Origin of the sequence: Azospirillum sp. TSH64 (assembly GCF_003116035.1) — a bacterium.
Taxonomy (GTDB): Bacteria; Pseudomonadota; Alphaproteobacteria; order Azospirillales; family Azospirillaceae; genus Azospirillum.
Map to the genome: position 1 here is coordinate 3,738,762 of NZ_LGQW01000015.1, position 56,225 is coordinate 3,794,986.

Below are 56,225 nucleotides of genomic sequence, written 5' to 3' on the forward strand. Positions count from 1 at the left end.
GCCCATGGCGAGGCCGGGCTGGGCCGGGTGTCGATCGCGCACATCCTGCAACGCATTCAGACCGATCCGAGTTTTCTGTTCAGCCAGGAGTTCCGCCAGGGTGCCGGGCAATGCCCGTTCCATGCCGGCAAGACTGAGGGCGCTGCCGAAGGAACGGCCCCGATCCCGCAGGACGATGCCGACAAGGTGGCCGTCAACAGCCTGCTGGCCCTATTGTTCAACCGGCTGCGCGACCACATCGCAGGCAAGCTGCCTTTCGATGAGGACGGACGGCCAATGCTCCCCATCCCGCCGCGTTCGCCGCACGGGCTCGACCCGGCCGACCGCGACGCCATGGCCGCGGCGGCACCGGACGTGCTCTGCTCCGTCCTGCGCGACGCCACCTGCCATCTGCTGGATGGGCTGATCACCGGCTGGGCCGTCGATCTGGTACGGGAGGAGGAGTATTTCCGCTCCCAGGGCTCCGGCGAGATCTCGCTGGAGGCGGCGGCGACCTTCGTCCTGCGCACGGTGCTGGAACATTCGCCGCTCTACCAGCGCGCCGGCTACGACATGCTGTCGATCACCAAGACCGGCAGCCACACCGCCATCCACATCTGCTGGGCGATGGTGGAAGCCGCACCGCTGCTGGTGCCGGGACGGGACGCGGCCTTCTACGACGACCTCGTCCACCGCAGCCTGAAGCAGATCGTGCCGCTGTCGATGTCCAGCCTGGGCATGCTGGTCCATTACATGGAGGAAAGCGGGATCGAACCGCCCGACGGCCTTGCGGTGCACCGGCTGCCCAAGGACCAGAAGGCCTTCATCCTGGACGCCAACGGGCTGATCCGGCTGAATGCCGATCCCATCGTCACCTTCACCAAGCCGGGCGAGCGCTATTACACCGGCTGCCCAGCCTTCTACACCACCAACCTGATCAAGCTGTATCTCGACATCGTCGCCGGGCTGGCGCTCGACTACTCCGTCTACGACCGCCTGCAGGAGGGCTGAGCCCGATGGCCCGCACCAATGACTTTGCCCTGACTTATGCCGGCGCGCATGAGGATGCCGGGATGACCCGGATCAACCTCGCGCCGATCCTGCACCGCATCGCCGAAGACCCGAACTATCTGCTCAGCGAGGAATTGCTGACGCTGGCCGGCCACTGCCCGGCCCATGCCGACACCCGCAAGGAGGATTTCGAGAAGGTCGCGATCAACACGCTGCTGGGATTCCTCTATTCCGACCTGCGGGAGCACATCATCGCCCGCATGCCGCTGGACGATAACGGGCATCTGCTGCTGGCAACCCCGCCGGAGTCGCCGCACGGGCTGGATTTCGCCGATCCCGATGGCATGGCCGCTGCCGATCCCGACCGCATGGTCGGCTTCCTTCGCGATTCCATCTGCCATCTGCTGGACGCCATCATCAAGGATTGGGCGATCAAGGTGATGGTGGAGGAGGACCGCTGCCGGACGGAGGGGACCATCACCGACATGGCCGCCGCCGGCTATGTGCTGGGGCGCGAGTTGCAGAAGTCGGTGCTGCACGGCCCGTCCGGCTACGACATGCTGTCGATCACCAAGACCGGCAGCCACACCGCACTGCATGTCTGCTGGAATCTGGTGGAAGCGGCGCCGCTGCTGCGGCCGGGGCTGGAGGCCGCGGCTTATGACGACCTCGCCCGCCGCAGCCTGAAGCAGGTGCTGCCGCTCGCCATGGGCAGCCTGGGCATGCTGTGCCAATTCATGGCGGCGGGAAAGATCGAGGCCGACGACCATCAGGCCATCCATCCGCTGCGCACCGACCAGTCGGCTTTCCTCTACGATCCGGACAAGGACCTGATCGTGCTCAACACCGACCTGATCGAGCCGACCGCGATGGCGGGGGAACGCCATTACACCGGTTGCCCGGCTTTCTACGCCAACGGCCTGATCAACCTGTACATGGAAATCGTGCTGACGCTGGCCGCCCAATACGGCATGTATGTGCGGATGCAGGACAGGGTGGCCTGACCCTTTTACGCGATGGTGGTTCTTGACGGAACGGCGACCATGCCTATGTTGGCGTTCCGTCAGAGTCGGAAGGTTTGAGTTGGCGAAGAAAAGCACCCTGCGGGCGGTCACCACCACCGCGCTTGCCGATGCGATCAAGCGCAGCCGAAGCCGCATGGCGACGCCATGGCAGCGTGCGCTCGGCCATCTGGAAGCCGTATTCATCGACCATGCCTGTTTCCGGCTGATCTATTCCAACACCTACCGCATCTCGCCCAACATGTACCGGGCGAGCCAGCCCTCGCCCTCGCACATCGCGGCGGCGGCGCGCAACGGTGTCAAGTCGATCCTGAACCTGCGCGGCTCGCGCGATTGTGCCTCCTACATCCTGGAGGCGGAGGCCTGCCGCGCCCATGGGCTGGAACTGGTCGATTTCCCGGTGAACTCGCGTGACATGCCGAAGAAGGAAACCCTTCTGAAGGCGCGCGAACTGTTCAAGACGATGACCTATCCGGCGCTGATGCACTGCAAGTCGGGCGCCGACCGCGCCGGCTTCATGTCGACGCTGTATCTGTTCGCCCATGAAGGCCAGCCGCTCGAACAGGCGATGAAGCAGCTGTCTTGGAAATACGGCCACTTCAAGCAGGCGAAGACCGGCATCCTCGACTACTTCTTCGAGCTGTACGCCGCCTACAACCAGAAGCGCCCCATCGCTTTCTGGGATTGGGTCGAGCGCGTCTATGACCCGGTGGAAGCCAAGGCGAGCTTCCGGTCGCGCGAATGGGCCGACGCGGTGGTCGACCGGGTGCTGGGCCGCGAATAGAGCGGCCCGTCCCCTAAGCGTACCAAATCCGTTCAGCGGGCGACGTACCAGTCGGCGCGGTGGTTGAAGGCGACGAAGGCGTTCAGCACGGCAGCCCCCAGGATGGACGCCAGCAGCGCCGGCCAATCGAGCACGAAGGCTGCCGCCGAGAACACCGCCAGATCGAACAGCGACTGCAGCCAACCGGCGCGGAAGCCGGTCTTCTCCTGCAGGTAGAAGGCAAGGATGCCGACCCCGCCACCGCTGGCCCCATGGCGGAACAGGGCGATGACGCCGATCCCGACGCAGAAGCCCGCCAGCACCGCCGCGACATAGGGGTTGATGGCGCTGAAGCTCATCATCGTCGGCAGCAGGCCGGACAGCAGGGCGATGCCGGTCACCGCGATCAGCGACTTGACCGTAAAACCGACGCCGATACGCGCCAGCGCAAGAAAATAGAAGGGAAGATTGACCAGGAAGAACAGAGTTCCGAAATCGATGCCGGTTGCGTAAGAAATCACAAAAGCGAGCCCGGCAGCCTGCCCGGTGACCAGGCCGGCGGCATGAAGAATGGCAATCCCGAAGGATGTCATGACAATGCCGAACAGTTGTCCTTGCAAATTATCAAAGACACTGTGCGCCGCCTTCGGGCGTTCGTAAGTGACAGATGCAGGGGATGACGAAATGGTCGAGGCGGAATTGTTCGTCATACCAGCTACCCCTCGGTGTCACCTGTGTGTTTACAGGCGACGACCAATATAGGTCATTTCTGCTGACCTATCCATACTTCGCTTCGGTGAAGAGACGAGGTATGCGATTTGCGGGGGGATGGCTGATGCGATGGTCCTTTGGTGCCAGCCCGTCCTCCTCTCAACCTTTTGCCAGGACGGCGTTGGATGGGGAAAGAGGACAGGCGGCCGAGCCGATTGATGAGTGACCGAAATTCACGCCGCCAGCGTCCGTGCCAGCGTGTCGCCATCGACGTTGCGGCCGGACAGAACCGCCACCGTCCGTCCGGTCCGTCCCAGCCGGCCGCCGAGCACCGCGGCGATCCCCGCAGCCCCGGCTCCCTCGGCAACCACGCCGAAAGAACGGTGCAGAGCCCTCATTGCCGCGGCGATCTCCGCCTCCTCGACCTCGACCACCCGGTCGACCAGGGTGTTCACGATTGCCTGGGGCAGCTTGCCGAGCGCATGGACGTTGATGCCGTCGGCCAGCGTCGGACCGCCCCGCCGGGCCAGGCGCACGCCGATCACCCGCACCCACGGGTTCTGCGCCTTCACCGCGGCGGCCACCCCGGCCAGCAGGCCGCCGCCGCCGACCGGAACCACCACCGTGTCGACATCCGGCCGGTCGGCCAGGATCTCCAGTCCGACGGTTCCTTGCCCGGCGATCACGTCGGGATCGTCATAAGGGTGAAGGAAGGTCAGCCGGCGTTCAGCGGCAAGTTCCAGCGCCCTGCCCTTCGCCTCGCCGACCGTGGCGCCGTGCAGCACCACCTCGGCGCCCAGTTCCGCAGTGCGCTCCACCTTGCAGCGCGGGGCCGTCTCGGGCATCACGATGGTGGCCCGCACCCCCAGCCGGGCGGCATGCAGCGCCACCCCCTGGGCATGGTTGCCGGCCGACATCGCCACCACGCCGCCGGCCCGTTCCGGTGCCGTCAGCCGCAGCAGGCGGTTCAGCGCGCCGCGCTCCTTGAAGGCGCCGGTGGCCTGGAACACCTCCGCCTTCAGCCACAGATCCCGGCCCAGCGTCGGCGCATGCAGCAGCGGCGTGCGGACGATCTGGCCGGACAGCCGCTCGGCGGCATCCGTCACCGCCGAAAACGGCAGCCATGCCGGCAGGCGGTCTTCAAGGGATCGGTGGAGGGGAGCGCAGACGGAAAGGGTGCGCGCGGCATCGGCATGCGCGGTGAACATCGCGAAGATCCTTGGCGAACGAATTTTTGGGTAAGTCGGGCGTGCCCCGGACCGCCTCAGCGGACCGGGAGAATAATTCGCGCCGAGCCACACATTCGCTCGCCGAAACGGACGCCAAAAGACGGCGCCGCAGCAGCGGTCAAAGCCTTGGACCTGTCATGAACCGGATTGAGGGTTCCGGCAACCACATGGTGCAGCGACACGCCACACACTCCACACGACCATTGAACACGAAGACGGCAACTCTCCGACGCTTCAGAGCGCCGGGCCGGTAATTCGCATTCGCATGGTGTCGGTGGTGTTCATGGGATCTGGATACCCGTTGTTGCAGCGGCGGTCAAGCCGTCATCGTTCAAATTGTCGCAGGTCGATACCCTGCTTCACATCACCTCGACCCGGTTCCGCCCGAGCGCCTTGGCGCGATAGAGCGCCTGATCGGCCCGCCCAAGCACGCTTTCCACCGTATCTCCCAGCGTCCGCACCTCGGTCAGACCGAAGCTTCCGGTCAGCTGGAAGTTCCGGCCATCCGGCAGCTCGATTGCCAGCGCGGCGAGGCCGCTGCGCAGCCGCTCCGCGATGGCCACACCGTCGGCTTGCGAACTGTCCGGCAGCAGGATGGCGAATTCCTCTCCACCGATGCGGCCGATCTGGTCGGTCGCGCGCATCTGGCCGCGGATCACCTCGACCACCCGGCGAATCGCGATGTCGCCGGCGCCATGGCCCATCTCGTCATTGATGCGCTTGAAATGGTCGATGTCGAGCATGATCAGGCAAGCCATGCCGGCGGCCTGACGCCCCTCCATGACAACGTCCCGCCCGGTCAGCAGACGCTCCAGAAGCTCCAGAATATGCCGGCGGTTGTGGGCGCCGCTCAGCGGGTCGGTGGTGGCGAGGCGCTGGAGTTCGCGCTCCATCCGCCGCCGCTCCGTGATGTCGGTGGCGATGGCGATCACGCCCGTCGCGGCACCGTCCGGCGAGGTCAGCGGACGCTTCACCACCAGCAACTCACGCACATCGCCACCCGGCCCGGCAACGCTGGTTTCGAAGGAAAAGGCGCCTGTGCCGGACGAAGCCTGTTCCGGGAGATCCTGGCCCGGAAGTTCCTGATCCTCGGATGACCATTCGGTGCCGTCGGCGGCGTTCGGAAACAGCTCGCGGAAGGCACGGTTGCACAGGGCATAGCGGCCGGCCGAGTCCTTGTACCAGACCGGGCTCGGCATCAGCTCCACCAGATTCTCGATGAAGCGGCGCTGCTCTTCGGCCAAGGCGGTCTGCCGTTCCAGCTCCGCGGTGCGCTCGGCGACGCGATGCTCCAGCGATTGGTTCAGCGTCTCGATGGTGACCAGATCGCACCAGCCGCGCACGGCGCTGACCAGGCTGGTGAACAGCTTCTGGGCGGTCAGCTCCGCCTTGCTTTTGTAGTCGTTGATGTCATAGGCGACGATGGCATCGCGTTCCGGCGCCTGTCCGGGCTGGCCGGTGCGCAGGATGATGCGGATGTGGCGGTTGCCCAGGTCGCGCCGGATGTGATGGACCAGGCGCAAGCCCGCATCCTGCGTTTCCATCACAACGTCGAGAAGGACCACGGGCAGGTCCGGCCGCTCGGCCAGGATCGTCCGCGCCTCCGCTGCGGAAAAAGCGCTGACGATGGCGAAGCGGCGGCCCTGGAACTCGAAATCGTTCAGCAGCACGCGCGTCATCGCATGCACCTGCTCGTCGTCATCGACCACCAGCACCGGCCAAGGCACGGCCGTCGTCGTCAGCCGCGCCGACACCGTGTCGGCTTCGTCATCCTCGAACATCAGATCGTCGGGCGACATGTCACCTGCCGGGAATTGCCCAGTTGAGGGTTGCATAAGCCTGTACTCACCGGGCCTCGATGTCGACACCAGAAAAATCCTGATTGAAAATGTTGTTCGTGTAGTTTTTCACCTCCTTGCGATGGGCAACGACGATGATCGAGTTCGCAATGGGAAACCACGGGACTTCCTGATGGAAGATCTGCTGGGCCTTGCGGTAATGGGCAGTCCTGCGGGGGACATCGCTGGTCACCTTGGCCTTGGTGATCTGCTCTTCGAAATCGGGATTGCACCATCTCGCGATGTTGGCGCCGCCGGGACGCACAGCACCGCAGTTCAGCAGAAAATAGAGGAAGTTGTCCGGATCGCCATTGTCGCCGGTCCAGCCATAGAGGACCATGTCCTGCTCGCCCTGGGTCACCTGCCTGCGATAATTGCCCCAGCTTTCGGTCTTCAGGGTCAGCTTGATCCCGACGCGTTCGAGATTCTCCCGGATCATTTCGGCGGCACGCTTGCCGTTGGGCAGGTAGGGGCGCGTCACCGGCGGGTACCACAGGTCCAGGGTGAAGCCTTCGGGATAGCCCGCCTCGACCAGCAGGCGGCGCGCCTCGACCGGATCGAACGGGTGATCCTCGATGCTGTCATTGTAGGACCACATGCCGGGCGGAATCGGGTTCTTGGCCGGCATCCCGCCATTCTGATAGACCGCATCGACCAGGGTGCGCTTGTCGATCGCCAGCGTGATCGCCCGCCTCACCCGTACATCGTCGAGCGGCGGCTTTTGGGTGTTGAGCGCCATATAGGCGACGTTCCGCCCATCCTGCCGTTCCAGCACCAGATTCGGATCCTTCTCGATGTTCCCCAACTCGGCCGGATTGGGAAAAATCATCACATGGCATTCACCCGACCGCAGCTTGTTCAGGCGAACCGCGATGTTCGGCGTGATCGAGTAGATCAGATTGTCCAGCGGCTGGCGCCCGCGCCAATAGCCGTCGAAGGCCTTGTACCGGATCGCCACGTCCTTCTGGTAGGACACCAGCTGGAACGGTCCCGTTCCGATGGGCATCTCGTCGAATGATGTCTGGCGGCCGGATTTCAGCAGGAAATCCGCATATTCGGCGGATTGGACCGATAGGAACGGCATCGCCAGATCGGCGAGGAAGGGCGCTTCCGAATGGTCCAGAGTGATGCGGATGGTGTGGTCGTCCAACTTCACCACCGATTTCAACAGGGTCGGCAGCCCCATATCCTTGAAGTAATCATAGGTTGCCGGACCGACATTGTGATAGGGATGGTCGGCATGCCACTGCCGCTCGAAGGTAAATAGAACGTCGTCGGCATTCAGCGGCCTGCTCGGGGTGAACAGTTCGTTGGAATGGAAGCTTACATTCCGGCGAAGATGGAATACATAGATCAGACCGTCGGCCGAGATCGTATAGGATTCGGCCAGTCCGCTGTCCGTGATTTGCCCATCCGCCCCCATTTCAACCAGATTGTTGAAGAGCGGTGTGACCGCATTCACGGTGGTGCCGGAGGTCGAGAGCTGCGCATTGAAGCTCTGCGGATTTCCTTCGGTGCAGTAGACGAGAGACTTTTCCGCCAGCGCCGCGCCGGGCATGGTCGCAAGCCCGAAAAGAACAGCCGCCCTCATGGCAAGAGTCCCCGTCAACGTCTGCGGCGGCAAAGGCATTCACTGCTCCTGCGGGGATGGCACTGCGGCGACCAACGTCATGTTATCAGTGGCAAATCGTCGTGGAAAGCGAATGGTGAACCGCACGCCTCTATCGGGAAGACTATCCACCGCGATCTTTCCACCGAGCCGATTGGCCACGAGATTATAGACAATGTGCAGGCCGAGACCGGTGCTGCCCGTACCGCGTCGGGTGGTGAAGAAGGGATCGAACACCCGGCCCAGATCGGCGGGGGCAATCCCGCGGCCGTCGTCGGAGTAGACCAGCGTCACCATGTCGGTGCCCTGCGCGGAGGCGGCAATCAGCAGCTGGCCTCTCTGTCCTTCGCGATAGGCGTGGGTGATGGAGTTCATCACGAGATTGGTCAGGATCTGTGCCAGAACGCCGGGAAAGCCGTCGATCTCGATGGCTTCGGGACAGTCCACCCGCAGGCTGTGGCCCGCCCGGCGCCAGGACGGGCTGAGGCTGGTCGCCAAATCCTCCAGATAAGGCTTGAGCAGAAAAAGCCGCTCCTCGCCGCTGGTCTGGTCGGCGGCGACCTGCTTGAAGCTCTGCACCAGCTCGCAGGCCTGCTGGAGGTTCAGCACCAGCAGCCGGGCGATCTCGTCAGCCGTCTCCTGGAACTCGGCGAAGTCGCTGCGGCGCAGATTGCCCCCGCTCGCCTGCCGCGCCAGGATCGCCAACCGATCCTCCAGATGGGTGGCTCCCATCAGGGCGTTGCCCAGCGGCGTGTTGATCTCGTGCGCCACGCCGGCAACCAAGCCACCCAGCGAAGCCATCTTTTCAGCCTGGATCAGGTCGGCCTGGGTGCGTCGCAGGTCTTCCAGGGCGCGGTCGGCGCGGTCCTTCGCCTGCCGGGCCGCCTGTTCGCGCAGGCCGATCTCGCGGATGAAGAAGGCGGCAGCACGCGCCATCGCACCGAATTCGTCCTGGCGGCGCGTGCCGTCGATCGGGCCGGCCAGCGGGTCCTCGGCCAGCCGGGTCATCTGCTTTTGCAGGCGCAGCACCGGCCGGCTGATCGACCGGGCCACCACCGCCGCGGCGCCGCCGCCCAGCAGCAAGCCGATGGTCGCCCCGATGACCAGGATACGGGTCAGCAGTTCGCCGATGCGCGCGGCTTCGTCCCGGAAGGTCTCGTCCAGCTGCCTTGCGGTTTCCACGAGCGCGCCGGCATCGCGGTCCATCGTGATCAGCAGTTGGTTGAGGCGGCGCAGCCCCTCGGCGGTGCGGCGCAGACTGTCCCGCCAGTTGCGGATGGCCGACAGCACCTCGTCCTGCAACAGCGGCGACATGGGAAGGCCGCGCACCGTTTCCAGCAGGGCGCCGGCATCGGCGACGATGCGGTCGGCCTCCTCGGCGTCGCGCACCGCCACCGCGTCGGCGGCCCGACGGCCGAGACGCAGGGCGACGACGGCGACGTTCTGCGTCTCCTGCTCGGTGTCGTTGGCCTGGATCGCGTAGGCGATCAGTTGCACCACCTCGTCCTGGATCGCGGTGTAACCGGTGGCCTTGACCATCAGGATGCGGGCGGTCAGCCCCTCGATGGTGGATGCCGCGTCCGCCCCGGCGCGCTGGGCGGCTTCGAGCGCCTGCTGGGCCGCAGCGGCACGGGCCTGGACCCGGTAAAGCCCGTCCAGCGGCACACGCAAGGACGGCAACATGGAGGACAGGAAGGTTACGTCGGGCTGGCGGTTCAGCGTTCCGGTCAGCACCAGCGCCCGCACCACCGGCAGCGTGCGGATGATCTGCTCGGCCAGCATCCGCTCGCCCAAGGGGCTGCTGATGGCCGGCCGTTCGGCATCGTCTCCCCCCAGGCCCGCTGCCGCCTGCACAGCCGCCTCGAAGCGGCTCAATGCCGCGTCACGTTCGGCCTGGGCCGCACGCAGTTCGGTGACGGCCGCCTGCAACCCGTCCACCGTGGCGGCATAGCGGGCGGCCGATTGCCTCGCCGGATAGCGATCGACCAGCGGGTCGGTCCGATCCAAGGCCGACTGCAACCGGTCAGCGGTTCCAGTCAGCCTGTCGATGGCGATGTGGAAATCAGCCGGGGTCAGGGGGCGGCCGCTGCCGAACAACCCGACTCCGAACCCGAGGGCGGCGACATGCTGGGCCTCCGCCCGCTGCAAATCCAGCATCGCCTCGCGCAGCTCATGGGCGCTGTCGACCACGTCGCGGCTGTCCCGCAGGCGCTGGTCGGCCTCCGTCAGGGATCCGAGGGAATCGACGTTGGCGGCATGCTGGCGTTCGCGGGCGCGGTCGGTCAGCGCCATCAGGGTGGAGGCGTGAAGCCCCATGTCGGCCACCGCGGAGTCGTTCGCGGCGGTCACCTGGATGAAGCTGCGCATCTGGTCGACATAGCGCGCCAGCACGGCGGTCGCACGCTCCACCTCCGCCCGATGGGTATTGGCCGATCCGGCCTTGTCCAGCTGGCGCAACTCGGCCGCCGCCGAGTCCGACATGCTTTCGAAACGGTCGGCGCGGCTGGCACGGTCGGCGGGAGCCACCTGAAGATAGTCGATGCGGGCTGCGGTCGCCGCCAGCACGTCGCGATAGACCGAACCTGCGAGCACCGCCGATTCGTAAACCCGCTCGCTGCGGGCCAGCAGCAGCCCGCCGGCCACCGCGATGACCGCCGCGACCATGACCGGCACGCCCCCGACGACCGCGATGCGCGAGCGAATCCTCATGCGCGTCCCGCCGCGCAATCACGCGCGTCGGCTGCCCGGTACGAGTGCCGGGAGAGGGGCAGGCTCCCGGAAAAGGGTGAATGGCGATCCGCCACGAACGCTCCGCACGCAGGACCTAATGGGCCTTAGCAGAGCAATGGACCGTGGCAAAGGGATAAAGCCACCGGAAAGAAAGCGATAGGCGGGATGGGGCGAAACGCCGCTCCATCCCGCCCCATCCGATGCCGTTTACGACTTGGCCGGTTAGGACTTGGCCCGTTACGACTTGGTTGCGACGCCGAGCTTGGCCTGCACCGCAGCCAGCCCATCCTTGCCATCAATGGTGGTAACGCCCGACAGCCAGCTCTTCAGAATGTCGGGATTCTTCTTCAGCCAGGCCTTCGCGGCGGCGTCCGGCTTCTTGTTGCCGTTCATGATGTCGTCCATCACGGCGTTTTCCATCGCCAGCGTGAAGGACAAGTTGGACAGCAGCTTGCCGACATTCGGGCATTCCGCGGCATAGCCCTTGCGGACGTTGGTCGAAACCGTGGCGCCACCGAGGTTGGGGCCGAACCAGTCGTCGCCGCCCTCCAGATAGGTCAGCTCGAAGCTCTTGTTCATCGGGTGCGGCTCCCAGCCCAGGAAGACCACCCAGCCCTTGTTGCGCGTCGCGCGCTTCACCTCGGCCAGCATGCCGGCCTCGCTGGATTCCACCAGCTTGAAGTCCTTCAGGCCGAAGGCGTCGGCCTTCAGCATCTTGTCGATGATCAGGTTGCCGTCGTTGCCGGCCTCGATGCCATAAATCTTGCCGCTCAGCTTGTCCTTGAACTTCGCGATGTCGGCGAAGGTCTTCAGCCCGGCCTCGGCGGCGTATTTCGGCACGGCCAGCGTGTATTTGGCGCCTTCCAGATTGACGCGCGTCACCTCGACCGAGCCGTCTTCCAGCACCGGCTTCACGAAGGGCTCCATCGTCGGCATCCAGTTGCCGAGGAAGACGTCCAGCGACTTGGTCTTCAGGCCCGTGTAGACCAGCGGCACCGACGACATGGTGGTGGTCGGCTTGTAGCCCAGCGCGTCGAGCGTGACGGAGGCGAGCGCCGTCGTCGCCGCGATGTCGGTCCAGCCGACGTCGCCGAAGCGCACCGCCTTGCAGGAGGCCGGTTCGGCGGCCAGCGCCCCGCCGGCGCCCAGCGTCACGACCGCAGCGATGCCGGCACCCGCGATACCCTTGGCCAGGGCCATCCATCCGTTCATATCCTCAACTCCTCTTTCTTGTCGTTCGGGCTTGTTGTCCGGGCTTTGCCGTTCCGGTCCATCCGGTCTGCGTCACCGGGTCTGCCGATTTCGCCATCGACGGACCGGCGAAAATGGCGCATTTGTTGCGATACAGGCCAAGGTCCCGGTTGAAACCGTCTTGGCTGAACAGGACAGGAGACCGCCAGCCCCATGCCCAAAGTCGGAATGGAACCGATCCGCCGCCGCCAGTTGATCGACGCCACCATCACCTCGATGGGCGAGCATGGCTTGGCCGACACCACGGTCCAGACGATCAGCCGGGGGGCCGGCGTTTCGCCGGGCATCATCCACCATTATTTCGGCGGCAAGGACGAGCTGCTGTCCGCCACCATGCGCAGCATGCTGCAACAGCTGCGCGACGACGCGACCCAGCGGCTGGCGACCGCAGATTCGCCGCGCGCCCGGCTGGAGGCGATCGTCGACTGCAACTTCGCCCCCGGCCAGTTCGAACCGCGGGTGGTCGCGGCCTGGCTCGGCTTCTGGGCGCAGGCGCCGCACAACCCGGCGCTGGCCCGGCTGCAACGGATCAATGCCCGCCGGCTGCACTCCAACCTGCTGCATGCCCTGCGTCCTCTGCTGCCGCCGGACCGGGCGGAGCGGGTGGCCGTCGGGCTGGCGGCGATGATCGACGGGCTGTGGCTGCGCTTCGCGCTGACCGGCGCCATCGACGGCAGCGCCGCCCGGGCGGTGGCGCTGGGCTACCTCGATTCCGAGCTGAACGCCTGACCTCACCGCCGCCACCAGCGCCGTCCGGCAGTCCCGGCGGCGGCCCGGCGGCGGCCGGCACCGCGACCGCTCACCCGGCCAAAGCTCTGCGTGATGCGGTCGAGCACGACGGCCAGCAGAACCACGGCCAGGCCGCTCTGCACACCGAGGCCGATGTCCAAACGCTGGATGCCCTGGAGCACCACGTTCCCCAGCCCCCCGGCGCCGATCATCGAGGCGACGACGATCATCGACAGTGCCATCATCATGGTCTGGTTCACCCCGGCCATGATCGACGGCAGGGCGTTGGGCAGCTGAATCTTGAACAGGAGCTGATGGTCGCGGCAACCGAAGGCGCGCCCGGCCTCGACCAGTTCCGCCGGCACCTGCCGGATGCCGAGCGCCGTCAGGCGAACGGCCGGCGGCATGGCGAAGACCACGGTGGCGATGATGCCGGGCACCCGGCCCAGACCGAAGAACAACACCGCCGGGATCAGATAGACGAAGGCCGGCATCGTCTGCATCAGGTCCAGCAGCGTCTTGCCCACCCCGTCGGCGATCTTGCTGCGCGCCATCCAGATGCCGAGCGGCACCCCGCCGATCAGGCTGAGCACGGTGGAGGCGAGAACCAGCCCAAGGGTGGACACCGTCGGCTCCCACAGCCCCATCACGAAGATCCCGCCCAGCGACAGCAGGGTGAACAGCGCGAAGGCGCGCCCGACCCGCCAGAGCGCGACCGCCGACAGCATCAGCGCCAGCAGCCAGGGCGGCACCCCCAGCAGCAGCCCGTCCAACGCCTCTCCCAACCCATCCACCGTCGCGGCGATGAGCGTCAGCGCCGGCTGCCCATGGTCGAGGATCGTCGTCACCAGCCATTCGGCGCCGCGGGCGATGCCGCCGCCGATGGTCTCGTTCAGCCACTCGATATCCAGCAGCGCGATGTCAGCCATGCCGCACCTCGCGCCCGGCGGCCTCGCCGCGGTCGAGCGCCGCCAGCAGCGCCGCGCGGGAAATCACGCCGATGAGCCGGCCGTCCGGCTCGACGACCGGCAGCGGACAGGGGGCCGCAGCGACCCGGCCGAGCAGGGCATGGATCGGCGTGTCGGCCGCCACCGGCTCCAGCCCGAACAGGGCCGATGCGCCGTCGCCGGCCAGCACGCCGCGGAAATAGCCGGCCGCATCGGTGCGGTAGCGGAACCGTCCGGGCTCCCCCGCGGTCCCGTCGTCGGGCGGCCGGGCGAGGTCGCGGGCGCGCAGCACGCGCGAGGCATCGACGCCGCGGAAGAAGGCGCGGACATAGTCGTCGGCCGGCGCGCGCAGGATTTCCGCCGGGGTGCCGATCTGGGCGATCCGGCCATCCTCCATCACCGCGATGCGGTCGGCGATACGCATCGCCTCCTCCGCATCGTGGGAAATGAAGACGATGGTGCGGGCATCCTCGCGCTGGAGCCGCAGAAGCTCGTCCTGCATGTCTGTGCGGATCAGCGGGTCGAGTGCCGAGAAAGCCTCGTCCATCAGCATGATCGTCGGATTCTTGGCCAGTGCGCGGGCCAGCCCCACCCGCTGCTGCATGCCGCCGGACAGCTCGTCCGGATAGCGGTCGGCATAGTCCGCCAGACCGACCCGCTCCAGGGCGGCCAGCGCCGCCCGGCGCCGCTCTGCCCGCTTCACCCCGGCCACCTCCAGCCCGAAGGCGGCGTTCTCCAGCGCGGTGCGGTTGGGCAGCAGGGCGAATGACTGGAAGACCATGCTCATGTCCCGCCGCAGCACCTCGACGAGGTCGGCGTAGGGAAGCGCGGTCAGATCCCTGCCATCGAGCCGGATTTCCCCTTCCGACGGTTCGATCAGGCGGTTCAGCAGCCGGATGATGGTCGATTTGCCCGACCCGGACAGGCCCATGATGACGAAGATCTCGCCCGCCCGGATGTCGAAGCTGGCCTCGGCCACGCCGACATTGACGTTCAGCCGATGCAGGACCTCCGCCTTGGTCGCCCCGCGGCGCAGCATCTCCAGCGCCGGGCGCGGATCGTCGGCAAAGACCTTGCGCAGGCCGCGCACCGCCAGACGCACCTGTCCAATCGTCGCCGAAGACGAACCGGTGGGCGTGGGCAGAATCGTCGTCATGGGCAAGGCTTCCGGAACGCAACAGACCAGGGTGAAGGCAATCGGGCCGTAGATTGCCCCGAGACGAGGGGCGCGGTCGATAGCTGCGTTCACGAAACCTGCATTTTGATGGTGCTGTTGCGCAATTGGCCGCAGACAGACGCCGATTTTATTTTGATTGATCGTTCAATGAAAAACCTGAGGAGATTTTTTGGGTACGGGCGGGGTTGCCCGCCCGTACCTGCCCTGATCCTCCGACCGGGTCCTCAGACGCGCTCGAAGATGGCGGCGATGCCCTGGCCGCCGCCGATGCACATGGTCACCAAGGCATACCGGCCGCCGGTGCGGTGCAGTTCGTGGATCGCCTTCACCGTGATGATGGCGCCGGTCGCACCCACCGGATGGCCGAGCGAGATGCCGGAGCCGTTGGGGTTCACCTTGGCCGGGTCGAAATCCAGCTCGCGGATCACCGCGCAGGCTTGGGCCGCGAAAGCCTCGTTGGATTCGATGACGTCGAAGTCGCCCACCGACAGGCCGGTGCGCTCCAGCACCTTGCGGGTCGCCGGGATCGGGCCGATACCCATATAGTCGGGCTCGACGCCGGCATGGGCATAGCCGACGAGGCGGGCCAGCGGCTTCAGCCCCAGCGCCTCGGCACGGCGGGCATCAGCCAGCACCACCGCGGCGGCGCCGTCATTCAGGCCGGAGGCGTTGCCGGCGGTGACCGACCCGTCCTTCTTGAACACCGGCTTCATCTTCGCCAGCCCTTCCGGGGTGACGTCGCCGCGGACATGCTCGTCGGTGTCGAAGACGATGGTGCCCTTGCGGGACGCAATCTCCACCGGGACGATCTGGTCCTTGAAACGGCCCTCGGCGATGGCGCGGGCGGCGCGGCGCTGGCTTTCCAGCGCCAGGGCGTCCTGTGCCTCGCGGTCGATGCCGTAGCGGGCGGCGACATTCTCCGCCGTCACCCCCATGTGAATCTTCTGCCATGGGTCGTGCAGGATGCCGTTCATGTAATCGACCAGCGCCCCGTCGCCCAGGCGGGTGCCCCAGCGGGCGCTCGGCACGAAATAGGGGCCGCGGCTCATCGACTCCGCACCGGCGCCGATGGCGACGTCGCAGTCGCCGAGCGCGATGGACTGCGCTGCCGAGACGATGGCCTGGAGGCCGGAGCCGCAGAGCCGGTTGACGTTGAAGGCGGGCGTACCGATGGGGATGCCGGCATCGATGGCGGCGACGCGGCTGAGATAGGCGTCGTTGGTCTCGGTCGGGATGACGTTGCCCATCACCAAATGACCGACGGTGTCGGGCGCAGTGCCGGACCGCTCCAGCGCCGCCTTGACCGCCACGGTGGCGAGCCGGGTCAGCGGCACATCCTTGAGGCTGCCGCCGAAGCCGCCGATGGCGGTGCGGGCGGCGCCGACGATGACGATGTCGTTCTGCATGGTTCGGTCCACTTCTCGGACAATAAGGACGCTCAGCGGCCGGTGAAGTCCGGCCTGCGCTTGGCGACGAAGGCGCTGATGCCTTCGATGAAGTCGCTGGTGGCGGCGGTGGCGAGGAAGCGGTCGCGCTCGGCATCCAGCTGCTGGTCCAGCGTCCGGTCGAAGGACTGGCGCATCAGGTGGCGGACGCCGGCATAGGCGACGGTCGGGCCGGCGGCGAGCCGTCCGGCCAGCTTGGCCGTCTCCTCCGCCAAGGATGCCGCCGGCACCACCCGGTTGACCAGCCCGATCCGCAGCGCCTCCGCCGCGTCGATCACATCGGACAGCATCGCCAGTTCCATGGCACGGCGCAGACCGACAAGGCGCGGCAGATGGAAGCTGCCCGACCCGTCCGGCGTGGCGCCGATGCGGGCATAGGCCATGGTGAATTTGGCGTCGTCGGCGGCGATGCAGAGATCGGCGGCGCTGGCGAGGCTCATCCCCGCCCCGGCCACCGGTCCATGGACGGAGGCCAGGACCGGCACGTCCAGCCAGTCGAGAACGCGCAGCGCCTCATGCAGATGGGCGATGATGGCGCCGGCCACCGCCGGTGCGGCGGCAGGATCGTCGTTGAAACGGCCGACATCGCCGCCGGCCATGAAGCCGCGGCCGTTGCCAGCGATCACCAGCACCCGCGTCGGCCCTGACCCGCCCTCCTCCGCCACGCTGCGGCAAGCGTCGAGGAAGGCGGCGGCGGTCGGCTCGTCCAGCGCGTTCAGCACGCCGGGGCGGTTCAGCCGGATCCAGGACACCGCCCCCTCGCGGACGAGCTGGACCGGCGATGGGGTGGCGGGCGCGGTGTCTGACATCCTGGCGTCTCCCGAATCTCTACCTGATGGAAGGTATGTTACCGATCGGTATGACCTGTCAACGGTCCGGTTGACCCAACGGTCACTCATATCTCCGGGCCACAACCCGGGGCCGCATCCCTGCTCCCCGCCCCGGTGGCGGACCAAATCCATGGCTTCGCTGTTGGACCTTGCGACAGGCCGCGTCACCGCACGCCAACAGAGATTTGGAGCATCGCCATGCATCATCGGCCCCCGACCGGCTCTCCGGCCCTGACCCACTGACGGCGGAGGAGGAGTCAAGGCATGCCACCTGTTGTGCGTTCGGTCGCCTCGCTTCTGCTGGGCGTCGCCTTTCTGATGCTGGCGAACGGAGCCATGTCGACCCTGATCGGGCTGAGGCTGTCGGCGACGGAGTCCGGTGCGACGGCGGTCGGCATGATCACCGCAGCCTATTATGCCGGGCTGACGCTGGGATCGCTCTATGCGCATCGGATCATCACCCGTGTCGGCCATATCAGGGCTTTCTCCGCCTTCGCCTCCGTCGTGTCGGTCGCAGCATTGTCGCACGCGCTGTTCGTCGATGCGCCGCTCTGGGCCGTGCTGCGGCTGACGCAGGGATTCTGCATGGCCGGTCTCTACATGTGCATCGAAAGCTGGCTGAACGGCACCGCCACCAACGAAAGCCGCGGGCAGCTGCTGTCGGCCTATATGGTGACGCTCTATGGCGCGTCCGGCGTCGGGCAGCAGTTGCTGCGCCTGGACGACGAGGCGGGCGTGCGGCTGTTCATGATCGTGTCGATCCTGCTGACGCTGGCCCTGGTGCCGGTGGCCCTGACGCGGACCACGCCGCCGCAATTGCCCAACGTCTCCTCCTTCGGCATCGGGCGGCTTTATCGAAGCTCGCCGCTGGGGGTGGCGGGGGTGTTCATCAGCGGGGCGATCACCGGGTCGATCTACGGGCTGGCCCCGGTGTTCGGGGCCTCCTCCAGCTTCGGCGTGTCGGGCACGGCGCTGTTCATGTCGGCGCTGATCCTCGGCGGCATGGCGCTGCAATGGCCGCTCGGCCGATTGTCGGACCGTTTCGACCGGCGCAGCGTCATCATCGGCCTGTCGGCCGCCCTGTCGCTGACCAGCCTGGGCATGATCGCCGCCGCCGGGATGGACCAGCCGCTGGCGCTGATGCTGGTGGCGCCGCTGTTCGGCGGGCTGGCCTTCACGCTCTATCCGGTCTGCCTCGCCCACACCAACGATTACGTCCGGCGGGAGGATATGGTGTCGGCCAGCGGCGGCCTGATCCTGGCCAATTCCGTCGGCGCCATCATCGGCCCGCCGGTGGCGTCGGCACTGATGACCGCCAGCGGGCCGGCCGGGCTCTTCAGCTTCGTCACCGGCGGCGCGCTGTGCGCCACTCTCTATGGCCTGTGGCGGACCCGCATGCGCCCGCCCTTGCCCGCCGAGGCGCAGGCCGCCTTCCGCCCGCTGCCGCAGACCACCCCCACCGTGTCTCCCCTCGATCCCATGAGTGCGCTGAGAGCACGCTGAGAGAACACTCGGAAGGCCAATGGTACACTGACGATTTTCGGGAATGCTCCGTTAAGAAGTTCGGGATAGACTGCCGCCCGCTGGAATGCTGACTGGTGGTTGAATGCCGTTTTCGCGTGGGCCCCTTTTGCCGGGGACGTTGAACAGGGACGGGGCTGGGAGCCCGGATGCCGCCCGGACCGATGCCGACCAGTTCGGGGAGCTGGTCCACGCGGTGGCGCAGGATCGCGACCGCTCGGCTTTCGCTGCGCTGTTCCGACATTTCGCGCCGAAGATCCTGCAATATTGCCTGAGGCTCGGCGCCGACCGCAGCACGGCGGAGGAACTGGTCCAGGACGTGATGCTGACGGTCTGGCTGAAGGCCGCCAGCTTCGATCCGGCCCAGGCGACCGTCGGCACCTGGGTGTTCACCATCGCCCGCAACCGGCGCATCGACCGCCTGCGCAAGGAGATGCGCCCCGCCCCCGACCCGGACGATCCGGCGATGACCCCCGCCTCCCTCGCCACGCCGGAGGAGACCGCCCAGATGGTCCAGAGCAGCCGCCAACTTCAGGATGCAATCGAAACTCTGGCGGAGAACCAATCCGAGGTGCTGCGCCGTTCGTATTTTCTCGAACAGACCCATGAAGAGATCGCCGAAGACACGGAGGTGCCCCTGGGAACGGTCAAGACCCGGCTCCGCCTCGCGCTCGGCCATCTGAAACGCAGCATGAGGGACAAGGCGTGACGGTGCCGTTCCACCATCCGGACGACCAGCTTCTGATCGGCTATGCCAGCGGGCAGGAGCGGGCCGGGAAGTCACTGCTGGTGGCCACCCACCTCGCCTACTGCCCGGACTGCCGCCAGCGCGTCGCGTCTTACGAAGCCTTGTGCGGGAACTGGTTAGAAGAGCTGCCCTGCGCCGGTGACGATGGGCTGGATGCGCTGCTGGACCGCATGGACGGCCTGCTGACCGCCGCGCGGATACAACAGGAGCCGGCCCCCATTGAGCTGCCCGCAGCCGGCCGGACATGCGGACGGCTGGTGCCGGAACCGCTGCGCAGCTGGCTGCCGGACGCCATCGACACGCCGACCGATGACGGGTCCTGGCGGGAGATCTCCAAGGGGGTCTGGCTGTCGGGCTGGGAGCGCACCCTGTCCGGCACGACGAAGTCCGGCACGACGGTCCGCCTGCTCCGCATGGCTTCGGGTGCTCCGGTTCCGGCGCACCGCCACACCGCGGACGAACTGCTGCTGGTCCTGCGCGGCGCCTTCCGCGACGAATATGGCAGCTACGGGCTCGGCGACGTCGCCCACTACGTCGCCGGCACCGACCATTACGCCTTCGGCGCCAGCGAGGAAGACTGCATCTGCCTCTTCCTGCTGGACGGCGATCTGATCTTCCTCGACGAGGACGGGAATCCGCTTTAGCCGACGAGGTCCTGATATTCGGGGTGGCGCTTGATGTAGGCCTCGATGAAGGTGCAGATCGGTAGCACCTTCAGCCCCTGGGCCCGGATGTCGTCGAGCGTGCCCTTCGCCAGTTCAGACCCCACCCCCTGGCCGGTCAGGGCACCCGGCACCTCGGTGTGGGTCAATGCGATCTTGCCATCGCGCATGTCGTAGGTGACCAGCGCGGTCGAGCCCGCCACCGTCAGCTCATAGCGGCCGAGTTCCTCGTTCTTCCGCACCTTGTCGTGCAAGCTCATGATGTCCTTCGCCATAGTTGTTCGGTTTTGCGGCCGGGCCGCGCGATTGCGGAAGCTCAGCCGACCATCAGGGATTCCGCACCATCGATCCAGACCGGGGTGCCGGTGATGTGCTTTGCCCGGTCGGACGCCAGGAACAGCGCAAGCTCCGCCACGTCGAAGCTGTCGCCGGACTTGCCGCCGGTCAGGGGCACCTTACCCTGCGGATACTCGATGGGGGTCTTTACCGATTCAATATTCCGCATCTTGGTGTTGTCGGGAATGTTCGTATCGATGATGCCGGGGCAGATCGCGTTGACGCGGATGCGGCTCGGCGCCAGTTCCAGCGCCAGCATCTTCACCATGGCGAGCTGTGCAGCCTTGGTGCAGGAATAGGCGGTGGCGCCGGTGTTGCTGAACACCCGCGTGCCGTTGATCGACGCGGTGACGATCACCGAGCCGCCACCCGCCTTCTTCAGATGCGGAACCGCATGATGCAGCGTCAGGTAGGTGCCGCGCAGGTTTGTGTTGATGGTGCGGTCCCATTCGTCCGGCGTCAGGTCGTCGATGGGCGCCCAGACGCCGTTGATGCCTGCATTGGCAAAGACGATGTCGAGCCGCCCGAACTCCTCCACCAAACGCCCGACCGCCTGCCGCATCGCCTCGTCGTCGCCGACATCCGCGGTCAAGGGGATCGCCTTTCCACCGGCAGCACGGATCTCAAGGGCGGTCTTGGCGATCTCGTCCTCGGTGTGGCTCAGCACGCCGACCGAGGCGCCGGACTGGGCAAAGCGTATCGCGGACGACTTGCCGATCCCGGACCCCGCACCGGTGACCAGCGCGACCTTCCCCGTCAAATCCATAACTCAACTCCAGCCAATGACCTTCGACGCGAATGCCAACCCGTGACCGCGCCGTTCGGTTCCCATGGCCACCTCTTCGCCAATTAAATTCCGTATAAAGAAACTATATTCCGAAACTTTGATTTGCTCGGATCGCCTGATAGATTGGCGATCCGCCGGCCTCCGATCCACCCTGCCGTCCGGGATCGGATCGGCCCGGACCTTTGGCTTTCCGGAGAGTGCCGATGCCGTCGCCGGCCCAGACTGAAGCGGTTCCGCCCAATCCTGTCCAGTATGCGCGCCGGGGACGCATCGGCGTCATCGCCGTCGATTACCCGCCGGTGAACGCCGTCGGGCATGGCGTACGCAAAGGGCTGGTTGCGGCATTGGACGCCGGGCTGGCCGATAACGGGGCCGATGCGCTGCTGATCGTCTGCGCCGGCCGCACCTTCATGGCCGGCGCGGACATCCGGGAGTTCGGCAAGCCCTCCGCCCCGCCGACCCTGCCGGAGGTGGTGGCGCACCTCGATGCCGCCACCAAGCCGGTGATCGCCGCCATCCATGGAACGGCGCTGGGCGGCGGGCTGGAGGTGGCGCTGGCCTGCCATCTTCGCGTCGCGCTGAAGTCGGCGAAGCTCGGCCTGCCGGAGGTCAAGCTGGGCCTCCTGCCCGGCGCCGGCGGCACGCAACGGCTGCCGCGTCTGATCGGAGCGGCCAAGGCGCTGGACATGATCCTGTCCGGCGATCCCGTGGGTGCCGAAGAGGCGCTGGCCCTCGGCCTGATCGATGCTGTGGAGGACGGCGTCTCCGCCCTGGAGGCCGGCCTGCGCGCCGCCGAACGGCTTCTGGCCGATGGGAGCCGCCCGCAGCCGGTCAGTGCCCGCACCGACCGCATCGCCGGCACCGATCCCGCCCTGTTCACCGCGAAGCGGGCCGAGCTTGCCAAACGGCTGCCGCAGCTGTTCTCGCCCCACCGCATCGTCGACGCGGTCGAGGCAGCCGTCACCCTGCCCTTCGATGAGGGCATGGCGCGCGAGCGGAATCTGTTCCTCGCCTGCATGGACTCGCCCCAGCGCGCCGGCCTGATCCACGCCTTCTTCGCCGAACGCGAGGTGGCGAAGGTCCCCGGCCTGCCGGCCGACACGCCGACGCGCGACATCCGCAAGGTCGGTGTGATCGGCGCCGGCACCATGGGTGGCGGCATCGCCATGTGCTTCGCCAATGCCGGCATTCCGGTGGTGCTGGTCGACAGCGCGCAGGAGGGGCTGGAGCGCGGCATCGCCGCCATCCGCCGCAACTACGACTCCACCCTCCGCAAGGGCCGCCTGACCGCGGCACAGGTGGACGAGCGGATGGCGCTGATCCATCCCACCCTGTCCTACGATGAGCTGGCCGACGCCGATCTGGTGGTTGAGGCGGCCTTCGAGAGCATGGAGGTCAAGCAGGCGATCTTCCGGACGCTGGACCGGACCTGCAAGCCGGGGGCGATCCTCGCCACCAACACCTCGACGCTGGACGTGGACGCCATCGCCGCAGCGACCGGCCGGCCGCAGGACGTGCTGGGCATGCATTTCTTCAGCCCGGCCAACGTCATGCGCCTGCTGGAGGTGGTGCGCGGAGCCAAGACCTCAGACACGGTGCTGGCAACCGTGATGGGGCTCGCGCGCCGGATCGGCAAGGTCGGCGTGGCGGTGGGCGTCTGCTACGGCTTCGTCGGCAACCGCATCCTGCACCAGCGCGGCCGGGAGGCGATGGCCCTGGTCGAGGAAGGCGCCAGCCCGGAGCAGGTCGACCGCGTGTTGACGGAATTCGGCTTCCCGCTCGGCCATTTCTCGATGACAGACCTTGCCGGGATCGATGTCGGCTGGCGCATCCGCGAGGAACGGCGCAAGGCCGGCGACCCGGAGGCTCAATCGCCCGACTGGCTCGACACCCTGGCGGAGCGTGGGCGCTACGGCCAGAAGACCTCGGCCGGTGTCTACCGCTACGAGCCCGGCAGCCGTGTCCCGATCCCTGATCCGGAGGTGGCGGCGGTGATCGAGGAGGACCGCCGCCGCCGCGGAATCGTCCCGCGTCCGGTCGGCGACGAGGAGATCCGCGGACGCTGCCTTTATGCGATGGTGAACGAGGCGGCCAAAATCCTGGAGGAAGGCATCGCCGCCCGCGGGGTGGACATCGACGCCATCTGGCTGCATGGCTACGGCTTTCCGTCCTGGCGCGGCGGCCTGCTGTTCTGGGCCACCCAGGAAGGGCTGGGCAAGATCGCCGGGGCGGTCCAGCGTTACCACCGTGACATCGGCGACCCGCAATGGCAGCCGTCGGCTTTGCTCCTGCAATGCGCCGCCGAAGGCCGGGCCCTCGGATGCTGAAACCGGAATGTGGATTTCAAACCGGAAACTAGTTTCCGTTACTGATTGTTAGGAATCTTCCCTATACTCTGTCGTCAGGGATGCCCCGCTGCCCCCGACCGGCCCCCCAGCCGGCGGGATCGACGGAGCGGACCTGACCCGAGGAACCCGGACCACACCGAAGGGGAAGAGCATGAAGGACATCACCGTCGCAGCCACCGACTGGGGTCTCCACGCCGTCGCCTGCAGCGGCCTTCGTGACGCTCCTCCCTCCGCCTGGCTCGGGACGTTGCGCAACGCGCTGTCCGGTGCCGGCACCGGCCGCAACCTGTTCCTGGACCTGCGGGAGGTCGGCAATTCCCCCTTGCCGCCGTCCCATCTGGGAGCCCTGGCATCGGTCGTCGCACAGGCCGGTTACAGTGCGGTTCTGGTGTCGGACCTCCGGCTCGGCCATGCACTGTGCGATGCGGTTCGCCGCAGCGGTTCCGATGGGGAAATGGCTGCCGGTTTGCGCGTGCTGTCCGCGGATGGACGCGACCGGGTCGCCATTGCCGCCGCCTACCAGTGGCTGTTGAACGGGCGGGAGCCCGCGGATGCCCTCCTGGCGTCCGACCGCCGCCCGTCGGTTCTGGTCTTCCCCGCAACCGTGACGCAGAGGCGGCCGACCTCCCCCGGTTCCGCCGATCTGCGCCACGCTTCGTGACCGTCCTGTCGTAACCGCTTCATTTCCGCAGTCGTCGTCGTCTCAACTGCCTTTTCGCCCCGGCCGGATCCATCCCGCCGGGGCTTTTTATGTCCGCCTAAATTTTTCCGGAAGAATCTGCGCCAGCTTTCGCCCGCCGTTCCGTGGATAGCCACAGAACGAACAGGGCGGCGCCAGCCCGCCGCCCATCCCGAAAAGCCATCGGCCTGAACCGCCGCGAAATCCCGCCCGGATTCCGCGAACGGGCCGCGATTGGGTGGAGAAGGCGATGCTGGTCGATTCCGTCAGCTCAACAACGTCGACGACGTCGACGAAGTCCACGTCGAGCAGCTCGTCAGCCACGAGCGCGACCGACAGCTATCAGACATTCCTGACTTTGCTGATGAAGCAGCTCGAGGTCCAGGATCCGACCAACCCGGTCGACACGACCACCTTCACCACCCAGCTCGTCCAACTGTCCGGGCTGGAACAGCAGATGTCGATCAACGACAAGCTCGACGAGCTGAACAGCACGGTATCCGACCTCAGCAGCACCCTGTCCTCCTCCCTCGGGTCCGGCAGCGGCGCCGTCAACTACTACGGCAAGACGGTCGAGGCCGAAGGCTCGACCACCCCGTTGCAGGACGGCGAAGCGAGCTGGGAATACGACCTCGATTCCGCCGCGTCCTCGGTCAAGCTGACCATCACCGATTCAAGCGGCAACACCGTCTACAGCGACGTTAGCTCCTCCACCGCCGCCGGCACGCACGAGGTGACCTGGGACGGCGTCGGCACCAACGGCAAGAGCTACAGCAGCGGAACCTACACCCTGTCGGTGACGGCGCTCGACGCCAACGGCAAGGCCATCGACACCACCACCCGCTTCAAGGGCACCGTGACCGCCGTGGACAGCTCGTCCGGCACGGCGGTGCTGAGCGTCGACGGCGTCAGCCTGTCGGCCGACAAGGTGCTGACGGTTTCCTGACCCCTCCCCCCGGACAATTCGAAAGACAGGTGCCGCCATGAGCCTCACCAGCGCAATGTACAGCGCCACGTCCGGGCTGACCGCCCAGAGCAGGGCGCTCGCCAGCATCTCCAGCAACATCGCCAATTCCAGCACCACCGGCTTCAAGGGCACGGTGACGGAGTTCACCTCCTACATCAACAAGACCACCACTGTGGACGAGCAGGTCGGCGGCGTCATCGCGTCCAACACCCACAGCGTCAGCCGCCAGGGCGAAATCCAGTCGTCGGCGACCACCACCAACATGGCGGTCAACGGCGACGGCTTCTTCGTCGTGTCGGACAAGACCGCGAGCGGCGGCACCTACTTCACCCGCAACGGCTCCTTCTCCACCGATTCCAACGGCAATCTGGTCAATTCGGAGGGCTATTACCTCTATGGCTGGGCGGTGGGCGACGACGGCACCATCAAGGCCGGCAACAAGACCTCCACCGACAGCCTCCAGGCGATCAACCTGACCAGCATCAAGGGCACGCCCAAGGCGACCTCGACGCTGGACATCGAGGCCAACCTGCCGTCCGACGCCGCGACCGGCGACAGCTTCACCACCGACGTGGAACTGTTCGACGCGCTCGGCAACAGCCATTCGGTGACGATGAGCTGGAGCAAGACGGCCGACAACACATGGTCGCTCAGCGCGTCCGACCCGACCAGCTCGGCCGACGGCACGACCACGACCGGCACGATCTCCGGCTTCCCGATCTCCATCTCCTTCAACAGCGACGGCTCGCTGGCCAGCGCCACCCAGACCGACAGCAGCGGCACCACGACCAGCGTCGATCCCTCGGCCATCGGCTTTTCGGTCGGCGGCTGGACCACCGGCGCCAGCGACAGCACGGTGACGATGTCGATCGGCGGCGCCAACAGCACGACCGGGCTGACGCAATACGCATCGGGCGAGAGCACCGCCGCCATCGGCGACTGGACCGCCACCGGCAACGGCTACGAGCCCGGCACGCTGACCGGGACCACCATCGACAGCAACGGCGTGGTGCGCGCCACCTTCGACAATGGCGAGACGCGGGCGATCTACCAGATCCCCATCGCGACCTTCGCCAATGCCAACGGGCTGGAGAGCGAGAGCGGAACCACCTTCACCCAGACCTTCGAGTCCGGCAATTACCAGTTGCGCACCGCCGGCGACGGCAAGGCCGGCGAGATAGAGGCCGGCTCGCTCGAAAGCTCCACCGTGGAGCTGACCGACGAGTTCAGCCGGATGATCGTCGCGCAGCAGGCCTATTCCGCCGCATCCAAGGTGATGACGACGGCGCAGGACATGATCGACACGCTGATTTCGATGAAGCGCTGACGCCATGGCAGCCGCACCCGACGAACGCTTCGCCCGCGCCGACGCCCTGCTGATGGAGCACCGGCGGCTGACGGTCCAGGCGCGGGCCTTGCTGGCGAGGACCGCCACGCAGGCCGAACGGCTGGCGATGGCCGACGATCTGATCGCGCTGATCGACGGGCTGGATGTGGAGAAGCGGGCGCTGGGAGCCCGGATCCACCGCGGCCGGGTCGCCAATGCCGCAATGAGCGCCTATGGGCGGGCGATGGCGGCGCGGCGGTAAAAATTCCCCGCCAGTTTTCGGACCGCCCGCCGTGGAACCCGACATCCAAAACCCGGAGCTATCGCCATGGCGCTCAAGCAGACCCTGCGCAAGCCGGCCCCGCCGAAGCCCGTTCTGACCAAGCCCCAAGCCCCCGCCCAACTCGCTGACCAGACCGGCAAGCCGGAAACCCCGACCGTCTTCCTCCGCGTCGATGCGGTCGAGGTGCTGGAGGCCTTCGTCGCCGAACTGGACCGCGCCGCAACGCGGGCCGAGGCGGCGGTGCGCGAGGGACGGCCGCGCGATGCGCTGCTGGCGGCGGGCGACATGCAGACGCTGCTGCGCAGCTGGAAGGACCGGCTGGCCGATGCGCTGGCGCAGACGCGCAGCAAGCGCGTCGCCCCCGCCGTGCGCAGCGCCGCCAAGGCCGCCGCCGACCGGGTCCTGCCGACACTGGCCGCCCGCATGCGAGAGATGGAGGCGCAGATCAAGGTCCATCGCGCCCGCCAGAACGCCATCGGCGCCGCCCTGCGTGCCGCATCCACCGCGCCGGCTGGCGTCTATGGCGTCGCCTATGGCCCTGGTGCCCGCTATGGCGCACGGGTGGCGATGCGCACCACCGGCCATGTCGTCGGCCTGACGGCCTGACGGTTTCGGCCTGACCGCTTCGCGCCGATAAACGGAAAGGAGGCCTGCAATGTCGCTTCGCGTCGCCAGTTCCATCGCCACATCGGCGCTGCGCACGTCCGAGGTCGGCATCGCCGTCGCCTCCTCCAATGTCGCCAATGCCGACACCGACGGCTACACCCGCAAGACGGCATCCAACGTCACCCGCAGCACCGGCGTGAATGTTGCCAGCGTCGACGTCACCGCGGTCAGCAGCAACGTCGACCGCTATCTGCTGAAGACGCTCGTCTCGGCCCAGTCCGACCTCGGCTACACCGACACCCGCAACAGCTATCTCGACCAGATGCAGTCGGCCTTCGGCAGCGTCAGCAGCGACGACAGCGGCGGCACCGACATCGGGTCGATGATCGACGCGCTGGCCGACACGCTGGGCACGCTCGCCACCTCCCCGGAAAGCGAGAGCGCCAAGGCCGCCACCGTGCAGGATCTGTCGGACCTGGCGGAGACGCTGCGCAACACCTCCTCGTCCATCCAGTCGCTGCGCGCACAGGCCGACGACGAGATCGCCACCACCGTCGACACCATCAACGAGACGCTGAGCGGCATCGATTCCCTCAACGACCGGATCGTGAAGGGCAAGGCGCTGGGCCAGAACGTCACCGACCTGGAGGACCAGCGCAACACAGCGCTGAAGAGCCTGTCCAAGTCCATCGACGTCACCTATCAGGTCGACGACAGCGGGCTGATGCGCATCTCGACCGCGTCGGGCAAGTCCCTGCTCGACAGCAAGGTGCACGAGCTGTCCTACACGCCGGCCGCCTCGGTCAGCGCCAGCACGGTGTACAACGCCAGCGGCAGCAGCGGCTTCGGCGGCATCATGCTGAACGGGGTGGACGTCACCGGCTCGTCGCTCGGCGGTTCGCTGGGCGCGCTGGTTCAGCTGCGCGACACCGACCTGCCGGCGCAGCAGGCCGGCCTGGACGAGCTGGCGACCACCCTGATGGACAGGCTGAACGCCATCCAGAACCAGGGCACCTCCTACCCCGCCCCGCAAAGCCTGACCGGCACCGAGACCGTCTCGGCCAGCGATGCGCTGAAAGTAAACGAGGGCACCCTGCGCGTCGCCGTCACCGACAGTTCCGGCACGGCGGCGGAGGTCCTCGACATCGACCTGTCGACCAAATCGACCCTTCAGGACGTCGTCGACGCCATCAACACGATGAGCAACGCGTCGGCGTCGATCTCCGCCGACGGCAAGCTGGTCATCGCCGCCACCGGCACCGGCAACGGCATCGCGCTGGGCGGCGACGCCAACGACGGCACGACCGGCAACTTCTCCGACGCCTACGGCCTGAACGACCTGCTGAACGGCACCGGGGCCTCCGACATCAAGGTCGCGACTCGCATCGCCAACGACAGCAGCCTTCTCGCCACCGGCGCCCTGTCCTCCGCCAGCGGGCTGACCGCCGGCGACACGGCGCTGACCAGCGGCGAGGGGTCGGTGGTGAAGGCGCTGTCGGCGGCCTTTTCCGCCAGCTACGACTTCGACGCCGCGGGGGCCTTGAGCGCTCGCAGCACGAGCTTCGCCGGCTATGCCGGTGCAGTGATCCAGGGGGCGGCAACGCTCGCCGACAAGGCATCCACCGCCTACGACAGCCAGAAAACCTACACCAGCAGCCTCGAATCGACCTTCTCGTCGCAGAGCGGCGTGAATGTCGACGAGGAGACCGCCGCGATCTCCACCCTGCAATCCGCCTACGAGGCCGCCGCCGCGGTCATGAAGACATTGCAGGAGATGTTCAGCACGGCGCTCGACATGGTCCAGTAGAGGAGACCGCGATGGAACGGGTCGCGACCTACAACCATCAGAACACGCTCGTCCAATACATGATGAAGGCCGAGGCCAAGGTGGCCGCGGAACAGATCCGCTCGGCATCGGGTCTGAACTCCACCGACTACAAGGGCATCGCCTCGGACAGCGGCCGGCTGGTCAATCTCGAAAGCCATTACCGCCGGCTGGAGCAGTATATCGACGAGGGCGAGGTCGTGAATGGCCGCATCCAGTCGATGTACGACGCTGTCGGCGGCATGTCCGACCTGACCTCCCGCCTCAGCGCACTGATCACCGGCCTGCAGGGCAACAATGCGGCCGGTGTCGAAGGCGTGGTGGCGGAGGCCGGACAGCTGATGGAGGAACTCGGCGGGCTGCTGAACACCCGGCAGGACGGCCGTTATCTGTTCGCCGGCGGACGCACCGACCAGCCGGCCGTCGATCTGGACAGCTACAGTGCGGCAACCTATCCCTCCAGTGCCGACACCGGCTATTACCAGGGCGATTCCACCGTCGCCCATTTCCAGGCCGCCGACGATTTCGTGCTGTCCTACGGCGTCACCGCCGACCAGCCGGCCTTCGAGAAAGCCCTGCGCGCCTTCAGCCTGATCGCCAACATGTCGACCGATCCGGTCGACACCGATCTGCTGGCCGAGGCGACGCAGCTCGCCTCCGACGCCACCGACGGACTGTCGATCGTCCAGGCGAAGCTGGGTGCGGCCAGTTCCTCGCTGGAGAACACCATCGACCGCCATGTCGACGAGCAGCTGGTGCTGCAAACCCAGGTGGAGGACATCCGCAGCGTCGATCTGGCCGAATCCACCACCAAGCTGTCGCAGCTCCAGGCCTCGCTGGAGGCGACCATGAGCCTGATGAAGATCCTCGAAGAGAACAACCTGTCCAAATATCTGTGAGGATCGGGGGCATCGCAAAAAAGCGCTAACCCCATCGAAAAAGTCCGCCAGCTTTCGCCGCGTGCCCCGTGAGTCCCAGTGAGGGTCGCCGAAACGGCCCGGTTCGATCAGGAGACCACATCATGCCCGTCATCTCGACCAACACGGCTTCCAATTCGGCCCTTCGTTACCTCAACATCAACTCGACCAACCAGTCGGACTCGGTCTCGAAGATCGCCAGCGGTTCGCGCATCACCAAGGCGTCGGACGATGCTGCCGGTCTCGCCGTCGGCACCTCGCTGAAATCCGACGTCACGGTGCTGAATCAGGCGGCCACCAACGCGTCGCACGGCTCGTCGATCCTCCAGACCGCCGACGGAGGCATGTCCAGCATCTCCGACATCGTGCAGCGCATGCGCTCGCTCGCCACGCAGTCGCTGTCCGGCTCGGTCACCGACAACGAGCGCTCTTATCTGGATGCCGAATTCCAGCAGTTGCAGGATGAAATCGACGGCATCGCGTCGGGCACCCGCTTCAACGACGAATCCCTGCTTGACGGCGCGACCAACTGGTCGACCGGCGTGTCCTTCCGCGTCGGCACCACCTCGAACGACAACATCACGGTGCAGATCGCCGGCGTCACCACGACGGGGCTTGGCATCAACACGCTGGATGTCGGCACGTCGGCCACCGCCGCCGCCGCCCTGACGGCGCTCGACACCGCGGTGACCACCCTGTCGGATGCCCGTGCCGATGTCGGCGCCCTGATCTCGCGCTTTGAATTCCGCAGCGACATGATCGACACCACCATCGAGAACACCGAGGCCGCCCAGTCCAAGATCATGGACGTCGACGTGGCCGAGGAGCAATCCAAACTGGCATCGGAGAAGGTCCTGACCCAGGCCGCCATCGCCGTGCTGTCCCAAGCGAACCAGATGCCCGAGAATCTGCTCTCCCTTCTCCGCTGACGGTTCGCAAGGCCGCCGGGCAAGGGTGCCGCGTCCCGCACAGCCTCACACACTCGTGGGGCGCCCCCGCCGGCGGCCGCTTTCCTACCACCATCAGTGCCGCAAAAGCCCGCATCGCCGTGCCATCCGCCGCGTCCCGCGCGGCCGGAACCGGGAGAGCCTTGCCATGACGACCGTCAGTTCCACCACCTCCAGCACAGCCGCGACGACGGGCTATTCGGCGCTGTCCTCCAGCGATTCCGGTACCGGCATCGACTATTCCCTGCTGATCGAGGCCAAGGTGAACGCCCGGCTGGCCAAGGCCGACCGCATCGACACCAAGATCACCGCCAACGAGGCAAAGATCACCGCCTACACCGACCTGCAGGACAAGCTGCAGGCGGTCGGCGACGCCATCGACGGGCTGCGCAACCGCAGCGTCTCCACCGGCGCGTCCTCCAACCTGTTCGGCCAGCGGACCGCCTATGTCGGCGACGACGACGTGTTCAGCGCCACGGTGGACGACGACACGGAGGTCGGCACCTATTCGGTCGTGGTGCAGCAGCTGGCCACCAAGCACAAGATCGCGGCGGACGGCGTCGCCAGCAAGACAGGCGCGCTGGGCTATTCCGGCAGCTTCACGCTCCAGGCGGCCGACGGCAGCGCCGTCACCATCGCGATGGAGAGCGACGACAGCCTGACCGACCTGCGCGACGCCATCAACGCCAACAAGTCGACCAGCGGCGTCACCGCCAGCATCGTGCAGGTCAGCGACAGCAGCTATCAGCTGATCCTGACCTCCAACAACACCGGCCAGGCCATCTCGATGACCGACGGCGGCGACGGCGTCCTCTCCTCGCTCGGGCTGACGGACAGCGACGGCGCCATCAAGAATGAGCTGGTCGCCGTGCAGAAGGCGATCGTCGAGGTGGACGGCGTCACCATCACCCGCAGTTCCAACACCATCGACGACGCCATCGAAGGCGTGACGCTGAACCTCTACAGCGCCAGCCCGGGCACGGCGATCTCGATGGAGGTGTCGACCGACCTGTCCTCGATCAAGTCGGCGATCACCAGCTTCGTCGATGCCTACAACGAATATCGCGACTTCGTGGTGACGCAGCAGGCGACGACCAGCGACGGCACGGCGTCCAGCGACGCCACGCTGTTTTCCGACAGCCTGCTGCGGCAGATCGTCCGGTCGGTGAACAGCGCGCTCAACACCTCCATCACCACCGACGACGGCACGGTTCTGTCGATGGCCTCGCTGGGCATCAGCTTCAACAGTTCCAACGAGCTGGAGCTGGACGAGGACACGCTGAACAGCATCCTCAGCAGCGACGTCGACGCGGTCAAGCAACTGCTCGGCCTCAACATGACCTCGTCGTCCAGCCAGATGTCGCTGCTGCGCTACACCAGCAGCGCCTCGGCACTGTCCTTCAGCCTCGACATCGTACGCGGCGACGACGGGACGCTCAACTCCGCCTCCGTTAATGGCGACAGCAGCCTGTTCACCGTCAGCGGCAACCGCATCATCGGCGCGGCCGGCACTGCCTATGACGGCATCGTGCTGGTCTATACCGGCAACAGCGGCAGCGTGGACATCGACTTCTCGCAGGGTCTGGCCGACAAGCTGTTTGGCGTCATCGACGATGCGTCGGCAACCTACGGCAGCGACCTCGCCACCGCCATCGACGATCTGGAAACCCGGGACACCGAGCTGGAAAGCCGGTCCACCGACATCAAGACCAAGGCCGAGACCTACCGCAGCACCCTGACCGCCTATTACGCCAGGCTGGAGGCGGCGGCGGAACAGGCGGCGCTGCTGCTGAAACAGCTGACCTACAAGGACAGCAGCAGCGACAGCTGACACCGGTCGAGGTTCATCCAACGATGAGGATTTGGCGCCATGCGCAATTCCGCCTATTCGAAGGCCCTGAACGCCTATGCCGTCGCCAACAGCGCGGTGCCGCCGCTGATGGCGGTGGTGCGGCTGTACGAGCGGGCGATGACCCATTTGTACGCCGCCCGCGATGCCGCTGCCGACCGTCGGTTCGAGGCGCACCACACCGCGATCCGAAACGCGGTCATGGTGTTCGCGGGCCTTGATTCCATTCTGGTTTTCGACAAAAATGAGGATGTCGCGCTGACGCTTCGCCGGTTCTACCACCGGCTGATCGCGCAGGCCGGCGCCGCCGCCAGCCGGAAGGATCCGGTTGCGGCCTGTGACTCGATCATCCGCCAGACGTCCTTCATGCTGAAGGCTTGGCAGGCCGTGGCCGCAGAACGCGGCGGGCCATCCACTGTCGTCGGTGCCACAGCCAAAGGGCCGCATGCATCCGTCGTCGGGAGAGCGATGGATCATGCAAATGGCGGACTCTCGGCTTGACCGTCCTTGCGAGGATTCCGGTGCCGGGCGCTCCATGTCCGGGGATCTGAGCCGGGGGCCAGCCTCCGGCGTCATCGTCCCTGCGGACGAGGACAGCGACGAAGCACTGATGGCGCAAATCCGCTCCGGCAGCCAGACGGCTTACCGGACGCTGGTTCATCGCCACCTGAAACGCACCTACGCCCTGGCCCGCCGCCTGACTGGCAACGAGGCGGAGGCCGAGGATGTGGTGCAGGACGCCTTCCTCCAGGTCTGGCAACGCCGCAGCCAATGGAGCGACGACGGCGGCGCCCGCTTCACCACCTGGCTCTACCGGGTGGTGGTGAACCGCTGCATCGACCACAAGCGGCGGCCGGTCGGCCAGGATCTGGAAACCGTGGCGGAGCCGTCGGACACTGCACCCGATGCGGTCAGCACCATCCATCGCCGGCAGGTCGCCGCCCGGCTGCTGGAGGCCCAGGACAGGCTGACCCCGCAGCAGCGCGCGGCCGTGACCCTGTTTTATTACGAGAATTTAAGCAACGCCGACATCGCCAGCGTTATGCAAATCAGCATAGGTGCTGTAGAGTCGCTGTTGAAACGTGCGCGCCAGCAGCTCCGGCTGCTTCTGCGCGCCAGTGCGCAGGCGGCCAGGGATTCCTTCGATGACGGATGAGGAGTTTCGCGATCGGCTCGATCGTCACGGAGGCGACCTCGCCCTTTGGCCTGCCGACGTGGCCAGGGACGCGCGGCGCCTACTTCTGCGTTCGGTCAAGGCGCAGGCGATGCTGGATGAGATGGTGACGATGGAACTGGCGCTGGGCCATTCGGAAGACCGCCCGTCGCCCGGTCTCGCCGACCGCATCTTCGCCGCGGCTTTCCGCCTGCCGCCGTCCGACCACGGCTTCGACGAGGATGGCGATCAGCCGCCCCGGTTGATGTAGCCGGTTGATTTAGCCATCAGCGCCCCGCCACCCGGCGCAGTTCCACTGCGATGCGCTCAAGCGCCTGCTCCAGCCCCTGGCCGCCCAGCGGCTGGAACAGGCGCATCGACGGGTACCAGGGCCGGCCGGCGGTGCCGAGCTGCGTCCAGTCGCGGTGGCCGAAGCGCCAGACCGGCACCCCCAGCGCACCGGCAAGCTCCGCCACCGAGTTCGCCGGCGCGATGACGAGGTCGAGTGTCGAGACCAGCGCCGCCGTCTCTTCGAAATCGTCGCGCAGGTCGAGCCCGGTCCAGCCATAGATCGGCTGCCCGAACCGGCGCTCCGCCGCCAGGATCTCGCGCTGGCACTCGTCATATTGCAGATTCACGAAGGTGACGCCGGGCACGGCGAAGATCGAGCCCCAGGACTCCAGCGGCAGATAGGCGCTGCGGCGGTCGGCGGTCATCAATTGGCTGCGCCAGCTGATGCCGACACGCAGGTCGTCGCCGGCACCGTCCAGCCGCTCGCGCCAATCGGCGACGCGGCCACCCTCGGCGAACAGCCAGCAGGACCGCGTCGGGAAGGCCGACAGCCGGTCCCGCAGCAGGCGGGGGACAGAGCCCGCCGGGATGTGATAGTCGCAATCGACCGTCTCGGCTTCCATCAGCCCGCAGGGCGGCTGTTCGGCCCGCAAGGTCGCCTTCGGGAAGGAACGGGCGAACAGCGGCACCAGCCGGCGCTCGCACTCGATCACCACATGCCCCGCCATCTTGATCAGGTCGGGATAGCAGGAGGCGAACAGGAACTCGTCGCCCACCCCCTGCTCGCGCCAGACGAACAGGCGCTTGCCGGCCAGCGGCTCGCCCATCCATTCGGGAATGGTGAAGCGCCGCTCCGGGCGGACGCGGCCGGCCTTGAAGCGGAAGGCGTAGTCGGCCCAGCCGGCGCTCAGCGCGCCGCGCTCCAGCGACAGCAGGCCGCGGTTGAAACGGGCCAGCGCATGGCCGGGCGTGGCGGCGACCGCCCGCTCGAACCAGCGGCCGGCATTGGTGCAGCCCTGCCGCTGTTCCGCCAAACCCAGGGTGCAGAGCGGGTCGGCCAGCGATGGCGCCAGCGCCAGTGCCCGGCGGCAGGCGGCGTCGGCGTCGACGGGGTTCTGGGCGCCGTTCAGCGCATAGGCCAGCACGGCATGCAAAGGCGCATGGCCGGGCATCAGCCGGATGGCGCGGCGCACCTGCACCGTCGCCGGAACGAAGGCCTCTCGATCGGACAGGTCGGCACCGAGATTGCCTAGCGCATCGGCGAAGGCGGGGTTGAGCGCCAGCGCCCGCTTCCAGCAGGCTTCCGCCTCCGCCTGATGCCCCTGCGCCTTGCAGGCGTTGCCGAGATTGTTCCAGGCCTCCGCCTGACCGGGGTCGCGGGCGATGGCGCGGCGCTGCCAGCGCTCGGCACGGCCATAGTCCCCAAGCGCGGACTCCGCCAGCCCGAGATTGACGAGCGCCGGCACATGGCCGGGGTCGATCGCCAGCGCGCTCCGGAACCGGTCGCGCGCCTCCGCATGACGGCCGAGCGCGTGCAGCAGCAGGCCCAGATTGTTGCGTGTCTCGGCATGGTCGGGCTGGCGCCGCAACGCCTCGCCATAGGCGCTCTCCGCCTCGGCCAGCCAGCCCGATCCCTGAAGTGCGGCACCCAGGTTGGCCCAGACCGATCCGGTGTCGGCCCCCAGCCCGATGGCCTCCCGATACGCGGCGGCGGCCTCGGCCACCGCACCCCAGCGGCGCAATGCGTTTGCCAGGGTGACGCGGGTCGCGGCATCCTGCGGCCGCAGCCTCGCCGCCAAGCGGTAGCAGCCGATGGCGGCACCGGCCTGCCGCAAATCCTCCAGCGCGCGGCCCATGCCGAGCCGCGGTTCGGCAGCCCCCGGCACCAGACGGGCCGCTGCGCGGTAGCAGCGCAGGGCGGGCACCGGCCGCGCCTGCCGCCCGGCGATGGCGCCCAGCAGGCAGAGCGCATCGGCATCGTCCGGGTTGACGGCGAGAGCCCGGCGGGCGCTGGCAAGCGCCGCGGTCACCCGCCCCTCCTCCATCAGCGCCTGCCCCAATGCCAGATGGTAGGAGCCGACCAGCGCGTTGGAGCGCGCCGCGGTGTCGAACAGACGGGTGGCGTCGGTCCGCCGCCCATCCTGAAAGGCGATATGGCCCAGCAGATGGGCGGCGTCGCCATGCGACGGGTCGATCCGCAGGATCTCGCGATAGAAACGCTCCGCCCGCTCGGTCTGTCCGGCATTGTGGTGCTGGACCGCAAGGCGCAGCAATCCGTCGGTACGCCGTGTCGCGTTCCCGTCCATGTCGTCGCCGTTCCGTCAAATGAACTGGTCAGCGGCATCCATGGCCGCGTCTGTTCCTTGTTACGGCGACGACATCGGACTCCTGCGCGTGTCTGCAACTTTTCCGCTGTCCTCCGTACTTTTATGTGCCGGGCATCGATGGATCAGGAGAGCGAGGTGTGCGAGCAGACCCAGAGAACCAGCGCATCCCCCTCGCCGCCCGAGATGCAGGCATGCCCCATGGCGCTGTCGAAATAACAGGAATCGCCCTTGGACAGGATCAGAGGCGTGTAGCAATCGCTGTGAAGCGTCACTTCGCCTTCCAGCACATAGATGAACTCCTCCCCGTCATGGCGGGAAAGCCCGCCGAATTGTTGGATGCTGCGCGCCTTGATCGTGGTCACCAGCGGGACGAACCGCTTGTCGGGCAGGTCGGCGTTCACCGCCTCGTACCGGTACTGGTCGGTTTCGTGCACCGCACCGTCACCGGCCCTGGTGACGCTGCGGCGGCCAAGCGGGGTCGGCTTCGGAACCTGACCGAACAGCTCTCCCACCTCCACCCCCAGGCCGGAGGCCAGTGCGGCAATCTTCTCGTAGGTCGGCGACAGCTGCCCGTTCTCGATCTTCGACAGAGTGGATACCGAGACCCCGGACCGCTCGCTCAACTGTTGAAGCGTGAGCCGTGCCGCGGTACGCAGGCGCCTCAGCGTCGGCGCAAGGATGCCCACGGTGCCGTTCGCCCCTTGTCCGTCCCCTCGGGTTCGCCGCGATGATCCGCCCACAGTGTTTTCCCGATTTGATCCAACCCGCACGGCCGTCCGGCTGAGTATAGCCGGCCGAAATTTTTCTTATACGAAAATTTTGTGGCGCATGATCCGAAGCGGATATAGCGTGACGGTCCCTGAAGGCCCATCCGTCGCGAGGAGAGCACCGCCTTGACCACAGCCGCCCTGTCCATGCTGTCGCCCGCGGAAACGGCCGAACTCCTGCCTTTCGCTCCCCTGTGCGACGCCATCGCCGATGCCGCCCGCGACTATGCCGCCGGCCGGATTCACAGCCCGGAACGACAGGTCCTGCCGCTGCCGCAGAACGGCGTCCTGCTGTCCATGCCGGCGACGGCCAGCGATATCGGCATCCACAAGCTGGTCAACGTCTGTCCGGAGAATGGAACGCTCGGGCTGCCGACCATCCATGGCGTGGTCGCCGCCTATGACGGCGCCACCGGGGCCCCGCTGGCGATCCTCGACGGGCCGACGGTCACCGGACGCCGCACCGCCGCGGTGTCGATGCTGGCGATCCGGACGCTCGCCCGGCGTCCTCCGCAGCGGGTCGCCCTGTTCGGCACCGGCAAGCAGGCCGCTTATCATGTCGAGGCGCTGGCATCGCTCTATCCCGGGATCCGGGTCGACGTGCATGGCCGGCGGGACGAGGCCTGCCGGTCCTTCTGCCGGACCTCCGGCGTGGCGGGGATCGATCTGCGTCCGGCCTCCGGGGCGGTGGACCCCGCCGTCGATGTCGTCATCACCCTGACGACCAGCCTCGTGCCGGTCTATGACGAAGCACCGCGGCCTGACCGGCTGCTGGTCGGTGTCGGTGCCTTCAAGCCCGAGATGGCCGAATACGGTCCAATCTCCATCTATGGCAGCGACGTCTTCATCGACGACCCGGCCGGCGCGCGGCATGAGGCCGGCGACCTGATCCAGTCCGGCTTCGACTGGACGACCGGACGGTCGCTGGCCGATGCGCTGGACGGCACCAGCCTCACCGACCGGCCCCGCCTGTTCAAGAGCGTCGGCTGCGCCGCCTGGGACCTCGCCGCCGCCCGCTGCGCGCTGAGGAGCAGGGTTGCGGCGTGAGGCGCCGACGCTATTTCTCGCCGATGAAGGCGCAGTGGGGAAAATTCTGGAAGTCGTAGCGGTGGATGCGCAGGTCCGGTCGATGGCGGCTCAACCAGTCCAGCACGGCCAGATGGGCGGTCTGGTCGAGCATCCACTGCGGCCGGCCCTCCAGCAGGAAATGGCCGATATAGGCCGCCACCGTCGCCAGATACTGCCCGGCGAGCGGCGTGTCGTTGTAATAGACGAAGCAGACGACGATCTCGCGAAACGGTCCGCGCCGGCGCCGGTCGTGCAGGACGCCGAGGTCGAAGCCGTCCATGTCCCCGGCGAGCGTCCGTAGATCGCTCCGGGTGGTGGCGTCCAGATCGACCAGGATCAGCGGCCGGCCAAGATGCCGATGCCATTGTTGGACGCGGATGAAACGCGCGCAGGCGTAATAGGTGACGCGCTGCGCGTGCGACCATCCGGTCAGGTCCGGCTGCTCGGTCGACAGGCCGATGGACAGCGGATAGAGCCGCCGCCATTCGCCCAGCATCCCCAGCAGCGAAGGCGTCGGCGACACCACGTTCAGCACGATGGATGCCCCCGGGCTCGATTGGCCGATGGAGCGGAGAAGGTCGGGCGCAAAGCGGCGGACATAATGTTCATCGCCGCTCACCATGATGACGGGGCCGTTTCCCTCCGGCAGATCCGCCACAATGCTCATCTCCGGCAGCTGGGCGATGACGCTGTCCAGCGAAGCCAAGCGTTCAAAGAACGCATCGTCCGCCCGCAGCATCGACCAGGATCCGAGTTCGCCGGCACCGTCCAGTTCCGCATCCGTAAAGCGCGCGGCGAATCTCCTCTGCAGCCTCGATGCAAGGGTCAGGCGGCCCCGGCGATAGACGTGATAACCCACAATCGAGGCGGCCAACGCATCCTTCGGATCGCCGCGCAGGCGCCGCCACGCCGCCCGCGCCGCCCATGAAAGCCGCCGGTCGTCGAGTGCACCCAGCTGGAACAGGTCGAGCGCCAGCGCCAGCCACAGGCGCAGACTGCCCGGCTCGTCGGGATGGACCGTCTGGACCCGGTGCAGATGATCGAAGGCCTTCACCGCGAGACCGAGATCGAGCGTCATCGCCTTCCCCGGCGTCCAGTCGAGCAGCCCACTGCGGTACTGGTACAGCCGGGCAAGGGCGTCATGTCCGCGCACCGACTGCGGGTCGAGCGCCACGGCACGGCGGGCGGCGACCTCCAGCCGGCCGGCCTCCTTGCGGCGCAGAACCTCCAGGTTGTTCCGCGCCTGCTTGTGATCGGGAACCACGGCCAGGATGCGTTGGTACCAAACGGCCGACTCCAGAGGCGATCCGGTGCCGGCCGGCGGTGGGGCGGCGAGGAGATTCGCCAGATTGTAGGCCCCCGCCGCATGGGCCGGCGCCAGTGCCAGTGCCCGCCGGCAGGCATAGTCGGCATCCTCCGGCCGGCCGGCCCCGCGCAGCAGGCTGGCATAATTGGCCCAATGATCCGGGCTGTCGGGCTGGGCCGCCGCCACCTGGCGGAAATGGTCGGCCGCCTCGGCGGGACGGCGGGTCTGCATCAGCAGCAGGCTCAGCATCTGGAGCGCCTGGAGATGGCCGGGCATGGCCGTCAGGAATGCGTGGTATCCCGCCTCCGCCTGTGTCAGATCGCCCTGCTGGTGACTGCGGATGATCTGACCGAGATCCATGCCCGTCTCCCCATTTCCTGCGCGGCTTGAGACCGGCGGGAAGGCATCGGGGTCGATGCTCATTCTGCCGGCCACCGGCGGACCGAAGCCTGCCACGGCCCGTATCGCCCGGTCCACCATGGAGTCCAGCCGCACAGTCGGAGAACCCTGCGGGCGCAGGCCCGATGGCAGGACGCAACCACGCTTCACAAAAAATTACATTAAATAATTGCTGATTATCTGAGAAGCCCGATAAATTTCTACACTGTTGACCACGCAACAGAATCATGTTCCCATATTTTCTAGTAGATTTATGGAGATAGGGGGAGCATCGCCATGCGACAGTCAGGACGCCTCAGCCGCCGTGCCTTAGCGGCGGTGGCCGCATCGGTGATGGGGCTGCTGGTGACGTCGGCCATCGCGACGCACGCGGCCGCCGAAGGGCGCATCCGGATCGCCGAGCAATATGGCCTGGGCTATCTGCCGCTGCATGTGCTGCGCCACAACCAGCTGATTGAGAAGCACGGCAAGGCTCTCGGCCTCGACGTCACGGTGGACTGGGTCCAGCTGTCCGGCGGTGCTGCGATGAACGATGCGCTGCTGTCCGGCAGCATCGATCTGGGGTCCGCCGGGGTCGGACCGCTGCTGACCATCTGGGACCGCACCAAGGGCAGCGCCAACGTCAAGGCCATCGCGTCGTTGAACGACATGCCGCTGTTCCTGACCACCAACAACCCGAAGGTCAAAACGCTGAAGGACTTCACCGATGCGGACAAGATCGCGCTGCCGGCGGTAAAGGTCGGGGTGCAGGCCCGTGTCCTCCAAATGGCGGTGGAGAAAGAGCTTGGCGCCGGCAAATTCGATGCGCTCGACAAGCTGACCGTGTCGATGCCGCATCCCGACGCCACGGCGGCCCTGCTGTCGGGCAGCGGCGGCATCACCGCCCACATCTCCAGCCCGCCCTTCCAGTACCAGCAGCTGGACGACCCGAAGATCCACAAGGTCGTCAGCTCCTACGACGTGCTGGGCGGGCCGCACAGCTTCAACCTGATCTGGAGCAAGCAGTCCTTCCGCGACGAGAACCCGAAGACCTACCGGGCTTTCCTCGATGCGCTGAAAGAGGCGATGGATCTGATCAACGCCAACCATGATGCCGCGGCGGACGCCTATCTGGCGCAGAACAAGGGCAGCCTGGACAAGGCCTACATCCTGCGCCTGCTGAACGACCCCGACATCCGCTTCACCGTCACGCCCAACCGGACGGAGGCCTTCGCCGATTTCATGCACAAGGTCGGCGCGATCAAGAACAAGCCGGCCTCATGGAAGGATTATTTCTTCGACGACCTGCATGACGGCACCGGGAGCTGACGCGATGAACGCACTGACCTACCCGCAGAGCGTCGACAGCGACGGCCTGTCCGAACGCCCGCTGCTCGACGTGTCCGGCGTCACCCTGCAATACAAGACGCGACGCCACTTGGTCACCGCGACCTACCGCGTCGATTTCCAGGTGTTCCAGTCCGAACGCTACGTCCTGCTGGGACCGTCGGGCTGCGGCAAATCCTCCCTGCTGAAGGCGGTGGGCGGCTTCCTCCAGCCGGTGGAGGGAACGATCCGCCTGAACGGCCGCACGGTGACGAAGCCCGGCCCCGACCGCATGATGGTCTTCCAGGAATTCGACCAGCTTCCGCCCTGGAAGACGGTCAAGCAGAACGTGATGTTCCCCCTGCTCGCCAGCGGCAAGGCGAAGCGGCGGGAAGCGGAGGAAAAGGCGCTCGACTGCATCGCCCGGGTGAACCTGACCAAGTTCGCCGACGTCCACCCGCACATGCTGTCGGGTGGCATGAAGCAGCGCGTCGCCATCGCCCGCGCCATGGCGATGGAGCCGGACATCCTGCTGATGGACGAGCCCTTTGCGGCACTCGACGCGCTGACCCGGCGCAAGATGCAGGAGGAGCTGCTGCAACTGTGGGACGACCTGCGCTTCACCGTGCTGTTCGTCACCCATTCCATCGAGGAGGCGCTGGTCGTCGGTTCGCGCATCCTGGTGCTGTCGCCCCATCCGGGACAGGTGAAGGCGGAGGTGAACTGCGACGGCTACGACCATGGTGCCGTCGGCGGTGCCGAGTTCCAAGCGCTCGCCAGCCGCATTCACACCATGCTGTTCGCCGAGGATGTCGAAAGCGGCGTGAAGGGCCCCCGTGCATGACCGACCTGTCCTTTTCCCCGCGCTCCCGTCCCCCCGGCAGCCCCCCCATTGGCAGGCGCGAACCGCCGCTGCGCCCGGAATATGAGCGCACCGTCACCGCCACCGGCCCCATCGGCGACGTCGCCCGCCCGCTGTCCCCGTGGGAGCGGCTCGGCAACATCACCGCGCTGCGCCGGCTGCTGGTCCTGGCGGCGGTTGCGGCGCTGTGGCAGGCGGCGGCGGTCTGGCAGAACAACCCGCTGATGTTCCCGACCTTCACCGACACCGCGGCGGCGCTGTGGGACGCCATCCGCCGCGACAATCTGCTGTCGATGGCCTGGACCTCGCTGGCGGTGCTTTTGAAGGGCTATGCGGTGGCGGTGGTGCTGGCCGTGCTGCTGACCACGGTCGCCGTCTCCACCCGCATCGGCAACGACCTGCTGTCGACGCTGACCTCGATGTTCAACCCGCTGCCGGCCATCGCCTTGCTGCCCATCGCCATGCTGTGGTTCGGGCTGGGCGAGGTCAGCCTGATCTTCGTGCTGGTCCATGCCGTGCTGTGGCCACTGGCGCTGAACACCCATGCCGGCTTCACCTCGGTGTCGGAAACGCTGCGGATGGCCGGGCGGAACTACGGGCTGGGGAGCTTTCGCTACGTCGTCACGCTGCTGATCCCGGCGGCCTTCCCGGCGATCCTCACCGGCCTCAAGGTCGGCTGGGCCTTCGCCTGGCGGACGCTGATCGCGGCGGAACTGGTGTTCGGCGTGTCGTCCGGCAAGGGCGGGCTCGGCTGGTTCATCTTCCAGAACCGCAACGAGCTGTACATCGACAAGGTCTTCGCCGGCCTCGTCACCGTCATCCTGATCGGCCTGCTGGTCGAGAATGTCGTCTTCCGGTGGATCGAAGTCCACACGGTCCGCAAATGGGGCATGGTCCGCTAAATGGCTTTCCAAGACATCAACCCGGTGCGCTTCGATTCCAACCTGACGGTCGAGCGCCCGACCTTCGTCACCCACCTTGAATGCGCCTACACCGGCGAGCGGTACGAGGCCGACACAATCCACAACCTGTCGCGCGCCGGCAAGCCGCTGCTGGTCCGCTACGACCTGAACGGCGTGAAGCAGGCGCTGACCAAAAGCTCGCTGTCCGAACGCCCGCAGGACCTGTGGCGCTACCGCGAGCTTCTGCCCGTCCGCAAGGTCGAGGACATCGTCAGCCTGGGGGAGGCGGTGACCCCGCTGGTGCCGCTGCCCCGTCTGGCGAAGCGGCTGGGCGCGGCCGAGCTGCTGGTGAAGGACGAGGGACGGCTGCCGACAGGCTCCTTCAAGGCGCGCGGGCTGGTGATGGCTGTGTCGATGGCGAAGGCCTTCGGCATCGCGCACATGGCGATGCCGACCAACGGCAATGCCGGGGCGGCGCTGGCCGCCTACGCCACCCGCGCCGGCATCCGCACCACCATCTTCTGCCCGGCCGACACGCCGGAGGTGAACGTGTCGGAGATCGAACTGCAGGGCGCCACCGTCTACCGCGTCAACGGCCTGATCGATGATTGCGGGAAGATCGTCGGCGAGGGCAAGGCCAAGGTCGGCTGGTTCGACGTCTCCACCCTGAAGGAGCCCTACCGGATCGAGGGCAAGAAGACGATGGGTCTGGAGCTTGCCGAACAGCTGGGTTGGGAGGTGCCGGACGTCATCTTCTATCCCACCGGCGGCGGCACCGGCCTAATCGGCATGTGGAAGGCCTTCGCCGAGTTGGAGGCCATCGGCTTCATCGGATCGAAGCGCCCGCGCATGGTGGCGGTCCAGGCCGCCGGCTGCGCGCCGATGGTCCGCGCCTGGGAGCAGGGGGAGGAGCATGCCCTGCGCTGGGAGGACGCCCACACCATCGCGTCCGGCATCCGCGTGCCGCAGGCGGTCGGCGATTTCCTGATTCTGCGCGCCGTGCGCGAAAGCGGCGGTTTCGCCATCGCCGTGCCCGATGATGCCATCCAAGCGGCGCTCGACGAGGTGGCGCGCGAGGAGGGCTTCCTGCTCTGCCCGGAAGGGGCCGCGACCTACGCCGCCTACCGCCAAGCCCTGGCCGACGGCCGGGTCGGCAAGGAGGAGCGCGCCGTCCTGTTCAACTGCGCCACCGGCCTGAAATACCCGCTGCCGCCGGTGCACCGCACGCTCGACCGGACCCGGCCCATCGACTATTCGCTCTTTCAGGACAGCGGACGATGAGCGATGTCCGCTACCGCCCGGACCGTCTGGTCGCGACGCTCGACGCCATTCTCCGCCGCAGCGGCAGCTCGGCGGAGGAGGCAGCCATCGTCGCCGCCAATCTGGTGGAGGCCGACGCCCGCGGCCATGCCAGCCACGGCGTCTGCCAGATCGCCGTCTATGCCCGCAGCCTTGAACTTGGCCATCTCCAGCCCAACCGCCACGCCCGCATCGTCCGCGACGAGGCTCCCTTTCTGGTGGTGGACGGCGATGTCGGCTATGGGCAGGTGATCGCGAAGGAGGCGACCGACCTCGCCATCGAACGCGCCAAGGCCGGCGGCGCTTGCATCCTGGCATTGCGCAACGCCCACCATATCGGCCGCGTCGGCTCCTATGGCGAGCAGTGCATCGCCGCCGGGCTGATCGGCCTGTTCTTCGTCAATGTGATCAGCCGGCCGCTGGCGGCGCCCCATGGCGGCGGCCGGCCGCGGCTGGGCACCAATCCGGTCTGCATCGCCGTTCCCGGCACGCCGGGCTATGCGCCCTTCCTGCTCGATTTCGCCACCAGCGCCATCGCCGCCAACAAATGCCGGGTCGCCGCCTCGCTGGGCAAGGAGGTGGAGGACGGCCTGCTGCTCGACCCGGAGGGCCGGCCGACGCGCGACCCGGACGTGATGTTCACCGAACCGACCGGCGCCATCCTGCCCTTCGGCGGCCACAAGGGCTACGGCCTGGCGCTGGCCTGCGAAATCCTGGCCGGTGCCCTTGCCGGCGGCCTGCCCGCCTTGCCGGAAAACCTGCGGCCGGGACGGGTGGTCAACAACGCGCTGGCCTTCGTCATCGACCCCAACCGGGTGGCCGGGCCGGAATGGCAGACCCTGACCGACGCCGTGCTCGACCATGTCGCCGACACGCCCGTCGCCCCCGGCAGCGACGGCGTCAGCATCCCCGGCGAGCCGGAGGCCCTGCACCGCATGGCCGCGATGGACCGCGGCATCGCGCTCGACCCCGACACCGTCGCGGCACTGCACCGCATCGGCGGCGGGCTCGGGCTGGATGTGGCTGCCCTGCTGGAGGGCTGAACGGGGCGGAGTTCCGCCCCATCCGCTCAAGCGGTGATGCGGTTCCGCAAGACGCCGTCTTCAAGGAACAGCCGCGCCGTCTCCGCCGCGTTGCGCCGCATCTCGACCGCCGCCTGGTCGGAGTGGAAGGCGTTGTGCGGCGTCACCACCAGCCGCCCGGCGAGCCAATCCTCCCGCGCCCGCCACGCATCCAGCAACGGATGGGGGGCCGGCGGCTCGACCGGCAGCACGTCGGTCCCGACGGCGGCGAGCCGGCCGCTGCGCAGGGCCGCCTCCAGTGGGTCCAGCCCGGCGAACAGTTCGCCGCGCGCGGTGTTGACCAGGATGGCGCCCGGCTTCATCGCCGTCAGGGTGGCCTCGTTCAGCAGGCCGCGCGTCTCTCCGTTCAGCGGGCAGTGGAAGGTGACGATGTCGGACTCGGCCAGTAACTCCTCCAGCCGGCGGACGCGGCGATAGCCGACAGCCTTCTCGTGCCCGGCCGGCTGGAACGGGTCATAGCCCAGGATGCGGTGGCCGAAGCCCTTCAACCGGTTCACCACCGCGGTACCAATCCGCCCGACCCCGACCACCCCGACCGTCGCGGCGCCGGAGCGGTGCAGCGGGGTCAGCGTGTTCGCCTGCCACGTCGTCGTATAGGCGCGGGCACGGGCGTCATGCTCCCACAGCCGGCGCTGAAGCGACAGGATCATGGCGACCGCATGGTCGGCGACCTCCTCCGTCCCGTAATCGGGGTTGTTGCAGAAGGGAATCCCGGCGGCCTCCAGCGCCGCGACATCGACCCGGTCATAGCCGACGCCGAACCGCACGACGATCCGGCAACGCTTCAATCGCTCGACGGTTGCCGGGCCGATGCGCGTGCTCCACACCAGCAGGGCATCCAGACGGGCGAGACGGTCCGGATCGAGATCCTCCTCCCGCCGGCAGTCGAGAAAATCGACCTCCGCCACGCCGTCCAGCACGGCGGCCTCCAGATCGGGGGGCGGAATCATGTGGTCGGTGATCCCGACGACCAACCGCCCTGCGCTCTGCTGCCCCATCCTTCTCGCTCCCGTCACTGCTCGAATCGAATAACCCTCATTTTCCCATGCAATGCTGGATTTTCAAAGCCGATTGCCGCTTTGCACAATAGGAAATTACCTCCGCATGCGGACAAGGTGCCGGTTTCACTTGCGCGGGCGCAGGAAGAACAGCATGGCGAGGCCGGACAGCAGGATCGACAGCATCACCCACCAGAAGGCATGCGGCGAGACGTGGTCCTCGATGCCGCCGACCCCCGGCACCCCCGCGACGTTCATGCCGAAGATGCCGGAGATCAGCGTCATCGGCGCGAAGATCACGGTCACCACCGCCAGCACATGCAGGCTGTGGTTCTGCTGGTCGGCGACGCGGGCCAGAAGCTCGTCCTGCAAGACCTTGGCGCGGTCCTGCAATGCCTCGATGTCGTAGAGGACGCCGCCGAACTTCTCGACCGAATGGCCGAGGCGCGCGCGGTCGTCGTCGTCGATCCAGGGCACGCTGCCGGTGGCGAGCCGGCCCAACGCTGCACGCTGCGGCGAGACATGGCGGCGGAGCCGGACGATCAACTGGCGCAGCTGGCCGAGCCTTTTGCGGGCGAGCTGGTAGCGTTCGGCAAGGACGGTGTCCTCCACCTTGTCCAGATCGGCTTCGGCGCGCGTCACCACCTCGCCCAGCGTGTCGGCCAGCATGTCGATCAGCTCGGCCATCAGGGCGGCGGTGCTGCCATAGCGGCCCTGGTCGTGCAGGGATTTGCGCAGCCGGTCGATGGCCTTCAGCGGATGCCGCCGGCAGCTGACGATGCGGTGCTCATCCATGAACAGGCGCAGGGTGCCGATGTCCGACGGCTCGAAATTGAAGTCGTAATGCATGTCGCTCAGCACGGCGAGGAAGCCGTCATCGAACGGCTCCAGCCGCGTCCGGTCGTCGTTGGCGTCCAGCAGAATCTCGCGGGCGAACTCGTCGAGCCCGCTCTTGCGGTCCAGCCAGTCGCGCGCCCGCGCCGAGGCGAGGTTGAAGTGCAGCCACAGCACGCCGCCGCTGCGCCGCTGCGCCGCGTCGATCTCCTCGAAGGACACCGGCACCGGCGGTGCATCGGTGGTGAGGAAATAGCCGCAGATCAGGTCGGTCCCGGTATCGAGCTTGATTGGAACTGCCATGCCCGGCGAACCTTCCATTGCCTCTTCGCCGGCTGGGTGCCGGCCGGCGGGCAGGATACGCCGGCCGACGTGCGGCGCAACCTCGTCCTTGGGCGCCCGGAGCAACTGCAACAAGACCGTCTTGAAACCGTCATCACCCTGTCGCGCGTTTGCGGCAAGAACGCGCGGGGCGTCATCATTCGACAGAGGCATGACCGTGAGGACCGAGACCGCCGCCGGCGCCCACGACATGGACGCCTGCGATATCGCCAGCCATTTCCCCGCGCGCGAGGCCGCCGTCGGCCCGATGCGGTCCGACTCGCAGGTTCCCGTCGTCCGTCCCTCAACCGAGGCGGACGTGCCGGCCATGCTGGAGATCTACGGCTACCACATCCAGCACGGGCTCGGCCCCTTCGACATCGAGCCGCTGCATCCGGAAGAGCTGAAGCGCCGGCGCAAGGCGATGTTGAAGCGCCGCCTGCCGCATCTGGTGGCCGAGCTGAACGGCGCCATCGCCGGCTACGCCTATGCGGCCCCCTTCCGCAAGCGCCCGGCCTACCGCTACACGGTCGAACACTCGATCTACGTCCACAAGGATTTCCAGGGCCTTGGCATCGGCCGCCGGCTTTTGTCGGCGCTGGTCGACGCCTGCACCGTCGCCGGCTGTCGCCAGATGGTCGCCGTCGTCGACAGCGCCAACGCCCCGTCGCTGCGCCTGCATGAATCCTGCGGCTTCGAGCAGGCCGGCATTCTGCGCTCGGTCGGCTTCAAGTTCGGCCGCTGGACCGACAGCGTCTTCCTCCAGCGCGCGCTCGGCCCAGCCGACGGCGCGCTGCCCGATGACCATCGCGGCGGCACCGTCCAGGCCGGCGACTGACAGCTTTCCCTCCCCCGGAGTTCCCCCATGGATTTCTTTCGACGCTTCTCCTTCCTCGTCTGCGCCCCGGCCTTCGACGCCGACGAGCTGGAAGGCGTGCGCGTGCAGCAGATCGTCGCCGAGGTCGAGCGCATCGGCTTCGAGGTGGTGCGGACGCGCCGCGTCGAGGATGCCGAGCTGGCGATCCGCACCGACGCCGCCATCGGCTGCATGATCGTCGATTGGGGCAAGCGCGGGCTGGAGGGCAAGCCGGCCTCGCTGATCGCGCTGGCGCGCAAGCGCGGTCTGGAGATGCCGATCATCCTGCTGGTCCGCCGCCAGCGGCTGGAGAACATCCCGGTCGACGTGCTGAACCAGGTCGACGGTTACGTCTTCCTGGCGGAGGAAACGCCGGAATTCATCGCCAAGAACCTCGTCTCCCGCCTGAAACAGTATGCCGAGACGCTGAAGACGCCCTTCTTCGGCGAGCTGGTCGATTATGCCGAGGAAGGCAACCAGCTGTGGACCTGCCCCGGCCATAATGGCGGCATCTTCTACAGCCGCAGCCCCATCGGCCGCATCTTCGTCGAGCATCTGGGCGAGGCGGTGTTCCGCGACGACATCGACAACTCGGTGCTGGAGATGGGCGACCTGCTGGTCCATGAGGGGCCGGCGCTGAAGGCGCAGAAGGAAGCCGCCAAAATCTTCGGGGCCGAGCGCACCTATTTCGTGCTGAACGGCACGTCCGCCTCCAACAAGATCGTGCTGTCGGCTCTGGTGGCGGAGGACGATCTCGTCCTGTTCGACCGCAACAACCACAAGGCCGCCCACCATGGCGGGCTGTTCCTCGGCGGCGGCATCCCGATCTTCCTGGAGACCGACCGCAACCCCTACGGCCTGATCGGTCCCATCGACCACGAGGCGCTGGACGAGGAACGCATCCGCGAGAAGATCCGCAAGAATCCCCTGGTCAAGGACCAGGACGCCTGGAAGCGCGAGCGGCCCTTCCGCGCCGCGGTGATCCAGCAATGCAGCTACGACGGCACCATCTACAGTGCCGAGACCATCCTGGCGAAGATCGGCCATCTCTGCGACTACATCCTCTTCGACGAGGCGTGGGCCGGCTTCCTGAAGTTCCACCCGCTGTTCAAGGGCCGCTTCGCCATGGGGCTGGACAGCCTGCATGACGGCCATCCCGGCATCATCGCCACCCAGTCCACCCACAAGCAGCTGGCCAGCTTCTCCCAGGCCTCGCAAATCCATGTGAAGGACAGCCATATCAAGGGCCAACGCCGCCGGGTGGAGCATCGCCGCTTCAACGAGACCTTCCTGCTGCACGCCTCGACCTCGCCCTTCTATCCGCTGTTCGCCTCGCTCGATGTCGGCGCGCAGATGATGAAGGGTAAGTCCGGCGAGGTGCTGTGGGACGACACGATCCGGCTCGGCATCGAGCTGCGCAAGAAGCTGCGCGCCATCCGCCGCGAATTCGACGAGCGCGAGAGCGATCCGGCGCGCCGCTGGTTCTTCGACCCCTTCGTGCCCGACCGGGTGGAGGTCGGCGGCACCACCTCGGCTTGGGAGGATGTGCCGACCGACGCGCTGGCGTCCGACGTGCGGCATTGGGAATTCGTGCCGGGTGCCGACTGGCACGGTTTCCGCCATGTGGCGGCCGGCTATGCGATGACAGACCCCAACAAGCTGACCCTGCTCACCCCCGGCTTCGACCGCCGCACCGGGGCCTATGAGGACCACGGCATCCCGGCTCCGGTGGTGGCGCAGTATCTGCGCGAGAACCGCATCGTTCCGGAGAAGAACGACCTGAACTCGATCCTCTTCCTGCTGACGCCCGGTGTGGAATCGAGCAAGGCCGGCACGCTGCTGAGCGCGCTGGTGGCGTTCAAGCGGCTGCACGACGACAACGCGCTGCTGGAGGACGTGATCCCGGAATTCGTCGCCCGCCGCCCGGCCCGCTACACCGGCCGCCGGCTGCGCGACCTGTGCGCGGAGATGCACGCCTATTACCGGGAGCGCGGCACCAACGACCTGCAGCGCCGCATGTTCCGCCCCGACCATCTGCCCGCCATGGTCATGCCGCCGCGCGAAGCGGTGCGGCATCTGGTGCGCAACGACGTGGATTACCTGCCCATCGACCGCATCGCCGGGCGGATCGCCACCACCCTGTGGGTCGTCTATCCGCCGGGCATCGCCACCATCGTTCCGGGCGAGCGGCTGGACGACCACGCCCGGCCGATGATCGAATATCTCCAGGTCTTCCAGGAGGGCGCCAACCGCTTCCCCGGCTTCGACAACGAGATCCAGGGCCTGTACCGCGAGACGGAGCCCGACGGGTCGATCCGCTTCTACACCTATGTCGTGCGGGAGAAGGGCGCGGACTGAAGCCACGCCTCCGCTCCAACCCTCAATAGGGCCGGTCGCCCAGCACGGTGGCGCGGTGCATGACGCGCCGGTGCGGTGAATAATCGTTCACTGCATAGTGCTGGGTCGAGCGGTTGTCCCACAGCACCAGATCGTCCGCCTTCCAGCGCCAGCGCACGGTGAATTCCGGGCGGCTGATGTGGTCGTACAGGAACTCCAGGATCGCGGCGCTTTCACGGTCGCTCAGCCCGACGATGCGGGAGGTGAAGTTCTCATTCACGAACAGCGCCTTGGCGCCGCTGACCGGATGGGTGCGGATGACCGGATGCACCACCGCCGGATGCTTGTCGCGCGCCGTCTTCCAGCGGGCATGGGTCTCGGGATCGCCGTTGTGCCGCCATTCCGGGAAGGAACGGGTGAAGTCGTGCAACGCCTTCAGCGGCTCCAGCAGGCGGCGGATCGGTTCGGACAGGCCGTTGTAGGCGGCGATGTTGCTGGCCCACACCGTGTCGCCGCCGATGGGCGGAATGAGCTTGCCCGACAGGGCGACGATGGCCGGCGGCGTTTCGATGCAGGTGACGTCGGTGTGCCAGACGTCGTTGTCGGTCGGGTTGTGCGGCCCGGTGTCCAGCACCATGATCTCCGGCTGCTCCGGCACCTTCGGATAGATCGGGTGGACGTGCAGCTGGCCGAAACGGGCGGCGAAGTCGCGCTGCGCCTGCGGCGTCAGCGGCTGGTTCTCGAAGAACAGCACCTGATGGGCGACCAGTGCCCGCTCCAGCGCCGCCGCTTCGCTGTCCGACAGCGGGCGGGAGAGGTCGATCCCCTCCACCCGCGCGCCGATGGCGGGGCTGACGGGCGTGACGGTCAGGGCGGACAAGGCGATGTCTGGCATGGCGGTTCCCCAACCTTATTGTACGGCGGTTTATGAATTCCGGCGGTCTGCCGTCCTCAGGACTTGCCCTTCCACGGCACCAGCCACGCTTCCAGCAGGCGCATTCCGTAGGAAAAGGCGAAGGCGAAGGCGGCGATGATGCCGATGCCGACGAAGACCACGTCGGTGGCAAGGAAATGCGAGGCGGACATGATCATGAAGCCGATGCCGCGGGTGGCGGCGATCAGCTCCGCCGCGACCAGCGTGCTCCAGCCGACGCCGATGCCGATGCGCAGGCCGGTCAGGATTTCCGGCAGGGCGCTGGGCAGCACGATGGTGCGGAACAGCTGCCAGCGGCTGGCGCCCAGCGACAGCGCGGCGTTCACCCGCTCGATGGGCAGCGCCCGTACCCCGGCCTGCGCCGACAGGCAGACCGGCGCGAACATTGCCAGCGTCAGCAGGACGATCTTCGATACCTCGCCGATGCCGAGCCAGATGATCATCAGCGGCAGATAGGCCAGCGGCGGCAACGGCCAGTAGAACTCGATGGGCGTGTCGAAAACCCCCTTGGCCCAGCGGTTCAGCCCCATCGCCAGCCCAAGCGGAATGCCGAGCGAGGCGGCGATGACGGCGGCGGAGAAGATGCGGAACAGGCTGGCCGACACATGCTCCCACAGGGTGGCGCCGGCATAGCCGTCCTCGACGACCGCCAGGAACTGGGTCGCCACCTCCTGCGGGGTTGGCAGGAACAGCGGCGGCACCAGCCGGTAATGGGTCGCCAGGAACCACGCCGCCAGCAGCAGGAGCGCGGTGGCGAAGCTGATCGGGCCGGTGCGCGCCCCGTCCAGCCCGAAGGGATGGAGCCGGACGATCTTCGGCCGGTCAGCCGGATCGGAGGCGCGGCTTCCGGCGCGGGCGAGGTCGGTCATTGCAGCACCGCCCGGCGGGAGTCCGCCTCGGCATGCGGGCGATGCACCAGGGACCGGATTTCGTCATAGAGATCGGCGAACTCCGGTGCCGACAGGATGGCGCGCACGTCGCGCTCGGCGGCGAAGCGGCGGACGAAATCCAGGTCGAAACGGGCGACGATCCGGCCCGGCCGTGGCGACATCACCACCACGGTGGTGCCGAGGAACAGCGCCTCCTCGATGGAATGGGTGATGAAGAAGATGCGCTTGCCGGTGCGTGCCCAGACGTCGATCAGCAGTTCCTGCATCTGCTCGCGGGTCAGGCTGTCGAGCGCGCCGAACGGCTCGTCCATCAGCAGGATCTTCGGGTCGGTCGCCAGCGCGCGGGCGATGCCGACGCGCTGGCGCATTCCGCCCGACAGCTCGTGCGGGAAAGCATCGGCGAAGCCTTCCAGCCCGACCAGCCCCAGCAGTTCCTCCGCCCGCTCGCGCCGCTCCCGGGCGGGAACCCCGGCGAAGCGCAGGCCGAGCGCCACATTGTCGGCGACGCTGCTCCAGGGCAGCAGGGTGTCCTTCTGGAACACCACGCCGCGGTCGGCGCCGGGGTTGGCGACCGGCTGGCCGTCCAGCGTGATCGACCCCTCCGACAGGGGCAGGAAGCCGGCGATGGCGTTCAACAGCGTCGATTTCCCGCAGCCCGATGCCCCCAGCGCCACGACGATGCTGTTGGCGTCGATGTCGAGCGACGCGCGGTCCAGCGCATGGACCACCCGCCCGTCACGGGCGGAAAAGAAGACGCTGGCGTTGCGGACCTGGAGCATGGACGCTCTCCCGTCGGCGATAAGATTAGCGGACGTCCTTGACGTAGTCGGCGGTGACGAAGCCGCCGTAGCTGGGCAGCACGGTGGTGATCTTCTTCTGCTCCTTCAGGAACTCCGCCGTGTCCTTCAGGATCTTCGCGGCACCGCTTCCCTCGCCGCCGGCCAGCCAGGCGGTGGAGGCCTGCACCTCCGCCGGGACCAGCGACAGGTTGGTCAGCGCCGACGCCTGATCGGAGGGCGTGCCGCCCAGCAGCTTCGCCAGCGTCTTCGCATTCTCAGATTCCGGTCCCCACGCCGCCTTGTCGTTGCGGAAGGAGGCGCTGTAGCGCTCGATGGTGCCGGCGAAGCTCTTGAGGAAGGCGGGATTGTCCTTGGCGAAGGCCGCGGTCGCCACCCAGGCGCTGAAGGTCGGGGCGCCGCGGTCGGCCACCTCGCGCGAGGTCAGCAACACCTTGCCGGTCTTCTTCAGTTCGGTCAGGGCGGGATCCCAGACGAAGGCGCCGTCCAGGTCGCCGCGGTTCCAGGCGGCGACGATGTCCGGCTGCGGAATGGCGAAGACCTGGGCGTCGCGCTCCGTCAGCTTCTCCTGCTTCAGCACGGCGAGCAGCTGGTAATGGTCGGTGGAGACCGGAGCCGCCGCCAGCTTCTTGCCCTTCAGGTCCGACGGCTTCTCGATGCCGGAGCCGTTGCGCACCACCAGCGCCTCGTCGGTGCCGGAGATGGTGGCGAGGTGGAAGGCCTTCACGTCCAGCCCGCGGCTGACCGCGGCGGCGAAGGGGCTGGAGCCGACATAGCCGACCTGCACGTCGCCCGAGGCAATGGCGGCGAAGATCTCGGCACCCGAGTTGAATTTGCGGAAGTCGATCTCGGCGCCGGTCGCCTTGGCGAAGTCGCCGTTGGCGATGGCGACCGAGGAGGGCAGCGCGTCGGTCTGATAGCCGACCACGACCTTGCCGGACGCGGCTTCGGCGATGGTGGAGGCGGCAAAGGGGGCGACCGCCGCCAGCGCGGCAGAGAGGAGAATATGCAGATTGGTCTTCATCGTCGTTTCCCCCGTCACGGTGTGGATGCCGGCCTGCGAGGACCGGGAATCCGAATGTGCGTGAACTCTAAAGCGACGCCCGCGCTGTTGTCATCATAAAATCTACATTCCTACAGGGAAATAGATTATAAACCCGATTCCTTGCTGTTAAATTCCGCGGGCATTGCCGTCCGGATGGCGCCGGGCGCAAGGTTTTCCCGCCATCGGCTCGCCAAGGGCGGTACCGATTCCGCTGAAAAATTTCAGCCGATACGAAGCAGACGCTTGACCTCAACGTTTTTTCCCATTGTCCTATAGACAATAAGATATTTAAACAGACTCAATCTGTTGAATTTTGCAGCCGGTGGCAAGCGCCACGCCAAAACCACCTGACCCCAAACCACCTGACCTAAGGAGTTCAGCCATGCAGGGTTTGAGTGATTTCGACCGGATGGTGATGGCGTCGCTCTGCCCCTCGGGCACGCTGGTGCTGCCGCTTCTCCCGCCCGACGGTCACGCGGCGAACATGACAGACGGCTCTGGCGACGATGAGCGTCCGGACCGCGGCCTGCTTCCCCTCGGCCTCGGCATCGTCTCGGCCATTCTCCTGGCAGCGCTGGCAGCGCTGGCCTGATCAGGCCGGCAGCGGCCGCCAAACTCTCGAAGGATAAGAAAAAGTGGCGGTTCAGGACCATGACGCATACTGGCAGCCCGGTCTGGAAACCCAGAGCCGTGCCGACTGGCGGCAATTGCAGCTCGACCTGCTGAAGGACCATTTGCGGCACGCCTACGAAGGCTCGCCCTACTACCGCGCCACCTTCGACGCGCAGGGGGTGTCGCCGGGAGACCTGCGCACGCTGGACGATCTGCGGCGGTTTCCCTTCCTGGACAAGGCGACCATCCGCGACCGTCAGGTCGCGGTGCCGCCCTTCGGCGATCTGGTCGCCGTGCCGGAACGGGAGATCGTCTACATCTCCGCCTCCAGCGGATCGACCGGGGTGCCGACCGCCTCGCCTTTTACCGCCAAGGACTTCGAAGAGTGGATCGACTATGAGGCGCGGCAGTTCTGGTCGAGCGGCCTGCGGCCGACCGACCGCTATGCCCATGCGCTGAACTTCTCGCTGTTCGTCGGCGGTCCCTGCGTGCTGGGGGCGCAGAAGCTGGGCGCGCTCAGCATCCATGCCGGAACCCTGCCGTCGGAACGGCTGCTGGCGGTGCTGAACCAGTTTAGAGCGACGGCGCTGTGGACGACACCGTCCTACGCCTGGCATCTCGGCGAGACCGCCCAGCGCGAGGGCATCGACCCGGCCCGCGACCTCGCCGTCCGCCGGCTGTTCGTGGCGGGCGAGCCCGGCGGCTCGATCCCGGAGACACGCGAGCGGATCGAGGCGCTGTGGGGGGCGGAGGTCTACGATTATTAC

The 56,225-nt window shown here is 67.1% G+C and carries 52 protein-coding genes (2 of these 52 cut by a window edge); 30 read left to right on the plus strand and 22 right to left on the minus strand.

From position 1 onward, the window contains the following. From TSH64_RS18370 to TSH64_RS18380, 3 genes are all read left to right on the plus strand, one after another. On the plus strand, positions 1-990 hold the 3' portion of the coding sequence (locus TSH64_RS18370; RefSeq protein ID WP_109447104.1) for a hypothetical protein. 54 nt of this gene lie to the left of the window's left edge; the window shows 990 of its 1,044 coding nt (coding positions 55-1,044); the start codon falls outside the window, past its left edge; the stop codon is at positions 988-990. Between the two features lie 5 nt (positions 991-995). Further along, complete coding sequence (locus tag TSH64_RS18375) at positions 996-1,994, plus strand: hypothetical protein (protein WP_109447106.1); 999 nt, start codon at positions 996-998, stop codon at positions 1,992-1,994. A gap of 79 nt (positions 1,995-2,073) precedes the next feature. Beyond that, on the plus strand, positions 2,074-2,796 hold the full coding sequence (locus TSH64_RS18380) for a sulfur transferase domain-containing protein (protein WP_109447108.1): 723 nt from the start codon (positions 2,074-2,076) through the stop codon (positions 2,794-2,796). A gap of 32 nt (positions 2,797-2,828) precedes the next feature. Here the strand turns inward: TSH64_RS18380 and TSH64_RS18385 are convergent, their stop codons facing one another. The 6 genes from TSH64_RS18385 to TSH64_RS18410 all read right to left on the minus strand — a co-directional run bounded on the left by TSH64_RS18385 (position 2,829) and on the right by TSH64_RS18410 (position 12,104). Beyond that, a complete protein-coding gene (locus TSH64_RS18385; RefSeq protein WP_109447110.1) occupies positions 2,829-3,485 on the minus strand; it encodes a YitT family protein in 657 nt (218 codons plus the stop codon). A 234-nt stretch (positions 3,486-3,719) separates the two neighbouring features. Continuing rightward, a complete protein-coding gene (locus tag TSH64_RS18390) occupies positions 3,720-4,694 on the minus strand; it encodes a pyridoxal-phosphate dependent enzyme (protein WP_109447112.1) in 975 nt (324 codons plus the stop codon). A 380-nt stretch (positions 4,695-5,074) separates the two neighbouring features. Next, positions 5,075-6,514: a diguanylate cyclase gene (locus tag TSH64_RS18395; RefSeq protein ID WP_109447114.1), complete on the minus strand. Its 1,440-nt coding sequence runs from the start codon at positions 6,512-6,514 to the stop codon at positions 5,075-5,077. Between the two features lie 46 nt (positions 6,515-6,560). Then, positions 6,561-8,144, minus strand: a complete 1,584-nt coding sequence (locus TSH64_RS18400; RefSeq protein WP_247873019.1) for an ABC transporter substrate-binding protein — start codon at positions 8,142-8,144, stop codon at positions 6,561-6,563. A gap of 39 nt (positions 8,145-8,183) precedes the next feature. Next, a complete protein-coding gene (locus tag TSH64_RS18405) occupies positions 8,184-10,871 on the minus strand; it encodes a HAMP domain-containing sensor histidine kinase (RefSeq protein WP_109447118.1) in 2,688 nt (895 codons plus the stop codon). A gap of 258 nt (positions 10,872-11,129) precedes the next feature. After that, positions 11,130-12,104: a choline ABC transporter substrate-binding protein gene (locus TSH64_RS18410; RefSeq protein WP_109447120.1), complete on the minus strand. Its 975-nt coding sequence runs from the start codon at positions 12,102-12,104 to the stop codon at positions 11,130-11,132. 192 nt (positions 12,105-12,296) lie between these two features. Between TSH64_RS18410 and betI the strand changes: the two genes are divergently transcribed. After that, positions 12,297-12,872, plus strand: coding sequence for a transcriptional regulator BetI (betI, locus tag TSH64_RS18415; RefSeq protein ID WP_109447122.1), 576 nt, complete (start codon positions 12,297-12,299; stop codon positions 12,870-12,872). A gap of 2 nt (positions 12,873-12,874) precedes the next feature. Here betI and TSH64_RS18420 read toward each other — a convergent pair whose 3' ends face one another. The 4 genes from TSH64_RS18420 to TSH64_RS18435 form a co-directional block, all read right to left on the minus strand. Beyond that, the gene (locus TSH64_RS18420) at positions 12,875-13,801 is read right to left on the minus strand and encodes an ABC transporter permease subunit (protein ID WP_109447124.1); all 927 of its coding nucleotides are present in this window, start codon (positions 13,799-13,801) and stop codon (positions 12,875-12,877) included. Further along, positions 13,794-14,975 carry a glycine betaine/L-proline ABC transporter ATP-binding protein gene (locus TSH64_RS18425; RefSeq protein ID WP_109447126.1) on the minus strand — a complete coding sequence of 394 codons (1,182 nt, stop codon included), beginning with the start codon at positions 14,973-14,975 and terminating at the stop codon, positions 13,794-13,796. Before TSH64_RS18425 ends, TSH64_RS18420 begins: the two co-directional genes overlap by 8 nt. Positions 14,976-15,220: 245 nt before the next feature. Beyond that, positions 15,221-16,402 carry an acetyl-CoA C-acyltransferase family protein gene (locus TSH64_RS18430; protein ID WP_109447128.1) on the minus strand — a complete coding sequence of 394 codons (1,182 nt, stop codon included), beginning with the start codon at positions 16,400-16,402 and terminating at the stop codon, positions 15,221-15,223. 32 nt (positions 16,403-16,434) lie between these two features. Continuing rightward, a complete protein-coding gene (locus TSH64_RS18435) occupies positions 16,435-17,250 on the minus strand; it encodes an enoyl-CoA hydratase-related protein (protein WP_109447130.1) in 816 nt (271 codons plus the stop codon). A gap of 285 nt (positions 17,251-17,535) precedes the next feature. Between TSH64_RS18435 and TSH64_RS18440 the strand changes: the two genes are divergently transcribed. The 3 genes from TSH64_RS18440 to TSH64_RS18450 all read left to right on the plus strand — a co-directional run bounded on the left by TSH64_RS18440 (position 17,536) and on the right by TSH64_RS18450 (position 20,184). Next, on the plus strand, positions 17,536-18,774 hold the full coding sequence (locus TSH64_RS18440) for an MFS transporter (RefSeq protein WP_109447132.1): 1,239 nt from the start codon (positions 17,536-17,538) through the stop codon (positions 18,772-18,774). Positions 18,775-18,913: 139 nt separating this feature from the next. After that, the gene (locus TSH64_RS18445) at positions 18,914-19,501 is read left to right on the plus strand and encodes a sigma-70 family RNA polymerase sigma factor (protein ID WP_247873020.1); all 588 of its coding nucleotides are present in this window, start codon (positions 18,914-18,916) and stop codon (positions 19,499-19,501) included. Beyond that, the gene (locus TSH64_RS18450; RefSeq protein ID WP_109447136.1) at positions 19,498-20,184 is read left to right on the plus strand and encodes a cupin domain-containing protein; all 687 of its coding nucleotides are present in this window, start codon (positions 19,498-19,500) and stop codon (positions 20,182-20,184) included. Before TSH64_RS18445 ends, TSH64_RS18450 begins: the two co-directional genes overlap by 4 nt. On the opposite strand, the gene TSH64_RS18455 is transcribed toward TSH64_RS18450, so the two are convergent. Together TSH64_RS18455 and TSH64_RS18460 are read right to left on the minus strand one after the other, a co-directional pair. After that, positions 20,181-20,462 (minus strand): GNAT family N-acetyltransferase, encoded by a 282-nt coding sequence (locus TSH64_RS18455; RefSeq protein WP_109452797.1) that lies wholly within the window; start codon positions 20,460-20,462, stop codon positions 20,181-20,183. The two genes, TSH64_RS18450 and TSH64_RS18455, sit on opposite strands and share 4 nt — an antisense overlap. 56 nt (positions 20,463-20,518) lie before the next feature. Next, positions 20,519-21,304: an SDR family NAD(P)-dependent oxidoreductase gene (locus tag TSH64_RS18460; RefSeq protein ID WP_109447138.1), complete on the minus strand. Its 786-nt coding sequence runs from the start codon at positions 21,302-21,304 to the stop codon at positions 20,519-20,521. Positions 21,305-21,528: 224 nt separating this feature from the next. Here TSH64_RS18460 and TSH64_RS18465 point away from each other — a divergent pair, with 224 nt between their 5' ends. Further along, positions 21,529-23,652 carry a 3-hydroxyacyl-CoA dehydrogenase NAD-binding domain-containing protein gene (locus tag TSH64_RS18465; protein WP_109447140.1) on the plus strand — a complete coding sequence of 708 codons (2,124 nt, stop codon included), beginning with the start codon at positions 21,529-21,531 and terminating at the stop codon, positions 23,650-23,652. A gap of 172 nt (positions 23,653-23,824) precedes the next feature. Next, positions 23,825-24,334, plus strand: a complete 510-nt coding sequence (locus TSH64_RS18470; protein ID WP_109447142.1) for a hypothetical protein — start codon at positions 23,825-23,827, stop codon at positions 24,332-24,334. A gap of 87 nt (positions 24,335-24,421) precedes the next feature. On the opposite strand, the gene TSH64_RS18475 is transcribed toward TSH64_RS18470, so the two are convergent. Further along, entirely contained in the window at positions 24,422-24,676 is a 255-nt protein-coding gene (locus tag TSH64_RS18475; protein ID WP_247873021.1) for a hypothetical protein, read from the minus strand. Here TSH64_RS18475 and TSH64_RS18480 point away from each other — a divergent pair. From TSH64_RS18480 to TSH64_RS18530, 11 genes are all read left to right on the plus strand, one after another. Continuing rightward, complete coding sequence (locus TSH64_RS18480; RefSeq protein ID WP_247873022.1) at positions 24,603-25,298, plus strand: flagellar hook capping FlgD N-terminal domain-containing protein; 696 nt, start codon at positions 24,603-24,605, stop codon at positions 25,296-25,298. The genes TSH64_RS18475 and TSH64_RS18480 overlap by 74 nt on opposite strands. A 37-nt stretch (positions 25,299-25,335) precedes the next feature. Further along, the gene (gene flgE, locus TSH64_RS18485; RefSeq protein ID WP_109447146.1) at positions 25,336-26,646 is read left to right on the plus strand and encodes a flagellar hook protein FlgE; all 1,311 of its coding nucleotides are present in this window, start codon (positions 25,336-25,338) and stop codon (positions 26,644-26,646) included. 4 nt (positions 26,647-26,650) lie between these two features. Next, positions 26,651-26,908: a hypothetical protein gene (locus TSH64_RS18490; protein WP_109447148.1), complete on the plus strand. Its 258-nt coding sequence runs from the start codon at positions 26,651-26,653 to the stop codon at positions 26,906-26,908. Between the two features lie 66 nt (positions 26,909-26,974). Beyond that, complete coding sequence (locus tag TSH64_RS18495; RefSeq protein ID WP_109447150.1) at positions 26,975-27,535, plus strand: hypothetical protein; 561 nt, start codon at positions 26,975-26,977, stop codon at positions 27,533-27,535. Between the two features lie 49 nt (positions 27,536-27,584). Further along, positions 27,585-29,342, plus strand: a complete 1,758-nt coding sequence (gene flgK, locus TSH64_RS18500) for a flagellar hook-associated protein FlgK (RefSeq protein ID WP_109447152.1) — start codon at positions 27,585-27,587, stop codon at positions 29,340-29,342. An 11-nt stretch (positions 29,343-29,353) separates the two neighbouring features. Beyond that, positions 29,354-30,259, plus strand: a complete 906-nt coding sequence (locus tag TSH64_RS18505) for a flagellin (protein WP_109447154.1) — start codon at positions 29,354-29,356, stop codon at positions 30,257-30,259. A 122-nt stretch (positions 30,260-30,381) separates the two neighbouring features. Next, complete coding sequence (locus tag TSH64_RS18510) at positions 30,382-31,206, plus strand: flagellin (RefSeq protein WP_098736547.1); 825 nt, start codon at positions 30,382-30,384, stop codon at positions 31,204-31,206. A gap of 166 nt (positions 31,207-31,372) precedes the next feature. Next, the gene (fliD, locus tag TSH64_RS18515) at positions 31,373-33,055 is read left to right on the plus strand and encodes a flagellar filament capping protein FliD (RefSeq protein ID WP_109447156.1); all 1,683 of its coding nucleotides are present in this window, start codon (positions 31,373-31,375) and stop codon (positions 33,053-33,055) included. A 39-nt stretch (positions 33,056-33,094) separates the two neighbouring features. After that, complete coding sequence (locus tag TSH64_RS18520; RefSeq protein WP_109447158.1) at positions 33,095-33,574, plus strand: flagellar export chaperone FliS; 480 nt, start codon at positions 33,095-33,097, stop codon at positions 33,572-33,574. A 34-nt stretch (positions 33,575-33,608) separates the two neighbouring features. Further along, on the plus strand, positions 33,609-34,229 hold the full coding sequence (locus TSH64_RS18525) for an RNA polymerase sigma factor (RefSeq protein ID WP_247873023.1): 621 nt from the start codon (positions 33,609-33,611) through the stop codon (positions 34,227-34,229). Further along, on the plus strand, positions 34,219-34,497 hold the full coding sequence (locus tag TSH64_RS18530) for a hypothetical protein (RefSeq protein WP_109447162.1): 279 nt from the start codon (positions 34,219-34,221) through the stop codon (positions 34,495-34,497). Before TSH64_RS18525 ends, TSH64_RS18530 begins: the two co-directional genes overlap by 11 nt. A 16-nt stretch (positions 34,498-34,513) precedes the next feature. Here the strand turns inward: TSH64_RS18530 and TSH64_RS18535 are convergent, their stop codons facing one another. Beyond that, the gene (locus TSH64_RS18535) at positions 34,514-36,823 is read right to left on the minus strand and encodes a tetratricopeptide repeat protein (protein WP_109447164.1); all 2,310 of its coding nucleotides are present in this window, start codon (positions 36,821-36,823) and stop codon (positions 34,514-34,516) included. Positions 36,824-36,966: 143 nt separating this feature from the next. Continuing rightward, positions 36,967-37,530, minus strand: a complete 564-nt coding sequence (locus TSH64_RS18540; RefSeq protein WP_109447166.1) for an XRE family transcriptional regulator — start codon at positions 37,528-37,530, stop codon at positions 36,967-36,969. 207 nt (positions 37,531-37,737) lie between these two features. Here TSH64_RS18540 and lhpI point away from each other — a divergent pair, with 207 nt between their 5' ends. Then, complete coding sequence (gene lhpI, locus TSH64_RS18545; RefSeq protein WP_247873024.1) at positions 37,738-38,658, plus strand: bifunctional Delta(1)-pyrroline-2-carboxylate/Delta(1)-piperideine-2-carboxylate reductase; 921 nt, start codon at positions 37,738-37,740, stop codon at positions 38,656-38,658. Between the two features lie 10 nt (positions 38,659-38,668). On the opposite strand, the gene TSH64_RS18550 is transcribed toward lhpI, so the two are convergent. Further along, positions 38,669-40,345 carry a tetratricopeptide repeat protein gene (locus TSH64_RS18550; protein WP_247873025.1) on the minus strand — a complete coding sequence of 559 codons (1,677 nt, stop codon included), beginning with the start codon at positions 40,343-40,345 and terminating at the stop codon, positions 38,669-38,671. A gap of 315 nt (positions 40,346-40,660) precedes the next feature. On the opposite strand from TSH64_RS18550, the gene TSH64_RS18555 reads away from it, so the two are divergent. From TSH64_RS18555 to TSH64_RS18575, 5 genes are read left to right on the plus strand one after another with little or no spacing between them, the layout of a single operon-like run. After that, on the plus strand, positions 40,661-41,692 hold the full coding sequence (locus TSH64_RS18555; RefSeq protein WP_109447168.1) for an ABC transporter substrate-binding protein: 1,032 nt from the start codon (positions 40,661-40,663) through the stop codon (positions 41,690-41,692). A 4-nt stretch (positions 41,693-41,696) separates the two neighbouring features. Continuing rightward, positions 41,697-42,533, plus strand: coding sequence for an ABC transporter ATP-binding protein (locus TSH64_RS18560; RefSeq protein ID WP_109447170.1), 837 nt, complete (start codon positions 41,697-41,699; stop codon positions 42,531-42,533). Then, entirely contained in the window at positions 42,530-43,453 is a 924-nt protein-coding gene (locus TSH64_RS18565) for an ABC transporter permease (RefSeq protein WP_109447172.1), read from the plus strand. Before TSH64_RS18560 ends, TSH64_RS18565 begins: the two co-directional genes overlap by 4 nt. Then, positions 43,454-44,734: a threonine synthase gene (locus TSH64_RS18570; RefSeq protein ID WP_247873026.1), complete on the plus strand. Its 1,281-nt coding sequence runs from the start codon at positions 43,454-43,456 to the stop codon at positions 44,732-44,734. Continuing rightward, positions 44,731-45,795: a malate/lactate/ureidoglycolate dehydrogenase gene (locus tag TSH64_RS18575; RefSeq protein WP_109447174.1), complete on the plus strand. Its 1,065-nt coding sequence runs from the start codon at positions 44,731-44,733 to the stop codon at positions 45,793-45,795. The genes TSH64_RS18570 and TSH64_RS18575 overlap by 4 nt, the downstream gene beginning before the upstream one ends. Positions 45,796-45,821: 26 nt before the next feature. Here the strand turns inward: TSH64_RS18575 and TSH64_RS18580 are convergent, their stop codons facing one another. Further along, a complete protein-coding gene (locus TSH64_RS18580) occupies positions 45,822-46,832 on the minus strand; it encodes a C-terminal binding protein (protein ID WP_109447176.1) in 1,011 nt (336 codons plus the stop codon). Between the two features lie 126 nt (positions 46,833-46,958). Continuing rightward, entirely contained in the window at positions 46,959-47,969 is a 1,011-nt protein-coding gene (locus tag TSH64_RS18585; RefSeq protein ID WP_109452804.1) for a CorA family divalent cation transporter, read from the minus strand. A 286-nt stretch (positions 47,970-48,255) separates the two neighbouring features. Between TSH64_RS18585 and TSH64_RS18590 the strand changes: the two genes are divergently transcribed. Further along, the gene (locus TSH64_RS18590) at positions 48,256-48,825 is read left to right on the plus strand and encodes a GNAT family N-acetyltransferase (protein ID WP_109452806.1); all 570 of its coding nucleotides are present in this window, start codon (positions 48,256-48,258) and stop codon (positions 48,823-48,825) included. A gap of 27 nt (positions 48,826-48,852) precedes the next feature. Continuing rightward, positions 48,853-51,201, plus strand: a complete 2,349-nt coding sequence (locus TSH64_RS18595; protein ID WP_109447178.1) for an Orn/Lys/Arg decarboxylase N-terminal domain-containing protein — start codon at positions 48,853-48,855, stop codon at positions 51,199-51,201. 22 nt (positions 51,202-51,223) lie between these two features. Here TSH64_RS18595 and tauD read toward each other — a convergent pair whose 3' ends face one another. From tauD to tauA, 4 genes are read right to left on the minus strand one after another with little or no spacing between them, the layout of a single operon-like run. Continuing rightward, positions 51,224-52,075: a taurine dioxygenase gene (tauD, locus tag TSH64_RS18600; RefSeq protein ID WP_109447180.1), complete on the minus strand. Its 852-nt coding sequence runs from the start codon at positions 52,073-52,075 to the stop codon at positions 51,224-51,226. Between the two features lie 56 nt (positions 52,076-52,131). Continuing rightward, complete coding sequence (locus TSH64_RS18605) at positions 52,132-52,983, minus strand: ABC transporter permease subunit (protein WP_109447182.1); 852 nt, start codon at positions 52,981-52,983, stop codon at positions 52,132-52,134. Beyond that, entirely contained in the window at positions 52,980-53,783 is an 804-nt protein-coding gene (locus TSH64_RS18610) for an ABC transporter ATP-binding protein (protein ID WP_109447184.1), read from the minus strand. The genes TSH64_RS18605 and TSH64_RS18610 overlap by 4 nt, the downstream gene beginning before the upstream one ends. 25 nt (positions 53,784-53,808) lie before the next feature. After that, positions 53,809-54,825, minus strand: a complete 1,017-nt coding sequence (gene tauA, locus TSH64_RS18615; protein WP_109447186.1) for a taurine ABC transporter substrate-binding protein — start codon at positions 54,823-54,825, stop codon at positions 53,809-53,811. Between the two features lie 403 nt (positions 54,826-55,228). Between tauA and TSH64_RS18620 the strand changes: the two genes are divergently transcribed. Both TSH64_RS18620 and TSH64_RS18625 read left to right on the plus strand, forming a co-directional pair. After that, positions 55,229-55,438 (plus strand): hypothetical protein, encoded by a 210-nt coding sequence (locus TSH64_RS18620; protein ID WP_109447189.1) that lies wholly within the window; start codon positions 55,229-55,231, stop codon positions 55,436-55,438. A gap of 43 nt (positions 55,439-55,481) precedes the next feature. After that, positions 55,482-56,225, plus strand: the 5' portion of a protein-coding gene (locus TSH64_RS18625) for a phenylacetate--CoA ligase (protein WP_109447191.1). It continues 591 nt past the right edge of the window; only the first 744 of its 1,335 coding nucleotides appear in the window; its start codon is at positions 55,482-55,484; its stop codon lies beyond the right edge, outside the window.

What these genes read in the sequence shown, in the direction of transcription:
- TSH64_RS18605 (WP_109447182.1), bottom strand. Translation starts at nt 52,983, where the DNA reads ATGACCGACCTCGCCCGCGCCGGAAGCCGCGCCTCCGATCCGGCTGAC.
- fliD (WP_109447156.1), top strand. Translation starts at nt 31,373, where the DNA reads ATGACGACCGTCAGTTCCACCACCTCCAGCACAGCCGCGACGACGGGC.
- flgK (WP_109447152.1), top strand. Translation starts at nt 27,585, where the DNA reads ATGTCGCTTCGCGTCGCCAGTTCCATCGCCACATCGGCGCTGCGCACG.
- TSH64_RS18620 (WP_109447189.1), top strand. Translation starts at nt 55,229, where the DNA reads ATGCAGGGTTTGAGTGATTTCGACCGGATGGTGATGGCGTCGCTCTGC.
- TSH64_RS18385 (WP_109447110.1), bottom strand. Translation starts at nt 3,485, where the DNA reads ATGACGAACAATTCCGCCTCGACCATTTCGTCATCCCCTGCATCTGTC.
- TSH64_RS18530 (WP_109447162.1), top strand. Translation starts at nt 34,219, where the DNA reads ATGACGGATGAGGAGTTTCGCGATCGGCTCGATCGTCACGGAGGCGAC.
- TSH64_RS18510 (WP_098736547.1), top strand. Translation starts at nt 30,382, where the DNA reads ATGCCCGTCATCTCGACCAACACGGCTTCCAATTCGGCCCTTCGTTAC.
- TSH64_RS18555 (WP_109447168.1), top strand. Translation starts at nt 40,661, where the DNA reads ATGCGACAGTCAGGACGCCTCAGCCGCCGTGCCTTAGCGGCGGTGGCC.
- TSH64_RS18490 (WP_109447148.1), top strand. Translation starts at nt 26,651, where the DNA reads ATGGCAGCCGCACCCGACGAACGCTTCGCCCGCGCCGACGCCCTGCTG.
- TSH64_RS18590 (WP_109452806.1), top strand. Translation starts at nt 48,256, where the DNA reads ATGCGGTCCGACTCGCAGGTTCCCGTCGTCCGTCCCTCAACCGAGGCG.
- TSH64_RS18565 (WP_109447172.1), top strand. Translation starts at nt 42,530, where the DNA reads ATGACCGACCTGTCCTTTTCCCCGCGCTCCCGTCCCCCCGGCAGCCCC.
- TSH64_RS18430 (WP_109447128.1), bottom strand. Translation starts at nt 16,402, where the DNA reads ATGCAGAACGACATCGTCATCGTCGGCGCCGCCCGCACCGCCATCGGC.
- TSH64_RS18435 (WP_109447130.1), bottom strand. Translation starts at nt 17,250, where the DNA reads ATGTCAGACACCGCGCCCGCCACCCCATCGCCGGTCCAGCTCGTCCGC.
- TSH64_RS18405 (WP_109447118.1), bottom strand. Translation starts at nt 10,871, where the DNA reads ATGAGGATTCGCTCGCGCATCGCGGTCGTCGGGGGCGTGCCGGTCATG.
- TSH64_RS18525 (WP_247873023.1), top strand. Translation starts at nt 33,609, where the DNA reads ATGTCCGGGGATCTGAGCCGGGGGCCAGCCTCCGGCGTCATCGTCCCT.
- TSH64_RS18570 (WP_247873026.1), top strand. Translation starts at nt 43,454, where the DNA reads ATGGCTTTCCAAGACATCAACCCGGTGCGCTTCGATTCCAACCTGACG.
- tauD (WP_109447180.1), bottom strand. Translation starts at nt 52,075, where the DNA reads ATGCCAGACATCGCCTTGTCCGCCCTGACCGTCACGCCCGTCAGCCCC.
- tauA (WP_109447186.1), bottom strand. Translation starts at nt 54,825, where the DNA reads ATGAAGACCAATCTGCATATTCTCCTCTCTGCCGCGCTGGCGGCGGTC.
- TSH64_RS18375 (WP_109447106.1), top strand. Translation starts at nt 996, where the DNA reads ATGGCCCGCACCAATGACTTTGCCCTGACTTATGCCGGCGCGCATGAG.
- TSH64_RS18395 (WP_109447114.1), bottom strand. Translation starts at nt 6,514, where the DNA reads ATGTCGCCCGACGATCTGATGTTCGAGGATGACGAAGCCGACACGGTG.
- TSH64_RS18420 (WP_109447124.1), bottom strand. Translation starts at nt 13,801, where the DNA reads ATGGCTGACATCGCGCTGCTGGATATCGAGTGGCTGAACGAGACCATC.
- betI (WP_109447122.1), top strand. Translation starts at nt 12,297, where the DNA reads ATGCCCAAAGTCGGAATGGAACCGATCCGCCGCCGCCAGTTGATCGAC.
- TSH64_RS18425 (WP_109447126.1), bottom strand. Translation starts at nt 14,975, where the DNA reads ATGACGACGATTCTGCCCACGCCCACCGGTTCGTCTTCGGCGACGATT.
- TSH64_RS18390 (WP_109447112.1), bottom strand. Translation starts at nt 4,694, where the DNA reads ATGTTCACCGCGCATGCCGATGCCGCGCGCACCCTTTCCGTCTGCGCT.
- TSH64_RS18400 (WP_247873019.1), bottom strand. Translation starts at nt 8,144, where the DNA reads ATGAGGGCGGCTGTTCTTTTCGGGCTTGCGACCATGCCCGGCGCGGCG.
- TSH64_RS18520 (WP_109447158.1), top strand. Translation starts at nt 33,095, where the DNA reads ATGCGCAATTCCGCCTATTCGAAGGCCCTGAACGCCTATGCCGTCGCC.
- TSH64_RS18560 (WP_109447170.1), top strand. Translation starts at nt 41,697, where the DNA reads ATGAACGCACTGACCTACCCGCAGAGCGTCGACAGCGACGGCCTGTCC.
- TSH64_RS18550 (WP_247873025.1), bottom strand. Translation starts at nt 40,345, where the DNA reads ATGGATCTCGGTCAGATCATCCGCAGTCACCAGCAGGGCGATCTGACA.
- TSH64_RS18465 (WP_109447140.1), top strand. Translation starts at nt 21,529, where the DNA reads ATGCCGTCGCCGGCCCAGACTGAAGCGGTTCCGCCCAATCCTGTCCAG.
- TSH64_RS18580 (WP_109447176.1), bottom strand. Translation starts at nt 46,832, where the DNA reads ATGGGGCAGCAGAGCGCAGGGCGGTTGGTCGTCGGGATCACCGACCAC.
- TSH64_RS18585 (WP_109452804.1), bottom strand. Translation starts at nt 47,969, where the DNA reads ATGGCAGTTCCAATCAAGCTCGATACCGGGACCGACCTGATCTGCGGC.
- TSH64_RS18575 (WP_109447174.1), top strand. Translation starts at nt 44,731, where the DNA reads ATGAGCGATGTCCGCTACCGCCCGGACCGTCTGGTCGCGACGCTCGAC.
- TSH64_RS18455 (WP_109452797.1), bottom strand. Translation starts at nt 20,462, where the DNA reads ATGAGCTTGCACGACAAGGTGCGGAAGAACGAGGAACTCGGCCGCTAT.
- TSH64_RS18470 (WP_109447142.1), top strand. Translation starts at nt 23,825, where the DNA reads ATGAAGGACATCACCGTCGCAGCCACCGACTGGGGTCTCCACGCCGTC.
- TSH64_RS18410 (WP_109447120.1), bottom strand. Translation starts at nt 12,104, where the DNA reads ATGAACGGATGGATGGCCCTGGCCAAGGGTATCGCGGGTGCCGGCATC.
- TSH64_RS18535 (WP_109447164.1), bottom strand. Translation starts at nt 36,823, where the DNA reads ATGGACGGGAACGCGACACGGCGTACCGACGGATTGCTGCGCCTTGCG.
- TSH64_RS18460 (WP_109447138.1), bottom strand. Translation starts at nt 21,304, where the DNA reads ATGGATTTGACGGGGAAGGTCGCGCTGGTCACCGGTGCGGGGTCCGGG.
- TSH64_RS18480 (WP_247873022.1), top strand. Translation starts at nt 24,603, where the DNA reads ATGCTGGTCGATTCCGTCAGCTCAACAACGTCGACGACGTCGACGAAG.
- TSH64_RS18440 (WP_109447132.1), top strand. Translation starts at nt 17,536, where the DNA reads ATGCCACCTGTTGTGCGTTCGGTCGCCTCGCTTCTGCTGGGCGTCGCC.
- TSH64_RS18495 (WP_109447150.1), top strand. Translation starts at nt 26,975, where the DNA reads ATGGCGCTCAAGCAGACCCTGCGCAAGCCGGCCCCGCCGAAGCCCGTT.
- flgE (WP_109447146.1), top strand. Translation starts at nt 25,336, where the DNA reads ATGAGCCTCACCAGCGCAATGTACAGCGCCACGTCCGGGCTGACCGCC.
- TSH64_RS18505 (WP_109447154.1), top strand. Translation starts at nt 29,354, where the DNA reads ATGGAACGGGTCGCGACCTACAACCATCAGAACACGCTCGTCCAATAC.
- TSH64_RS18610 (WP_109447184.1), bottom strand. Translation starts at nt 53,783, where the DNA reads ATGCTCCAGGTCCGCAACGCCAGCGTCTTCTTTTCCGCCCGTGACGGG.
- TSH64_RS18595 (WP_109447178.1), top strand. Translation starts at nt 48,853, where the DNA reads ATGGATTTCTTTCGACGCTTCTCCTTCCTCGTCTGCGCCCCGGCCTTC.